The organism is Stenotrophomonas sp. 2619, from assembly GCF_040548725.1.
In the GTDB taxonomy this organism is placed as follows: Bacteria; Pseudomonadota; Gammaproteobacteria; order Xanthomonadales; family Xanthomonadaceae; genus Stenotrophomonas; species Stenotrophomonas maltophilia_AP.
Window position 1 is genome coordinate 171,679 of sequence record NZ_JBEPSF010000004.1, and the last position, 55,728, is coordinate 227,406.

Consider the following 55,728-nt stretch of genomic DNA (forward strand, 5'->3'; position numbering starts at 1 on the left):
CCCGTGGCGGAACATGAACAATTTGAACCAGCGCACAGTTGAGCCCTGACCCGTCTTGATTTTCACCACCCACCCGGTTCAATCTAGGCGGGTGGTGACGGGCTCGGTCGCAAAGTGACAAAAGCGACACAGCACGTCACATCCAGCTCTATGTCGATATCCGCCGGGATTCTCTGGATCCCCCCTGTTCCGGCCCTGTCGGATGTCGGCACCTACAACGCAGAAGGCCCCGCCATGGCGGGGCCTTCTGTTTTTGGATCGTGACATGGGCTGAAAAAACAGGGCCGGCAGTCCCCCGACTGCCGGCCCTTCTGCTTCCCCTGGTTGCGCATGGACCGGCCCCTGTTCCAATTCCGGTCCGTAGCGCCAAACGGCGCCTGCCAGCCTGGGTGCTATTGGGTTATCTGCAGAAAACGTGCCAACTTGAGGGTTGATTTCAGCGACAGGCCCGATTGGCGCTAAAATCACCACCCACGCCCTGCTTCCAGGGCCGTTCCGGGCCTCCCGCGCCCCCGAGCCCCATCGAAATGACCGACTCCTTCTACCGTTACGACGTCATCGTCATCGGCGGCGGCCACGCCGGCACCGAAGCTGCGCTGGCGGCTGCACGCAGCGGCGCACGCACCCTGCTGCTGACCCACAACGTGGAAACCATCGGCGCGATGAGCTGCAACCCGGCCATCGGCGGGATCGGCAAGGGCCACCTGGTGAAGGAGATCGACGCCCTGGGCGGGGCCATGGCGCATGCCGCCGACCGCGCCGGCATCCAGTGGCGCACCCTCAATGCCTCCAAGGGCCCGGCCGTGCGCGCCACCCGCTGCCAGGCCGACCGCAACCTGTACCGCATGGCGATCCGCCAGATCGTGGAGGCCCAGCCGAACCTGACCGTGTTCCAGGCAGCGGTGGACGACCTGGTGATCGACGGCGACACCGTGCGCGGGGCGATCACCCAGACCGGGCTGACCTTCCATGCCCCGGCCGTGGTGCTCACCGCGGGCACCTTCCTGGCCGGCAAGATCCACGTGGGCCAGACCCAGTACGCCGCCGGCCGCATGGGCGACCCGCCGGCCACCACGCTGGCCGCCCGCCTGCGCGAGCGCCCGTTCGTGATCGACCGCCTGAAGACCGGCACCCCGCCGCGCATCGACGGCCGTTCGCTGGACTACCGCGTGATGGACGAGCAGCCCGGCGACGACCCGCGCCCGGTGATGTCCTTCCTGGGCAACCCGGCCGAGCACCCGGCCCAGGTGAGCTGCTGGATCACCCACACCAGCGAGCGCACCCACGACATCATCCGCAGCGCCCTGCACCGCTCGCCGCTGTACAGCGGCCAGATCGAAGGCATCGGCCCGCGTTACTGCCCGTCGATCGAAGACAAGGTGGTGCGCTTCGCCGAGAAGGCCAGCCACCAGATCTTCGTCGAGCCCGAAGGGCTGGACGTGGTGGAGATCTACCCCAACGGCATTTCCACCTCGCTGCCGTTCGACGTGCAGCTGGCGCTGGTGCGCAGCATCACCGGTTTCGAGAACGCACACATCACCCGCCCCGGCTACGCGATCGAGTACGACTTCTTCGACCCGCGCGGGCTGGACAACACCCTGCAGACCAAGAGCGTGTCCGGGTTGTTCTTCGCCGGTCAGATCAACGGCACCACCGGTTATGAAGAAGCCGCCGCGCAGGGCCTGCTGGCCGGCATCAACGCCGCCCGCCACGTGCGCGAACAGGCCGGCTGGTGCCCGCGCCGCGACGAGGCGTACCTGGGCGTGCTGGTCGACGACCTGATCACCCACGGCACCACCGAGCCGTACCGCATGTTCACCAGCCGCGCCGAGTACCGCCTGCAGCTGCGCGAGGACAACGCCGACGTGCGCCTGACCGGCACCGGCCGCGAACTGGGCCTGGTGGATGACCGCCGCTGGGCCGCGTTCCAGACCAAGCAGGAGGCGGTGGCCACGGAATCGGCGCGCCTGCGCGCGCTCTGGGCCACGCCCGGCAACGCATTGGGCCGCGAAGTGGAAGCCACCCTGGGCGTGGCGGTCAGCCGCGAAACCAACGTGCTGGACCTGATCAAGCGCCCCGAACTGGACTACGCCCAGCTCATGCAGGTGCCGTCGCTGGGCCCGGCGGTGGCCGACCCGAAGGTGGCCGAGCAGGTCGAGATCGGCGTGAAGTACGCCGGCTACCTGGACCGCCAGCGCGACGAGATCGCCCGCCAGCAGCGCCACGAGAACACCGCCATCGCCAGCGACTTCGACTACGCCGGCGTGCGCGGCTTGTCGGCCGAAGTGCAGCAGAAGCTCGAGCGCGTGCGCCCGCAGACCATCGGCCAGGCCCAGCGCATCCCCGGCATGACCCCGGCGGCGATCTCGCTGCTGCTGGTTCACCTGGAACGCGCGCGCCGCATCCGCGCCGCGTAACACGCCACCCGCCGGGTAGAGCCGACCGTTGGTCGGCTGCACACCCTCCGCCGGTGGCATTCCGGCAGCCGACCAACGGTCGGCTCTACCGGCGGTGGCATTCCGGCAGCCGACCAACGGTCGGCTCTACCCGGCTCTGGTGTGCGTGCCATCGGCGGGCGGCGGGCGCCCCCGCGTTATCATCGCGGGCCGGGACAACGCTGCAGGCGACGTCCCAGCCCCTGCGTTGCCGGAGTTTGCACATGTCCCCGATCCGTCCCTTCCTCGACACGCTCCCCGTCCTTGGCGAGCGCTGCTACATCGACCCGGCCTGCACCATCATCGGTGACGTGGTCCTGGGCGATGACGTGTCGGTCTGGCCCGGCACGGTGATCCGCGGCGACGTCAACCATGTCCGGATCGGCGCGCGCAGCAACATCCAGGACGGCACCATCATCCATGTCAGCCACCATAGCCCGTACAACATGGAAGGCTTCCCGACGCTGATCGGCGAGGGGGTGACCGTGGGCCATGGCACCATCATCCATGCCTGCACCATCGGCGATTACAGCCTGATCGGCATGGGCGCCTGCATCCTCGACGGGGCACGGGTGGAGCAGCACGGCTTCGTCGGCGCCGGTGCCGTGGTGGGCCCGGGCAAGGTGGTGGGCGAAGGCGAACTGTGGGTGGGCAACCCGGCGCGCCTGGTGCGCACGCTGACCAGCAAGCAGATCGAATCGCTGCACTACTCGGCCGACCACTACGTACGGCTCAAGGACAAGTACCTGGGCTGATCCCGGTCGCGGCGGTCGCATCCGCCACCACCCCACCCAGGGTGCTGGGCATCGGCACGGCCGCACGGTAAAGTCCACAGCCGACCAGGAAGCAGTCGAGAACCGCATGCCCCCGCTGGCAGCAGACCGGAGAGGATTCCGGCACATCGTTTCCGGCCCCGTGCGCGCATGAGCGCGACGATGCTGGACACCTACCGTGAAGTGATCACGCCCGAAGGCGTGCCGCTGCACCTGCCGGCCGCCGGTCCGGTGCCGCGCGCGCTGGCGTGGGCCATCGATTTCACCCTCCGCGTCGGCGCGTTGATGCTGCTGAGCATTCCGCTGGCCTTCCTCGGCGAGTTCGGCCAAGGCCTCTACCTGGCGCTGATGTTCCTGCTGATGTGGGCTTACACCATCGTGCAGGAAGCGCTGTGGGGCCGCACCGTGGGCAAGCGCGTGCTGGGCCTGCGCGTGGTCGCGCGCGACGGCGCACCGATCGGCTGGATGGCCGCCATCACCCGCAACCTGCTGCGCACCGTGGACATGCTGCCGTTCGGCTATGCGCTGGGCCTGCTGTCGAGCCTGTTCGATGCGCACGGACGCCGCCTGGGCGACCTGGTGGCCGGCACCGTGGTGATCCACGACAGCGCCCGGCCAGTGCTGGGCAGCGTGGCCATCGACACCGTCCTGGCCCCACCGCACCCGTTGCAGCCGGCCGAACAGGCCGCCGTGGTCGCCTTCGCCGAACGTGCCGCGCGGCTGTCCGCGCCGCGCCAGCAGGAACTGGCCGGCATCGTGGCCCCGCTCAGCGGCGGCGGTGGCCAGGTGGGCGTGCTGCGCCTGTATGCGATGGCCAACTGGCTGCTGGGGCGCCGATGAGGCAGGAACAATTCGTCGCCCGCTACCAGCACGAATGGCAGGCGCTGGAGCACTGGCTGGCCACGCGCGGCGACAACCCGCGCAGTGGGCGCGGGCAACCGGCGGCTGACGGGCTCAATGATGAGGACATTCCGCAGCACTACCGGCGCCTGTGCCAGCAGTTGGCGCTGGCCCGCAAGCGCGGCTACAGCCCGCAGCTGGTGGCGCGCCTGCAGCAGCTGATGCAGCAGGGCCATCGCCTGCTTTACCGCACCCCACCGCCCCGCTGGCGGCGTGCGCTGGAATTCCTGTTCGCGGATTTTCCACAGCTGGTGCGCAGCCAGGCACGCAGCATGTGGGTGGCCACCGCGCTGTTCGTGGTGCCGCTGGTGGGCACCTTCGCGCTGGTGCAGTGGTACCCGCAGTTCATCCACCTGCTGATGGACAACGCCCAGATCGCCGCGATGGAGCGCATGTACGATCCGGCCGCGCCGCACCTGGGGCGCGACAGCGGCACCGACTGGATGATGTTCGGCTACTACATCATGAACAACATCAGCATCGGCCTGCGCACCTTCGCCAGTGGCCTGCTGGCCGGCGTGGGCACGGTGCTGATCCTGCTGTTCAACGGCCTCACCATCGGCGCGGTGGCCGGCCATCTGCAGCACGTCGGCCATGGCGACCCGTTCTGGCGCTTCGTGGTCGGGCACGGTGCGTTCGAGCTGACCGCGATCGTGATCGCCGGAGGCGCCGGCCTGCAGCTGGGCATGAAACTGCTGGCGCCGGGGCGCAGGCGCCGCGTCGACGCGTTGATCGAAGGCGGCGTGATCGGCGCACGGTTGTGCCTGGGCGTGGCGGCAATGCTGCTGGTGGCCGCGTTCATCGAAGCGTTCTGGTCCTCGATCGCCGGAATACCCGCGTGGGGCAAGTTCGCCGTGGCCGCCGTGCTGTGGAGCGCGGTGTTCGCCTGGTTGTGGCGTGGCGGGCGCGGGAGCGGTCATGCGCATTGACCAGCTCGACGTGGTGCTGCGCGCGCGCAGTGGCTGGGAAGCGGTGGAACTGGGCACGGCGCTGGTGCGTCGGCACGCACGCGCGATCTGGGCGCCGATCCTGCTGCTGGGCCTGCCGGTGTTCGCGCTGGTCAACGCACTGGCGTGGTGGGCCGATGCATTCGGCTGGGCGTGGCTGCTGATGTGGTGGCTCAAGCCGGTGTTCGACCGGCTGGCCCTGTACGTCATCTCGCGCAGCATCTTCGGCGATGAGCCCGGTGCCCTGCAGACCCTGCGCGCACAGCGCCAGTGGGGCTGGACCGGGTTCTGGGGCTACCTGGGCTGGCGCCGTTTCAGCCCGCTGCGCGCGTTGTTGATGCCGGTGAACCTGCTGGAAGGCAACCTGCCCGAACACCGCGGCGCGCGCCGCCGCGCCGTTGCCGGGGGTGCGTTCGGACACGCCGTATTGCTCGCCGCCACCTGCATGGCCTTCGAGCTGGTCCTGGTGGTCGGCTGCATCGCCGCGGTCTTCCTGTTCGTGCCGTTCGAGCTGCTGTCCGACTCGTGGCGCGCGGCGTGGGCGATGGTGCGCGACGACCCCCCGGCCTGGGCCCTGCTCGGGCTCAACCTGGTGTGCTGGCTGTCGGCCACGTTGATTGGGCCGTTCTACACCGGGGCCGGCTTCGGGCTGTACTTGAACCGGCGCACCGAGATGGAAGCGTGGGACGTGGAGATCGCGTTCCGGCGCCTGCGCGACCGCCTGCAGCAGGCCGCACCGCTGCTCGTGCTTGCACTGGTTCTGGCATGGCCGGGCACGCCGTTGCACGCCCAGCCGGCCGACGCCGGTGCGCCCTCGCTGGAGCAGTTGCTGGACGACGCCGAAGCAGAGGCGGAGAAGGACACGCACGACGCCGAGCGGCCCACGGCCACGTTTGCCAACGATCCGGCCAATACTGCCGAAGGCATCTTCGGCAGCGATGCGGTGGACACCGCCGGCTTCCGCCAGGCGGTGCAGCGCGCCTATGAGGATCCGTTGCAAAGCCCCACCCGCCAGGTCAGCCGCTGGAAACGCACCGACCACGATGCCGCCGAGAAGGAAAAGAAAAAACCGGACGCCAAGGACACCGACACGGCGCGCAAGCCCAAGGGGCCGCTGCTGCCGGCGCAGATCGCCGAGTGGATGCTGTGGGGGCTGGTCGGCGTCCTGCTGGTGGTCCTGGCAGTCACCGCACCGCGCTGGCTGCGCTGGTTGCGCGGCGATGGCGCGCGGCGCCGTGCCACGGTGTCGGCGGTGGTCGAAGATGACATCAGCGTGCCGCAGGAGGTCCCACCGGACGCGGCAGCGCGCGCACGCGCCCTGTGGCAACAGGGACGGCCGCGCCAGGCCTTGGCGCTGCTGTACCGCGCCAGTGTGGAATCGATGAGCGAACGGGCGCAGATGGCGCTGCCGCCCGGCGCCACCGAGGCGCAGTGCCTGCGCGTATCGCGGCGCATGCCCGACGCGGCCGATCGCAGCCTGTTCGCGCGTGTCGTCCGCGTGTGGCAGTACGCCGCCTATGCCGGCCGGCTGCCCGACGATGAGGCGTTCGAGAGCCTGGCCAGCACCCTGCAGCAGCAGTTCCGGTGGCGCGGATGAGCGTCCGCCTGCGCTGGCTGTTGGTGGTGATGGGGCTGCTCGCGATCGGCGTGCCGCTGACGATCCTGTTCCTGCGCTCGCACGAGCGCATCACCGAAACCCAGCACCTGCCCCCGCAGGGCGAAGCCAGTTACAACCCGTTGTACGTGCTGGGGCAGGCATTGCGCGCCGATGGCATCGAGGTGCATTCGCAGCCGCGCGTGGACCTGACCACGATGGCGCTGCAACCGCACGACACCCTGGTGCTGCTGCAGGACAGCGCGCTGCTGCCCGCCCACACCGCCAAGGCGCTGCTGGACTGGGTGGCACGCGGTGGCCACCTGCTGGTGCGCACGCCGCCGATCACCGGCGACGATCTGCTCGAGCGCAATGGCCCGTTGCTGGACGCACTGGGCGTGGACGGCATCGATATGGAGGCCGGCTGCCAGCCCTTCCACGTGCGCGATGACCCGCAGCACGTGGAGTTCTGCGGCGGCCGCCGCTTCAGCGTGGCACCGCCGCCGGGCGTCACGCTGGAGCGCAGCTGGGGCGAGCAGGACGAAGACAGCGAGGCCTACGGGCTGGTGTTCGCCCGCCTGCGCCACGGCCAGGGCAGCGTGGACGTGCTGGCTGATATGGACTTCATGCAGGGCCGTGGTCGCCCTGCCCCGGCCGACGCTCCCGGTGCCAAGCCGGGCGACTTCGTCGATGGCCTGCACGACAGGGCACACCGCGACCTCACCCGCTACCTGCTGGCCCCGCGCTATGGCCAGGGCACGATGTGGCTGGTGTACGGCTCGCGCCCGCCCTCGCTGTGGCACCGGATCTTCTACCAGGGCTGGCCGGTCTGGGTACCGCTGCTGCTGGCCCTGCTGGCCTGGCTGTGGCAGCGCGCGCAGCGCATGGGCAGCCTGTTGCCGTCGCCGGCGATCGAGCGCCGCTCGCTGCTGGAACACGTGCGCGCCAGTGGCGAGCACCTGCTGCGGTATGGCAAGGCTCCGCTGTTGTACGACGCGGTACGCCGCGCGTTCCTGGCACGGTTGCGGCGGCGGGCACCGACAGCCGCCGCGCTCACCGGCGAGGCACAGGTACAGGCCATCGCCACGTTGCTGCAGTGGCCCCACACCCGCGTGCAGACTGCCCTGCACGTTCCTGCTTCCCACGACCTCACCGCGCTGCGCGAGCGCATCCGCCTGCTGATCCAGATGAGAAACCTGCTATGACCGAGTCCATCCAGCCGCCGCCGCTGTCCCCGCCCGACCCCAGCCCGGCCCCGGCCGCCCTGTCCGGCCCCAGCCTGGTTGAACGCGTCGATGCCGTGCGCGATGCGGTCGGCCGCGCGTTCATCGGCCAACCGGAGGTGCTCGACCAGATCCTGATCGCGCTGCTGGCCGGTGGCCACGTGCTGATCGAAGGCGTGCCCGGGCTGGGCAAGACCCTGCTGGTGCGGGCATTGGCCCAGGCGCTGGAGCTGGACTACGGCCGCGTGCAGTTCACCCCCGACCTGATGCCCAGCGACGTCAGCGGGCACGCGGTGTACGACCCCAAGTCGGAGAGCTTCAAGATCCGCCGCGGCCCGGTGTTCACCAACCTGCTGCTGGCCGATGAAATCAACCGCGCTCCCGCCAAGACCCAGTCGGCGCTGCTGGAAGTGATGCAGGAAGGCCAGGTCACCATCGAAGGCAAGGCGTTCGCGCTGACCCCGCCGTTCCTGGCACTGGCCACGCAGAACCCGGTGGAGCAGGAAGGCACCTACCCGCTGCCCGAAGCGCAGCTGGACCGTTTCCTGCTCAAGGTGCTGATCGACTACCCGCAGCTGGAAGACGAGAAGCGCATGGTCGATGCGATCACCACCGGCCGCAGCGCGGCCGACTTCGACCTGTCGCAGGTGCCGCGCGTGCTCACCGCCGCCGAGGTGGTGGCATTGCAGCAGGCCACCGCCGCGATCACCGTGGACCCCGAAGTGATCGACTACGCGGTGCGGATCGTGGCCGCTACGCGCCAGTGGCCGGGCATCGCGCTGGGCGCGGGCCCGCGTGGCAGCATTGCGCTGGTCCGTGCCGCGCGCGCGCAGGCGGTGCTGGCCGGTCGGGATTTCGTCACCCCCGATGACGTGCGCGACATCGCCAAGCCGGCGCTGCGCCACCGCATCGCGCTGGCCCCGGAACTGCAGATCGAAGGGCAAAGTGCCGACGACGCGCTTGAAGCGTTGCTGGCCAAGGTGGAAGCACCGCGCAAATGAGGTCCTGCCGCGCCATTGACGCCTGGACGCTGCGCCGATGAGGCCAGCGCCGTTGCTGCTGGTGTTGCTGCTGGCCTGGAGCCTGCTCGGGCTGCCGGTGGCGTTCGGGCTGTGGCCGCGCTGGAGTTGGGCCGCCGCGGGCGGCGCGATCGCGCTGCTGGCGCTGGTGGACCTGCTGCGGCTGTGGCGGCAGCCCTCGCCCAGCATCCAGCGCGACATGCCCGAGGCACTGGCACTGAACGTGGCGCGTCCGGTCACGCTGCGGCTGGAATCGAGCCTGCACCAGCGCGTGGAGGTGTTCGACCTGGCGCCGGGCCAATGGACGGTGCAGGGTCTGCCGCGCCGGCTCACGCTCAAGCCGATGGTGGCCAGCAGTTTCCAGTACACGGCCACCCCCACCGCACGCGGTCGCTTCGACCTGGACGGTGTGCACCTGCGCGTGCAGGCACCGTGGCGGCTGTGGCGTCAGCGGCGTACCGTGCCACCCGCACTGAGCGTGCGGGTGTACCCCAACTTCGCCCCGCTGACCCGCTTTGCGTTGTTCAGTGCCGAACAGGCCTCGCGGCTGGTCGGCGCACACCTGAAGCGTCGCCGTGGCGAAGGCACCGATTTCCACCAGATGCGCGAGTACCGCATCGGTGACAGCCTGCGCCAGATCGACTGGAAGGCGACGTCGCGCGCGCGCAAGTTGATTTCGCGCGAGTACCAGGACGAGAAGAACCAGCAGCTGATGCTGATGATCGACACCGGCCGGCGGATGATGGCCAGCGAAGGCGGGCTGTCGCACTTCGACCACGTACTCAACGCATCGCTGGTGGTGTCCTACCTGGCGCTGCGCCAGGGCGACGGCGTGGGCCTGTTTGCCAGCGGCGGCGACAGCCGCTGGGTGGCACCGCAGCGCGGCATGGGCGCGATCGATGCACTGCTGCGCGCCAGTTACGACCTGCAGGCGCGACCGGTCGCCACCGATTACCTGGCGGCCGCCACCGAGCTCACCCTGCGCCAACGGCGGCGCTCGCTGGTGATGCTGGTCACCAACGTGCGCGACGAAGACATCGAAGACCTGCTCGCCGCGGTGCGCCTGCTGCAGCGCCAGCACCTGGTATGCGTGGCCAGCCTGCGCGAGCGCGAGCTGGACGACGCGCTGGACCAGCCGGTGGACACCCTGCAGGACGCCACCCAGGCCGGTGCGATCGCCCGTTACCTGCAGCAGCGCAGCGACGCGCATGAGGCCCTGCGCAGCCATCGGGTGATGGTGCTGGACGTCACCGCCGATGCGTTGCCGGGCGCGCTGGTGGAGCGGTATCTGGCGGTCAAGCGCGACGGGTTGTTGTAACCCGCGCGTACGTCGCCCCGGTGGGGGACCTACCGGGCCTTGGCCATCAAGCGGGTGGTGGCCTTGCGCAGCAGCGCGCGGTTGCGCGCCAGCTTCATCCACTGCGGCAGGCGCGAGAACATGGAGCCGTTGGACACGCCGGCGCGTTCGCGCAGCGGCGCGTCGGCATAGTCGTGCAGGGCCTGCAGGTGCGCTGCGTTGTAGGCCCACAGCACGCCAGCGGCGGTCTTCTCGACGAGCAGCAACGGCAGGCCGAAGTGCGGGTCCAGCGCGTCGGCGCCGCGAGCCTGCATCACACGCACCGTGACATCGCTGCTGCGTCCACACTGGGCGCAGGTGGCGGCCAGGGTACGCAGCGCCGGGGAGGCCACCGCGCGCGTCGCATCCGCGCTTACCCACTGATGCCCGCAATAGCCGCAGGGCCGGCGACCGCTGTAGCGCACCGGCCCGACCCAGTCACCCCGGCCGCAGCGGGCGCAACCGCAGCCACCGTCCAGCGCCACGCTGCAGTGCAGGCAGCGGAAGCGGGGCCGGTTGTCGGGCGCAACTACCCAACCGGGCGCAGCGCAGCGGTGGCAGCGCACGGCAATGCGGTCGGCATAGCGCCACAGCCGGTGGCCATCGTCCAGGTGGCGCCCGGCCAGCGCACCGGGTCGCAGGCTGCGGTTGCGTCGGATCGCCATCAGACGAAGATGCGCGTCGGCGCCTCATCGATGATCGCGTGCGGCACGAAACGCGCGCTGTCGCGGGTGATGCGGCTGCTGTCTTCGCGGATGCCCAGGCCGCAGGCCTGGTCGCCCACTACCCAGCTGCCCACCAGCGGGTAACCGCCGTCGAACGCGGTGAGCGGGTGCGCGGCCTGGCGGATTGCCGGGCCGGTGTACGGGCCTTCGCTCTCCTGCCAGCTGCCGTCGGCCAGGTGCATGGCCACGTTGGCACCTTCGCGCGAGAACAGCGGCTTGCGTACCCAGCCACGTGGCAGCGCGCTGCCATCGTCGAACTCGGCCGGCAGCAGGTTGGGATGGCCGCGGTGGCGCTGCCACAACAACGGCAGCACGCCCTTGTTGCTCAGGATCGCTTTCCACGCCGGTTCCAGCAGCTGCACGCCCGACCCGGGCAAGGCCTGGCCGAACGACTCGGTCATCAGGTCTTCCAGCGGGTACAGCTTGAACAGGCTGCCAATGACGGTGTCATCCATCGCGGTGAAGCGACCGTCTTCGGACAACCCGATGTCTTCGATCGCGATCGCCTCGCCGCGCAGGCCGGCCTGGGCCGCGCAATCGCGCAGATAGGCCACCGTGCCCTGGTCTTCCTCCGAGCTGCCCACCGCGCTGAAGTACAGCGGCGGCGGCAACTGCGCGGCCAGCTGTGCGAAGCGGTCCACCAGCGCTTCGTGGATCGCGTTGAACTGGTCGGCATGGGGCGGCAGGCGGTTCTGGTTGCGCTGGTCTTCCAGCCACTGCCACTGGAAGAACGAGGCCTCGAACAGCGACGTAGGCGTGTCGTAATTGAGTTCGTACAGCTTGGCCGGGCCCGTACCGTCGTAGGCAAAGTCCAGGCGGCCATACAGGTGCGGCTCGCCACGGCGCCAGCTGTCGGCGATCCAGTCGCGGAACGCTGGCGGAATGGCCAGCTGGTCCATCAGCTGTTCGCTGCCCACCACCTCGTCCACCAACCCCATCGCCATGGCATGCAGCTCGGCGCTGGGGTCTTCGATGTCCTGTTCGATCTGGCGCAGGGTGAAGGCGTAATACGCGGTTTCATCCCAGTACGGCAGGCCGTCGATGGTGTGGAAGCGGAAGCCGGATTCCTCGGCCCGGGCGCGCCACTGGCTGCGCTCGGCAATACGGACACGCTGCATCGATCAGCCGCCGACGCTGCTGCGGCCGCTGCTGGTGCTGCCGAAGCCACCGCGGCTGGCGGTGACGGCACGGTTCGGGGTGGCGTTGACCGGGGCCAGGCCGGCCTTGCCGGCGCCGATGCCGCTGGCGGTGTTCAAACCGCCGCTGCCACCCGGGGCCGGGCGCGCCCAGCCCTTGGCCTTGTCCTGGTAGGCCGGGCTGGCCGCCGGGGCCTGCGCCAGGCCGGCGCCACGGTTGCCAAGCATCTGCGACATGAAGAAGCCCATCATCATCGGGCCGATGAACGAGTGGCCGGTGGAGGTCTTCTGTTCCACGCACTGCTCGGCGTTGTACTCGGCTTCGCATTCGGCACGCGAGGCGTACTTGGGCGCCGCATCGGCCGACTGCTTCTGCGCCTGCGCAAACGCGGTGCGGCAGCTGGACGGGTCACCCGTGGCTTCGGTACAGGCCTCCACCGAGGTGTACAACCCTTCCTGCGTCTGGACGGCGGCGTCCTTCTGGCAGGCGGTGAACAGCAGCGGCGCGGCGCTCATCAACAGCAGCGCGGTGGTCCTGGAACGTTTCATGGCGTCATGCCCCCTAATGCGGTTATCTCCCCAATCATGCCTGATGGCGGCGAACAACCAAAACCGGCGAAGCCGGAAACATGAATGGCATTTCAGCATTCGCCCTGGAAACAGCGGGCGCAACGGTTGCAAACGCAACCGGAATTTTTCGGCAGAATCAAACTGAAACGCGCCCCCACGGCCCGCCAGATCCTGCCAGCCCCCATGCCTGAATACCGCTCCCGCACCTCCACCGCCGGCCGCAACATGGCCGGCGCCCGCGCCCTGTGGCGCGCCACCGGCATGACCGACGGCGACTTCCACAAGCCGATCATCGCCATCGCCAATTCATTCACCCAGTTCGTGCCCGGCCACGTGCACCTCAAGGACCTGGGGCAGCTGGTGGCGCGCGAGATCGAGCAGGTGGGCGGCGTGGCCAAGGAGTTCAACACCATCGCGGTGGATGACGGCATCGCCATGGGCCACGACGGCATGCTGTATTCGCTGCCCAGCCGCGAGATCATCGCCGACTCGGTGGAGTACATGGTCAACGCGCACTGCGCCGATGCGCTGGTGTGCATTTCCAACTGCGACAAGATCACTCCCGGCATGCTGATGGCCGCGTTGCGCCTGAACATCCCGGTGGTGTTCGTGTCCGGCGGACCGATGGAAGCCGGCAAGACCCGCTTGTCCGAGCACAAGCTGGACCTGGTGGACGCGATGGTGATCGCCGCCGACGAAAGCGCCAGCGACGAGAAAGTCGCCGAGTACGAACGCAGCGCCTGCCCCACCTGCGGGTCGTGTTCGGGCATGTTCACCGCCAACTCGATGAACTGCCTGACCGAAGCCCTGGGGCTGTCGCTGCCGGGCAACGGCTCCACCCTGGCCACCCACGCCGACCGCGAGCAGTTGTTCCGCCGCGCCGGGCGCCTGATCGTGGAGCTGTGCCACCGCTGGTACGGCGGCGAAGACGCCAACGCGCTGCCGCGCACCATCGCCAGCGTGGCCGCGTTCGAAAACGCGATGACCCTGGACATCGCCATGGGCGGGTCCACCAACACCATCCTGCACCTGCTGGCTGCCGCGCAGGAAGCGGAGGTCGACTTCGACCTGCAGGCCATCGACGCACTGTCGCGGCGCGTGCCGCAGCTGTGCAAGGTGGCCCCGAACACCCCGAAGTACCACATGGAAGACGTGCACCGCGCCGGTGGCGTGTACGGCATCCTGGGCGAACTGGCGCGCGGTGGGCTGCTGCATACCGACGTGCCCACCGTGCACAGCCGCAGCCTGGCCGACGCGATCGCCCGCTGGGATGTCGCCGTGAGCGAGGACGAGAAGGTGCACGACTTCTTCCGTGCCGGCCCGGCGGGCATTCCCACCCAGGTGGCCTTCAGCCAGGCCACGCGCTGGCCCACGCTGGACGTGGACCGCGCCGACGGCTGCATCCGCAGCGTCGCCCACGCCTACTCGGCCGAAGGCGGGCTGGCCGTGCTGCGCGGCAACCTGGCCGTGGACGGATGCGTGGTCAAGACCGCCGGCGTGGATGAGTCCATCCACGTCTTCGAAGGGCGCGCACGCGTGTTCGAAAGCCAGGACGCTGCGGTGGCCGGCATCCTCGCCGATCAGGTGGTGGCCGGCGACGTGGTGGTGATCCGCTATGAAGGCCCGAAGGGTGGCCCGGGCATGCAGGAAATGCTGTACCCGACCAGTTACCTGAAATCCAAGGGCCTGGGTAAACAGTGCGCACTGCTTACCGACGGGCGCTTTTCCGGGGGCACCTCCGGGCTGTCGATCGGCCACGCCTCGCCCGAAGCCGCCGCCGGCGGGGTGATCGGGCTGGTGCAGGAAGGCGACCGCATCCGCATCGACATCCCCGCGCGCCGCATCGACCTGCTGGTGGATGACGCCACGCTGGCCGCACGCCGCAGCGAGCAGGATGCGCTGGGCTGGACACCGCGCGAGGCGCGCCCGCGCAAGGTCACCGGTGCGCTGAAGGCCTACGCGCTGCTGGCGACGAGCGCGGACAAGGGCGCGGTGCGCGATTTGTCGAAGCTGTAACGTGGCTGGGGAGCCGGCCAGCGGCCGGCACTACCGAACCCGGCGGCGTGGCCAACGGTGACTTCGGCCCATGCGGGAACGGCGCGCAGCCTTCATACTGGGCGTCCTTCACACATGGACGTGACGATGCGGCTGAATCATTGCCTGGTGTTTCTTGCGCTGTCCTGCGCTTCCGGCCCGCTGCTGGCGGCCGAATGCACCTTGGCCAACCGCGACGCGGTGCTGGCCCTGCCCCTGCAGGTGTTCGACGGTGATCCGGAGGCGGGCTGGCGGCCGCTGGCCGACCGGCCCGGTTGCGTGCTGGAAACCGCGGAACTCATCGCCGACTACCGGCGCCAGCAGCCCGCTGTGGCGGGCGATCCCCCCTTGGTCTGGCGCGAGGCGCAGCTGCGCGCACTGGGCGGGGAACGCGACCCGGCCAGCGCGCTGATGCGCACCACCTACAAACCGGCACACGCCGATGTGGGCGGTTGGAATGCGTATGTGGACGCCACCATTGCCTTCCTGGACGACGACCTGCCGGCGTTGAAGCAGGCGCGTGCGCGGTTGGCCGCGCTGCCGCCGCCACCGGGCCGGGTGGTTCGCGACGGCAAGGTGCAGGTGGAGGCCGAACAGGTGCCCTGGCCGCCGCGGTTGCCGATGGTGGATGCGTTGGTGCGGTGCATGTACCAGCCGTATGCGTTGGCGTATGAGGCGTGTCCGGCGGCGTCGGAGTAAGTGGCGGCTTGACCCGATGCGCGCTGCTGGCAAACACTCCGGTGATGGTTCTGCACACGGAGGTGACGATGCGTACTGTTCGCTGTCTGCTTGCACTGGCCGTTTCGGCGGCTGCACTCCCCGCCCCTGCCGACGACTGCGTGGTTGACCGCGCCGCGCTGCTGGCGCTGTCGCCGGATCAGTTCGACCAGGACCTGGCCGGCGGCTGGCGTCCGATGGCGGAGAAACCGGCATGTCAGCTGCCCGCTGCCGACCTGATTGCCGCTTATCGTGCGCAGCCCAAGGCTGCAGGCAACACCACGTTGATCTGGCACGAAGCCCAGTTGCGCGCGCAGGCCGGGCAGGAGGCGCAGGCCGTGGCGTTGATGCGCCAGACCTACAGGCCCGCCCCGGATGCCGGCGGCTGGAACCCTTACGTGGATGCCAGCATCGCGCTCATCGAGAACAACAAGCCTGCGCTGGTCGCAGCCCGCGCAGCGCTGGCCGCCGTGCCCGCGCCACCGGAGGCGAAGGTCAAGGACGGGTTCTTTTCGTTCACCCTGCCCAGCGGCGAAACAATGAAGGTGGCCTGGCCGCCCAACCTCGACGTGGTGGATGCGTTTGTGCGCTGCTTCGGCCAGAGTTATCGCGATGCCATCGGGATGGCTTGCCGCACCCCAGGCAGGTAACACCGGGATGTGCGCCTGGGACATGCCGTGCAGCCACGCATGGCATGGCTCTACCGCGTTGCCTAGCCGATCACCCGCTTGAACGGCGGCAACGCGTCGATGATGCGTTTGCCGTAGCGGCGGGTCAGCAGGCGCGAATCGAGGATGATCACGCGGCCGGTGTCGGTGGACGTGCGGATCAGGCGGCCGGAGAACTGGGTCAGCGTGCGTAGCGCGTGCGGGATCGCGATCAGGTTGAAGGCATTGAGGCCGCGACTTTCGAACCACTCGCTCAGCGTGGAGGTCTGCGGGTCGGTGGGCACCGCGAACGGTACCTGGGTGATCACCACCGTGGTACAGGCCTCGCCGGGCAGGTCCAGGCCTTCGCCGAACGAGTTCAGCCCGAACAGCACCGAGCCCTCGCCGGCCGCGGTGCGCCGCAGGTGTTCATCGATCATCTTCTGCTTGGCGCCCTCGCCCTGCACCAGCATCAGCTTGCGCTGCGCGGCGGGCATCAGCTCGGCCACCTTTTCCATCTTCCAGCGCGAGGTGAACAGCACGATGCTGCCCTTGCCCCAATCCAGTTCCTTGACCAGGTACTTGGCCACTTCCTTGGGATGGCGCTCGCGGTCGTCCGGGGTGACCGGGAACGCAGGCACGATCAGCTGGGCCTGGTTGGGCAGGTCGAAGGGCGAGGCCAGCGACACCATCTCGGCTTCGGCCGGAATGCCGTTGTCGATCGCCAGCGACTGGAAATCGCCGCCGCCGGTGAGCGTGGCCGAGGTCATCACCACCGAATCCACTTCGTCCCACAGCAGCTTGCGCAGGACGTGCGCGGCCGAGACCGGCGACCCGTGCAGGATCAGGTCGCCGTCGCGCGACAGGGTGATCCAGCGCGCCATCGGCGGCTGGCCTTCCTTGTCTTCGCGACGCCAGGCCGTCCACAGGTTGTGCTGCTGCTCGATCATCTCCAGCGCCATGCCCAGGTTGCGCTGCAGGCGTTCGCGGGCGGCGTCCTCGGGCTTGCCCTTGGCCACCTGGGCCAGCGCGGCATGGGCCCAGTTGAACAGGCTGCGGGTGTCGTCGGCGATGGCCTCGATGTCGGCCATCCAGATCTCCGGCAGGCGCCCGTTCGGGGCGCGCCACATCGGCTCCTGGGCGGCCGGGTCCGGGCGCCAGCTGCGGTCGATGACGTCGCGGAACGCCTTGAGCTGCTTGCTGACCTTGGCCGCGGCCTCGATGGCCTCGTTGGGCAGCAGGTTGCCCAGCTTGTCCTTGTCCACCGCGCGGTAGGAGGCGGCGATCAGCACCTGCAGGCGGCCGGTACGCTTGGCCATCTCGTCCAGCGCCAGGCTGGCCGCGCCCTGGTCGATGGCCACGCTGCCGATATGGTGGCCTTCGTCGAGCACCAGCAGCATGTCCGAAGGCGGGGCGATCAGCGGCTGGCCGTTGTCGCTTTCACCGATGGACAGCGCCGACAACAACAGCGCGTGGTTGGTGACCACGATCTGCGCTTCGCGCACGGTGTTGCGTGAGCGCAGCACCGCGCACTGCGCCGAATAGGCGCACTTGCGCCCGGCGCAGCCGGAGGCCGGGGTGGTGATGCGCGAGCGCAGCGTGTTGCTGATGGTCTCCGGGGCATTGTCGAGGTCGCCATTCCAGCGCCCTTCCAGGAAGTCCTTGCTCAGCTTCTGCGCCAGGTCCATCTCGATCGGCGCCAACGGCCGGTCGAACAGCGGTTGCTCGTCCTCGAACATGCCCTCCTGGGCGCCATCGCCATGCGCTTCGGCGGCATTGCGCGTGCACAGGTAGCGGGTGCGCCCCTTGGCCAGGGCCACCGTGGCCTCGATGCCGGTGGCCTTGAGGAAGTTGGGGATGTCGCGCTCGAACAGCTGCGACTGCAGGGCCACCGTACCGGTGCTGATCACCAGCTTCTTTTTGGTGGCCAGCGCGATCGGCACGCCAGCGGTGAGGTAGCCCAGCGACTTGCCCACGCCGGTAGGAGCTTCGACCACGCCGACGCCGCCGCTGTGCGACAGCGCACGCGAGACCACGCCGATCATCTGGCTCTGCGAACGCCGGGTGCTGAAGCCGGGGGTGTTGGCCTGCAGCTTGGCGTAGGCATCGCGGATGGCGGCCTTCATGTCGTCGTTCAACGCACGCGGGGCTTCAACTTTTTCGGTCACGCCAAGAGCTACCTGCCTGGATCACGGCGGGTATTTTCTCACGAGCGGAGGGTCGGGACCGGCGCGGATTTCCGCGCCGGTTCAGATCCGGGATGCAGGTCCGGTGCCGGAGCAACCGGGGACACGCATGGCCGGGACCTCAGCGCCGACGCAGCGCGGCCAGCAGGGCCCAGACCAGCACGATCAGCCCGCCGCTCTGTGCCAGGTACAGCGACTCCACGGCGTCCGAACTGCCGGAAAGCAGGGCCAGCAGGATCCGCACGATGTCCAGCGCCGCGCCGCCCAACAGCAACGCGGCACCGACCAGACCGATGCGCCCGCCGCCGCACCGTACGAACGGCCGCAACGTCACCAGCAGCAGCACCGCCACCCCCAGCACAGTGACGTGCTGCAGCAGCTGCGCTATATGCATGGGCCCCACCATCATCAGACCGGACAGCGACAGCGGCGAACTCATGCGCCTTCTCCTGCAGAGCCTGCCAGCGCCTGCCGCAGTGCCCTGCCAAGCAGCACCACGGCTGCGGCAAGCAACAGCGTCCGGGCCCAGCCGAAGGCGCCCAGCAACAGACCCAGCGACACCTCACGGCTGATGAAGGACATCAGCATGACCAGCGAGGCATCCCACAGCACCCCCACTGCGGGAGCCAGCAGCAGCGCGCCCGCCGCCCATAGGCCAAGGCGTCGCCCCGGCTGCGCGGGCCGCCGCAACAGCAGCACCAGCGCCACCAGACCCAGCACCGGCATCAGCACCCCCGGCCTGGCCAGCAACAGCACGCCCTGCAGTACCAGCCCCCACAGCACGCCCATATCAGACAGCGTCATCGGTCCACCTCCTTGTGTGTGAATTCCTTTGCTGCAAACCCCGCAGCACGTCGGGCCGGAACGCCGGCCCGATCCTCAGCCGGCGGCCGCCGCCACATGGCGGGCGCGCAGCGTGCGGGTCAGCGCCCACACCAGCAGCACCACGCCCAGCGCCTCGAGCAGGCCCAGCACGAAATGACCCACGCCCAGCCACATCGACAGGCTCCGGATTGACTCGTAGTTGCCCTGCTGCACCAGCCAGATCGGCACCAGGTTCAACAGCAGCCCGGCCACGGTCGCCACGGCCAGCAGGATCAGCGACCACAAGGCCACGTCACGCACGGTGGTGCGCGGGGTGTCGATGACCCAGACCACCGAGATGGCCAGGGCAATCAGGATCGGCAGGCGCGTGGCGGTCATGCCCAGCACGGAATTCAGCAGCTCCATGTTCATCGGCTCAGTCCTCGCCGGCCAACGCGTGCTCGGCGCGCAGTTCGGCGTACACCGGGTCGGTCTGCGGGCGCACCGCATGCCACTGCAGGAAGCTCTCGGCGGCCTGCTCGACCAGCATGCCCAGGCCGTCCACCACGTTGCGGCAGCCAGCCGACCGCGCCCACGCGGTGAAGCCGATGGCGGCCTCGCCGTAGTTGAGGTCCACCGCGGTGGTCATGCTGTTGACCAGCCCCAGCGGCAGGGTGAATTCATTGGCGCGGTCGCGCCCGGCCGAGGTGGCGTTGACGATCAGTTCGAAGTCGCCCAGCTCGCGGATGTCTTCCCAGTAGCGGGTGATGGCGCGGCCGGGTTCGCCCATGGCGTCGATCAGCGCATCGGCGCGCTCGGGGGTGCGGTTGACCACCACCAGTTCCAGGATGCCGGCATCCAGCAGCGCCGGGGCAACGCTGCGCGCCGATCCGCCGGCGCCGATCAGCAGGGTGCGGCGACCGCGCAGGTCCAGGCCGTGGCGGTCGGTGAGGTCACGCACCAGGCCGATGCCATCGGTGGTGTCGCCATGCCAGCGGTCGCCCTTGCGCAGCAGCGTGTTGACCGCGCCCGCCCGGCGCGCGCGCGAGGTCAGCGTGGTGCACAGCGCGAACGCTGCTTCCTTGTGCGGGGCGGTGATGTTGGCGCCCACGCCGCCTTCGGCCGCGAAGGTCTCCAGTGCGGCGGCGAATGCGTCCGGGCTGGCCTCGATGGCGCGGTAGTCCAGCGCGATGCCTTCCTGGCGGCCGAACGCGGCGTGGATGCGTGGCGACTGCGAGTGGGCGATGGGCTGGCCAAATACGGCGTAACGATCGGCGGTCATGGGTGTGTCTGCTCCGGGCCTAGAATGGAACGCAAACCCCCAACGGAAGCGGCTATGCGCACTCCATTGTCACTGCTCGCGCTGTGCGCCAGTTTACTCTCCACGCCGCAGGCGATGGCGCTTTCCGAATTCGGCATCGAGGGCATGGGCGTGGTGTCGACCAAGGCCAACGAGGCCCAGGCCACCATCGCCCCGGACGGCCAGCGCATCGTGTGGGCCTCCGAGCGCGCCGGCGGTGCCGGCGGCTGGGACCTGTGGCAGGCGGTGCTGCGCGACGGACGCTGGCAGGACCCCACGCCGCTGGCGTTCAACACCGGCAGCGATGACACCGACCCCTACTTCAGCCACGACGGGCGCTGGCTGTACTTCGCCTCCAACCGCAACGGCGGGCGCGGCGGGTTCGACCTGTACAGCGTGGCGGTGCACCGCGACGGCAGCTTCGGGCCGGTGATGGCGCTGCCGGTCACGATCAACACCGCCGCCGACGAGCGCCGCCCGGCGCTGCGCCCGGATGGCCAGGCGCTGCTGTTCGCGCGCAATGGCACCGGCACCCAAGGCGGCTTCGACCTGTACCTGGCGGCCGTGCAGGACAAGGGGTTCGGCACCGTGGCCGCGCTGCCGGCGCCGCTCAACAGTGGCGCCGACGAGCTGGGCGGCGCATGGCTGGGCAACGACGGCGCGCTGGCCCTCACCCGGGTCAGCGGCGGGCATGCGCAGGTGTGGGTGGTGGGCTGCGACTACCGCCAGCCGGCCACGCCGCTGGTGCTGTCGTTCAACACGGCCGACGGCCAGACCGGCGCACCGGTGGTGGATGCCGCCAAGCCGACCGAGCTGGTGGTGGCCGGCATGGCCCGCGCACCGCGCGCGGGCGGGCTGGACCTGTACCGGATGAAGGCACCGGCCGCACCGGGCGGTGCGTGCCGGTGAGGGGAATCGATGCGGTCAGCGCGCCGACAGCAACGCGGCGCGCTGCCGTTCGTACTCCGCTTCGCTGATGTCGCCGTGGTCCTTGCGCTGGTTCAACGCGGCCAGCTGCGCCTGCAGTTCGGGCGACAGCTGCGCCTCACGCGCCACCCGGGCGGCGGCGGACGGCTGTTCCGGCGGGCGCTTGGCCGCGCGCAGCACGCCGCGGATGACCAGCCCGATCACCGCCGCGAACAACACCACCCCGGTGCCCCAGGTCACCCATTGGACCCATCCCATCGTCTGCATCGTCATCGTCCTGTCGGCGTAGTGGCGCGTATTGTCAGCGTTCGCGCAGCCAACGCGCCACCTGCGGGGCGAAATAGGTCAGCACGCCATCGGCACCGGCGCGCTTGAAACCGATCAGCGACTCCAGCACGCAGGCGCGCTCGTCCAGCCAGCCGTTGGCGAAGGCGGCCTTCATCATCGCGTACTCGCCACTGACCTGGTAGGCGAAGGTCGGCACGCCGAACTGCTGCTTCACCCGGCGCACCAGGTCCAGGTACGGCATGCCCGGCTTGACCATCACCATGTCCGCGCCCTCTTCCAGGTCCAGCGCGATTTCGCGCATGGCCTCGTCGCCGTTGGCCGGGTCCATCTGGTAGGTCTTCTTGTCGGCCTTGCCCAGGCTGGCCGAGCTGCCCACCGCATCGCGGAACGGGCCGTAGAACGCCGAGGCGTACTTGGCCGAGTAGGCCATGATGCGCACGTTGACATGGTCATCGGCATCCAGCGCGCGGCGGATGGCGCCAATGCGGCCGTCCATCATGTCCGACGGCGAAATGATGTCCACGCCGGCGGCGGCGTGCGACAGCGACTGCTTCACCAGCGCGGCGACGGTGATGTCGTTGAGCACGTAGCCCTTGTCGTCGATGATGCCGTCCTGGCCGTGGGTGGTGTACGGGTCCAGCGCCACGTCGGTCATCACCCCCAGCTCGGGGAAGCGCGACTTCAGCGCGCGGATGGCGCGCTGCGCCAGGCCGTTCTCGTCCCACGCGGCGGCCGCGTCCAGCGACTTGCCGGACGGGTCGATCACCGGGAACAGGTCGATCACCGGAATGCCCAGCTCCAGTGCCTCTTCGGCCACTTTGAGCAGTTCGTCGATGGACAGGCGCTCCACGCCCGGCATGGACGCCACCGGCGCGCGACCGGCCAGCTCATGCACGAACACCGGGTAGATCAGGTCGTCGGTGGTGAGCGTGTTCTCGCGCATCAGGCGGCGCGAGAACTCGTCGTGGCGCATGCGGCGGGGGCGATAGTCGGGGTGGGCCATGGGGATGCTCCGTAACGGAATTCGGGGGGCGCGGCAGGATTACTGCAGCAGGTAACGATGCGGTTGCAGCGGCGCGGGCAGCGGGTCCACGCCGAGGCTGTCGAGCAGGTCGATTTCGATGGTGCGCACCAGCGCATCCAGCGGCAGGTCGTTGGGCTCCAGCCCGAACGGCTCTTCCATTTCCTCGCCCAGCTGGTCCAGCCCGAAGAAGGCGTAGGCCAGCACCGCCGACACCACCGGGGTGGCCCAGCCCAGCGAACTGGCCAGGCCGAACGGCAGCAGCACGCAGAACATCCACGCGCAGCGGTGAAGGAGCAGGGTGTAGGCGAACGGCAGCGGGGTGGACAGAATCCGCTCGCAACCGGCCTGGATGCTGGACATCGCGTGCAGGCGGGTCTCGAACTGGGCGTACAGGATCGGGTCGAGGCGGCCGGCACGCAGCGGCTCGGCCAGGTCGGCGGCGATCATCGCCAGCAGCTGGTCGGGGGCGTTCAGGCGCGCGCCGAAGCGGGCGTGGTCGTCCTCGGCCACCCAGGGCAGCGCGGCCAACGCGGCGTCACGCCCGCGCAGCTTGGCCGCCAGCGCATGGGCGAAACCGATGCCGAGCCGGCAGATGCGGTCGCGGCGCGGCGCATCGTCAGCCAGCAGGGCGCTGCACAGCCGGGCCAGGCTGCGCGATTCGTAGACCAGCTGGCCCCACAGCTTGCGGCCTTCCCACCAGCGCTCGAAACAGGCGTTGTTGCGGAAGCTCAGGAAGATCGACAGCACCAGGCCCAGCAGGGTGAACGGCGCCACCGAGACGCGCTCGATGCCCGGCGGGTGCCAGACCTCGGCGAAGGCGGCCACGGCAATGGCCAGCAACAGGATCGCCAGCACCTTGGGCGCCACCGCCGGAACGATGGAGCCGCGCAGGATGTACAGCAATTGCCAGCCGTGGGGGCGGGGACGAATGATCATCGAATGCGGAATTGGCGCCTGGACAGGCGTGGGCCAGTGGCGCAAACGCCCCGGCAGCCGCTGATTGTACGCCCCTGCATGCGGGCGCCCGCCCGCTGCGACCGATGGTCGCAGCCCGGGCCGCGTCCGCCGGGTCGGCTCAGATGATGCCGCCGCCCAGGCCCAGGCGGACGATCCCCACCACCACCACGATGCCGTTCAGCACCAGCCCGGCCCAGGCCCGGCCCCGCTTGCTGGGGTGGGTGAACAGGATGCCCAGCGCGGCAATGACCGCGCCCACCGCCGCGAACGGGATCAGGAACCAGTTGCCCCAGCCCAGCAGGGGAATCAGGGCCAGCACCATCCACAGCAGGGCCAGGATGCCCCACAACAGACTGATCAATCCCATGCCAGGCTCCTTGAATGACGGTGGCGCCACCATAGCCCAGATCCGGGCCGGCAGTGCCGAACCTGACGCGTTCATCGGCGCCTCCGTGCCGGCCATCGCCGCGGTGTCATGGCGATCACCTGCACGGTGCTAGCGTAGGCCTCAGGACGTTGGCACCGATTCAGTAGCCAGCGTCGATGATCGCGCCACGGGCCACAGGTCCCTACCGAACAGGGGTGATGCATGAACATTCGATCGATTGCCGTACTCGGCGTGCTGCTGGCCGTGGCCGGCTGCGCCAGTACCTCCAAGGTGATGCTGGGCCAGGCGCGTGCGCCGGTGGACCCGGCCAGCGTGCAGATCTATTCGACCCCGCCCGCGGGCTCGGTGGAAATCGCCCAGCTGGAATCGTCCAGCGCGGTCGGTTTCGGCACCCAGGGCCAGACCGATGCGGCGGTGATGCGACTCAAGCGTGAGGCGGCCGCCCTGGGCGCCAATGGCGTGATCCTGATGGGCGTGGGCTCCAGCGGCTCGCCGGTGGGCATGTCAGTGGGTGGCGGCAGCTACGGCTCGCACGTGGGCGGTGGGGTCGGCATCGGTATTCCGACCACGCAGAAGCGCGCGGCCGGCGTGGCGATCTGGGTACCCAACCCGGCCGCACCCACGGCACCGGCGCGCCTGCCGACGCAGACGATCACGCCGACCCGGTAACACGCACGGCGGCAAGCCACGACCGTGGGTCGTGGCTCCGCGCCGGGACACCGACCCACGGTCGGTGTTCTACCGGTGGGGTCACTCAACCGGTCAGCGTTTCGCAGGTGCCTTGTACTTCGGCACGAACACCTCGTTGACCGCCTGTGCCAGCTGGTCCGGCGGCAGCAGACCCTGGTCGAGCAGGAAGTTGTTGAAGGCCAGCCGGTCGAAGCGCTTGCCCAGCGCCAGTTCGGTCTGCATGCGCAGTTCCAGGATCCGGGTGTAGCCGTAGAAGTAGCTGCCGGCCTGGCCGGGCATGCGCACCATGTAGCGGTCCAGTTCCTGGGTGGCCATCGCCTTGGACAGCCCGACCTCGTCGATCAGCACGCGCTCGGCATTGGCACGGTCGATCAGGCCCAGGTTGAGCATCGGGTCGAGCATGGCGCGCGCCGCACGCAGCAGGCGGAACTGCAGCGCGATCAGCTGCCCGTCCAGCGGCTCGTACGGCACCATTTCCGCTTCGGCGTACAGCGCCCAGCCTTCGACGTTGACCGAGTTGAACGCGAACATCGTGCGCGCCAGCGAGATGCCGCGTTCGACCATCGCGGTGAACTGCAGCTCGTGGCCGGGGCGGCCTTCATGTGCGCTGAGCGTCCAGGCCGCCGAACCGAAGTTGAAGTCGTCGTACTGCGCGGCCTTGTCGCCCGCGGCCGGGTTGCCCAGCGGCAGTACGAAGGTGCCCTGCTGGCCGGTGTTGCCCACCAGCGGCGCCGGCAGGAAGTGCGGGGCCGGCGAAGCGGCGCTTTCGGCAGCCGAGCCCAGGCGCATCTGCATCGGGCGCTGCGGCACGTCGACGATCTTCTCGCGGCGGATGATCGGGTCGATCGCATCGATCACGCCGCGGTAGTGGTGCTCCAGCTGGTCATCGGCGATCTTGTCGCCCTTCAGCGAGCGCACCACCGCCACCGGATCGGTGGGGTCGGTTACCTTCAGGCCCTTGGCCTGCACCACCAGCGGCGACAGCTGGCGCATCGCCGAGCGGGTTTCCATGAATTCCAGCTGCGCACGCTGCATCAGCACCGCCGGGGCGATGTCGATGCCCACGCGCTTGAGCTGGTAGGCATACAGCGGCTCGGGCAGGCGCGCATCGGCACGGGCCTTGGGCAGCACGTCCTTGCGGGTCCAGTCGCGGTACTCGCGCAGCTGGGCGGCGAGCGTCTTCAGCGTCTCGTCGGCGCCGGCCACCTTGTATTTGCCGAACAGCTGCTCGATGCCGGTGATGTAGGTGTCCACGTTGGCCAGCGACTGCTCGACCTCGATCTTTGTCGGTTGCAGCAGACCCTTGTCGGCCAGGCGCTCTTCATAGCGCTGGCGCGACAGCGTGGTCACCGGCTGGGTGCCGGGGGCCAGGCCGGCGTAGGCCTTCAGGCGATCGAGCGCCTTGGCGCGACGCTCGGCCGATACCTGGTCGGAGAGCAGCATGTTGATGCCGCTGAACACCGTCTGCGGCGTGTCGGTCCACGGCAGCAGGTACTTCTCGTTGAGCTCGCTGCCTTCGATGTTCTGGCTGGCCGCCGCGATCATGATCGCCAGGTCCTGGCGCACGTTCGGGTCGCGCTCGGTGGCCAGCTTGGCCTGCAGCTCGGTACGCGCCTTGGCCATGGCCGCACGGTAGCGCGCGCCGTTGTCCGGGCCGAAATCGGCCACCTTGTCGTCGTAGCCGGGCACGCCGAAGAAGCCGGTTTCCTCCGGCTGGAACGGGCCCTGCGCATCCAGCAGGATCTGCGCCAGCTGGTTGCTGCGGGTGACCCAGGCCGGGCTGGACGGCGCCTTGGCGGCAGCCGGGGCGGCAGCATGCACGGGCGGCGCGGACAGCGCGGCGGGGACGGAAAGGGCCAACGCAACGGCAAGGACAAGCGGCTTCATGCACGACTCCCGGGAAACGGATGCCTGCGACCCTACCCGGTCAGGGCGGTACCGACAATCGGCCAAGGGTCATGGTGCGCGCACCGCCTGGCACCCGTGTCCGGCCTGCTGCCGCCGACCCGCGGCCGGCACTGCACTCACAGCATCGCGGTGAGGGGGCAGTCGCCGCGCGCGCGGCACTCGCGCAGCGCACATTCCTGCGCCGCCTCGGCGTCGTCCAGTGCGGTCAGGTCGATCGGCTCGGCCTGCCCGGCAAGCACATACAGCATCGGGTAATCCCATTCCCCCTGCTGGCGCGTGGCCTGCAGGAACATCCGGGCGTTGCCGCGCGGGCCACTCAAGTGCACCAGGAACTGGCTGTGGCCACCGCCACCCGGCATCGAGCGCATGCCGCCGGCGGGCAGGAACCCATCTTCGATGGGCTCACCCAGTACCGCCACCAGTTCCACGCTGCAGCGCGCGCGGCGCATGGCTTCCTGGTAGGGCTCGCTGCTGCGGCTCCACTGCGCCCATTGGGTGACGGCCAGCCACACCACGGCCGACGCCGCCGCACTGGCCGTCAGTACCGCCAATGGCATGGCCCAGCGCCAATGCCGGCGCCACCATCCGGAGCCGGCACGGCGTGCCCCGGGAAGCGGGGGTGGCTGGTTCATCGGCGTCCTCCTTGTCATGCCGGTGATGCGGGGGGTACCGCGATGGTTACGGCGCCAGGCAGCGTCCCAGGAAGTCCTCGGCCAGGCGGTAGCGGTGCAGCGCGTTGCTGCCCGACAGACCGTGCTTGGCGCCCGGGTAGGTCATCAGTTCGAACGGCTGCCCGCGCTTCTGCAAGGCACTCATCAGTGCGGTGGAATTGGTGAACAGCACGTTGTCGTCGGCCATGCCATGGATCAGCAGCAGGCGCGAGCGCAGGCCGTCGATGTGGGCCAGCACGCGCGCCTCTTCATAGCCCTTCGGATTGTTGCCCGGCAGGTTCATGTAGCGCTCGGTGTAGTGGCTGTCGTACAGGCCCCAATCGGTGACCGGCGCGCCGGCCACGCCGCAGGCGTAGGTGTCCGACGCCTTGGCCAGCAGCATCAGGGTCATGTAGCCGCCGTTGGACCAGCCCTGCACGCCGATGCGCGCCGGGTCCACCCACGGCTGCTGCTTCAGCCAGGCCACGCCGCGCAGCTGGTCGGCCACTTCCACCGTGCCCTGCACGCCATACAGCGCGCCGCCGAAATCGCGGCCGCGACGCGGGGTGCCGCGGTTGTCCAGCGAGAACACCACATAGCCCTGCTGGGCCAGGTACTGGTTGAACAGGTGGTCGCCGCGGCCGGGCCAGCTGTTGGTGACGGTCTGGCTGGCGGGCCCGCCGTACACATACACCGCCACCGGATAGCGCTTGGCCGGGTCGAAACCGGCCGGCTTGATCAGGCTGTAGTGCAGTTCGGTGCGGTTGTCGGCGGCCTTCAGGGTGCCGAACTCGACCGGGCGCTGCGCGTCCAGGTAACGCGCATACGGGTGCTGCGGATCGGCCAGGTTGTTCTCCACCAGCGTGGCGATCTTCGTGCCATCGGCACGGTGCAGCGAAATCTGCGGCGGGGTGGTGGTGTTGGACCAGCTGTCCACATACACGCTGGCATTGCGCGCGAAGCTGGCGCTGTGCATGCCCGGTGCCTGCGACAGGCGTTGCGGCGCGCCGCCCTGCAGCGACACCGCGTAGATCTGGCTTTCGCGCGGCGACTCGACCCCGGCCCGGAAGTAGACCTTGCCGGCTGCTTCGTCCACCGCCAGCAGTTCGTCCACCGGCCAGTTGCCCTGGGTGAGCGCGGTAACGGTCTTGCCGTCCTCGGAGATGCGGTACAGATGCTCGAAACCGCTGCGCTCGGACGACCACACGAAGCCGCCCTGGGTGAGGAAACGCAGGCTGCTGTGCAGCGGCACCCAGGTCCTGGAGGTTTCGGTGACCAGCGTGTGCTGCTTGCCACTGGCCAGGTCGGCCTGGATCAGCTCGAGATGCTTCTGGTCGCGCGACTGGCGCTGGAAGGTCAGCCGTTGCGGATCGCGCCAGTCCACGCGTGCCAGGTAGATGTCGGGGTCGCGGCCCAGGTCGACCCAGCGCGGCGCGGCATCGGCCTTGGGGGCAATCACCGCCAGCGTCACGGTGACGTTGTGGTCGCCGGCGGCGGGGTAGCGCTGTTCAATCATTTCGGTGCGGTCGGCGTACATTTCGTAGCGCTTCTGCACCGGCACCGGGCTTTCGTCGATACGCGCGAAGGCGATCGCCGAATCGTCCGGGGCCCACCAGTAGCCGGTGTGGCGGTCCATCTCCTCATCGGCGACGAACTCGGCCACGCCGTTGCCGATGGTGTCGCTGCCATCGCGGGTCAGCTGGATCTGCTTGCCGCTGGCCAGATCGATCACCCACAGGTTGCGCGCGCGCACGAAGCTGACAAAGCCGCCTTTCGGCGACAGCTTGGCGTCGGTGGCAAAGCCCTCCCCGTGGGTGAGCTGGCGCACTGCGGCCGCGCCTTGCTTGGACAGGTCATACAGATACAGCTCGCCGCCCAGCGGGAACAGCAGGGTGTGGGCGTCGGGCGACCACTGGTAATCGACAATGCCGGTCATCGCGGCGATGCGCTGGCGCTCGCGGCGGGCCTTCTCTTCATCGCTGAGGGTTTCGGTGCCGGGCAGCACCACCTTGGAGTCCACCAGCAGCCGGGTCTGGCCGCTGGCGATATCGAAGCTCCACAGGTCCAGCTGGTTGCGGTCGTCCTGCTTGCCGCGCAGGAAACTCACCTGCGAGCCGTCCGGGGCCACCTTGGGTTTCATCAGGGTGGGGCCGGACAACGGCAGCGGACCGGTGATGGCCTCCAGGGTCAGTTTTTCAGCGTGGGCCATGGTGGTCGAAGCGAGCATGAGGGCGAGCGAGGCAAACAGGTGGCGCATGAAGGGTTCCGGCAAGCGACAGGTCCGCCGCCCTGCGAAGGCAGGGGGCGGTCAGCCCCCATCCTAACCAAGGCAGTGCGGGAAGGCAGCATGACCTTCTACCCGGGCGTGGACGGCGACCTTGCTGGGTTGGCGCCGGCGCAAGGGCAGCCGGGCAGAGCCCGGCGTTGGACGCGCCCCGCGTAGAGCGGGGCTCTGCCCCGCTGCCTTGGGCATCGGTGGCACCGTGCAGCCGGGCAGAGCCCGGCGCTACGGGCTGGGACGCGACCCGCGCAGAGCGGGGCTCTGCCCCGCTGCCTTGGGCATCGGTGGCACGGTGCAGCCGGGCAGAGCCCGGCGCTACGGGCCGGGACGCGACCTGCGTAGAGCGGGGCTCTGCCCCGCTGCCTTGGGCTTCGGCGGTACCGTGCAGCCGGGCAGAGCCCGGCGCCACGGGCTGGGACGCGATCCGCGCAGAGCGGGGCTCTGCCCCGCTGCCTTGGGGCTTCGGCGGCACCCGTGCAGCCGGGCAGAGCCCGGCGCTACCGGCGGCTTCAGCGCTGGCCGAACAGGTGCTTGCGCTCTTCCTCGCTGAGCGGCTTGCCGGCATCGGGGTTCACCTGCTGGCGCAGCGCATAGGCGCGCTGGGTAGCCGGGCGTGCGGCGATCGCCTCGTGCCAGCGCTTGAGGTGCGGGAAGGCGGCAAAGTCCACGGGCAGCTTGTCGTACGCGCCAATCCACGGGTAGCTGGCCATGTCGGCGATGCTGTACTCCGCGCCGCCCAGGTAGGCGCTGTCGGCCAGGCGCTTGTCCATCACCCCGTGCAGGCGGCGCACCTCGTTGTTGTAGCGCTCGATGGCATAGGGGATCTGCTCGGGCGCGTACACGTTGAAATGGCCCATCTGCCCGCTCATCGGGCCCAGCCCGGCCATCTGCCAGAACAGCCACTCCAGCACCGCCACGCGGCCGCGGCTGTCGGCGGGCAGAAAACGACCGGTCTTCTCGGCCAGGTACAGCAGGATCGCACCGGATTCGAACACGCTCTGCGGCGCGCCGCCATCGGCAGGCTGGTGGTCGACCAGCGCGGGCATCTTGTTGTTGGGCGAGATGGCCAGGAACTCGGGCTTGAACTGGTCGCCGGCGCCGATGTTGACCGGCTTGATCTGGTACGGCAGGCCCAGCTCTTCCAGCAGCAGCGTGACTTTGTGGCCATTGGGGGTGGGCCAGTAATACAGATCGATCATGGCGACAGCACTCGCGGATGAGGAACACCGAGTCTAGTGCGTCAGTTGGGTGGCAGGGTCACGGCGGACCCGTTACCCTGCCGCGTCTCCCGCAACGCAGCATTCCAGCATGAGCCCCACTCCCCGGCCCATCAGCCCCCTGTCCTCCCTGATCTTCGCCTCGCGCTGGCTGCAGCTGCCGCTGTACCTGGGCCTGATACTGGCCCAATGCGTCTACGTATTCCTGTTCGGCAAGGAGCTGTGGCACCTGCTGCACAAGGCCAACGCCATGGGCGAGCAGGAAATCATGCTGCTGGTGCTGGGCCTGATCGACGTGGTGATGATCTCCAACCTGCTGGTGATGGTCATCGTGGGCGGCTATGAAACCTTCGTCTCGCGTCTGCGCCTGGAGAACCACCCCGACCAGCCGGAGTGGCTCAGCCACGTCAACGCGAGCGTGCTGAAGGTGAAGCTGGCGCTGTCGATCATCGGCATCTCCTCGATCCACCTGCTCAAGACCTTCATCGCCTCGGGCACCCTGGACGCCCTGCCGCTGTGCGACAGCGAGGCCTACCTGAATGCCGTGGCGGCGACCGGCCAGATCATCAAGTGCGCCAGCATGACCTCCACCGGCGTGATGTGGCAGACCATCATCCATTGCGCCTTCATCCTGTCGGCGATCGGCATCGCCTACACCGACAAGCTGATGAGCGGCACGCCCAGCAAGACCCTGTCGCACTGACACTTGCCCGGCGGCGCCGGCATCGGTCACGATGCCGGCCTGCCCTCGCCGTCCGGCCCCTGGCCGGCCGGGGTGATGCTAGATTGCACACCTGCAGTACCGCCGTGGACGCCGGGAAACGTCCATCGGCCTCGGCCAGCCTGACCGCATCGGGCCTTACGTACCGTCGTATTCAAAGGGGAGTTGGATGTCGCACGTCAACACGATTGCCTCGCTGCGCCTGCTGGCGCCATTGGCCCTGCTGGTGGCCCTGGCCGCCTGTTCGGGCAAGGACGAACCGGCGCCGGCCGCACCTGCCGCCGCACCCGCCGCCGCCCCGGCCGCGGCGCCTGCCGTGTCGGCCAAGGTGCAGTCGATGGGCACCGAGGAACTGCGCGACCTGGCCAGCAAGGCCCTGCGCGAGAACCGCATGTACGCCCCGGCGGGCGACAACGCCATCGAGTACTACCTGGCCCTGCGCGACAAGACCCCGGATGACGCCTCGGTCAAGAGCGCGCTCACCGACCTGCTGCCCTACACCCTGATCGCCGCCGAACAGAGCCTGGGCCGCGAGGACTTCGCCGAGGCGCAGCGGCTGGTCGCGCTGATCGAGAAGGTCGATGCCACCGCACCGGCCCTGCCGCGCCTGAAGCAGGGCATCAGCGGCGGCATGCAGACCGCCCTCAAGCGGACCCAGGAAGAGACCGACAAGGTCAAGAAGGACGCCGAGAACCGCACCAAGCAGCTGGCCGACCAGCAGCGCCTGGCCCAGCAGCAGGCGGCCGAGGCCGAAGCGGCACGCACCATTGCCGCCCAGCAGGATGCCGCGCGCCGCGACGGCGAGCGCCAGGATGCCGAGCGCCAGGCGAGCGCCCGCCGCGAGGCCGAGCAGCGCCAGCAGACCGCGGCCGCCCAGCAGGCCGCCGCGGCCCGCCAGGCCGCCGCCCCGGCGGCGGCGGCACCAAGCCTGCGCCCGGTCAGCACCCCGGCCCCGCGTTACCCGGCCGAAGCGCTGCGCTCGGGCACGTCCGGCGAAGTGCTGGTGGAAATCACCGTCGGCACCGACGGCTCGGTCACCAACGCCCGCGTGCTGCGCGCCACGCCGTCGCGCGTGTTCGATCGCGAGGCGCTCAACGCGGTCAAGCGCTGGAAGTTCGAACCGGTCGGCGCACCGGTGACCACGCGGCGCACCTTGGCGTTCGCGCCGGGCGGTTGATCGCCGCCTCACCGTAGTGACGAAAAGGCCCGGAGCGATCCGGGCCTTTTTTGTATCCAGGACCTGCGTTCAATCAGGTCCCGCCGTGCTGGGTCCCGCAGTACCAACAGGTCGAACAGGAGCGTAGGCAGCAGCGCCAGCAGATCGCAAACGTCCGCTTCTCTCGCTGCCGGAACGGCATGGCGACACTGGCCTTGTGCAAAGAGAAAATGGCGCGTTGGTCGTGGTCCTGCATAACGGAAAGCACGTCTTTGACACGCATTTTTCGAATGGGATGCGCTTTGGCGACATGAATGCCGCTACCTACCGCCACATTATTTTTTCCAGATACCGCTTACGTGCACGCTCATAGATGGCCGGATCGCTGGCGAACTCGGCCATGAAGCGCGGCTCCGGGAGGGCGAATGGATCGTCGGCTGCGATGGCGCACTCTGCTTCGATCTCGGGCGGAAACACCGGCGACCGGCACGTCTTGAAGGTAAGCCAGCGACTGAGGGTCAGTGCGCCATAGAAGGGGAAAAGAAGGTTGTGCCGAAATGGGAATAGGTTGGTGCCCATCATCAGACACACCAGCATCCAGTGATTGCGGAAGGTGGGCAGTGTGGAGAGCGTAATGACGCGATCCAGCGGGTCGTCGAAACACGTTTCCGGACCCTCCTGCATGTACCGACAGATCAACGCCCATTGTTCCCGGATGTCCTGATCATGATCCCAGAAATGGCCGATGGTGAAGGTCTGCTGCACCTGGCGGTTGCGATCAAGCAGGTGGCAGCGAAGGTCGCGCAGATTGGGGTCCTGGCCGCCACGGCCGATGTGGAAGAAGGCGAAGGGCGACCCCCAGGGCACCACCACGACGCCGCCCGGGCCGTTGTGACGGAAGAAGTAGATCTTGCGGGTGATGCGGTTGAAGCGGACGGGGTAATGGGTGTAGCTAAACATATCCTTGCGCAGGTAGACGAACCAGATCAATCCGATCATGCCCGCTCCAGCAACTACGATCGACAATACGGAGAAGGCGCTGTCTGAAAGTCCGCCACGCATCCCAGAAGCCTTGGCGATGAGGGCCGATACGCCAAACACCGTCACGCAGGCAAGAGCAAGTGATAGCAGCGTGGCCATCATGCCCTTGATCTTGAACGTCCTGTCTACGCATTCAATGAATACTGAGTTAAAGCGAACAAGGCTCATCGCATCATCTGCAGGAGTGTCGACTGAGGCGCTATGTTTCAGTTCGCCATCAAATTCTTCTCCGGTGAGGTCTCGCTCAACTTTGAACGGAGGCTGCCAGCCTGTCAGCATCTCAAAGCACTCTCAATGCTTGCATGGCTTTTGATTGGTCCATCCAACTATCGAAGGCGCCACTCTCGTTGTTTCCAAAGTGCATAGCCTTATCGAGCCAACGCTCAACTTCGTTCGGCACCATCCATGCAACCACTACGGTTAGTAGCGCTGCAAAGATCGTGAGCAGAATGGCTAATGGAATAGCAGATCCGATTATGAAGAGAAATGCGCCAGCCGCACCGGCGATTCCGGCAATCATCATGCTCGTGCCATAGACTTTGCTCAATGGGTAGTCGCGGTAGCCTTGATAGAACGTGAGGGCCCCGATCACTATGCCCGCCAAACCACTCATCCAACGACCACCTCCCCCTAGCAGTTCAGCTCTTTTGCTGGCGTTGAACATCCATCGCCCCATTGGCTCAGCCAAGGTCTTCGAGAACCAGGGCAGCTTCGCGCCCACCTCACCTAGAAGAATTGCCGAGTCTCCAATCAGCACCGCTACGCCTGCCGCGAAGTTGGCCTGTAGAAGACCCCGCTCCTCTACGGGGGCCTTTTTGATCTGCTGGTTCAAGTGCCCAAGGCTGGCCGACATCATGACCAACGCCGCGATGCCATACCCATAGGAGCTGCGATGTAGTCCAGACACTGTGCTACGCATCGCGTCATGCAGGTCCACTACGCTCAATGTGCGTTGCAGATGTCCCTGAATCGCCGCCCCGGGGATCACCGCCTTGGCATTGAGTGCCTTGAACAGCTTCAGTTGATCGGCGTCCACAAATGCCACCATGCCAAACTTGAACCGGGCGCCATCCATCGTCGCGTTGGCGGCTTCGAGGGCTGCGGACGCGGCCACACTGGCCTGCTGCGCCGCGTTCAAACCAGCCCGCGATGCCAAGGTCATGGCCAAGGCTTTGCGCGCGCGTTTTGGCGTGGTGTGGCCGGTCAGATCCATCAGCTGGGTGTGAGGCGATCCCGACTGCGCCATGGCGGCCAATAGCCCCATCTGCCAGCGCGCAGGCAGGCGACCCACGTCTGCAGCGACCATACGGCCAATTTCGTCGCCCACCATTCGCGTCACTGGACCTGAAAGGTGCTCCAGCAGACGCGCTGAACCTTGATACATGCCGGCAGTCTTGCCCGCCGTCGGATGGTCCAGCAGGCCCTTGAACGCATTGGACAGCCCATTGGCCGCCAGCAGCCAGTCGCGCGCCCCCGGTGCGGTGGACGTCTTTGCCAGCACCTGTTTCCAATCGCTGATCAGCGCGTCCTGGTTCCATACCTGCGCGCGCAGAATAATGGACTCGGGATCCAGTGGATCGCCGTTCTCCAACTGCTCCAACACGTACGCGAACACTTTGCCGCGCGAGGTAGCGTCCTGCAGCATGGCAGTCACCGCCTCTTGATACAGAATCCCCGACGTGGTGTCGGTTCTGTCGAAGTTGCGGACCATATGCTGCTTGAAGGCCGCTGCCGATAACCAGGCAATATACGCATCGTCCAGTGCGGCGATGTGCTTCTGGTAGAACCGCTCCTGCTCGGCCAGGTACGTATTCTTCAGCCAACGCGCATACGCGTTCCCGCCGCGCAGGTGCTTGCGGTATTTCTTCCAGGACTCTCTGCCCAGCCTGAGCACCTCGTCTTCGTCCTCCACTGCGAACATGTCGTCGGTCCAAAGTGGCAACGATCTGCTCAGCTCCCGCGCGGTAGCCCGTCCACCCAACACGCCGACGACTCCCCTTCCCACCATGGCGGTGTTGCGTTTGAGGTGCACTTCATCCTCGATCGCGCCGTGATGAATGGCTTCGCGCAGGGCCGTGATGGCCGCTGCGGACTGACGCTTCTCTGCCCGCTCCGGTTCGTTCTCCCATTCCAGCAAGCGCGTCACCGCCAACTGGTTGAGGTCGGCGATGATGCCCACCGGGTCGTCCAGTGCTACGAGCACCGGGGTCACCGCCAACGGATGGTCCGGGACGCTCTGGCGTGCAGCCAGCCGTGCCTGGGCGCGCAGCAGGTCGAGCTGATGCTGGGCGTACTGCACTCGGCCGCTCAGGCTGTGTGCCAGTGCATGCGCGCCGGGGAGCACGTCCATGCGGGGTAGGTTGGTGGCGTCTGGCGTTTTGGGCAGGGTCGAATAAGTGTCGACAAGATGGAATTCCGCCACCTGATCCAGTGCCTGGTACAAGCTGGCCATGTGCGGTTGCGGGCTGCCACTGTCGACCCAGCTGGCCATGTCGATGCGGCGCATGCTGCGCTGGCGGTACGCGGCATCCTGATGGCGGCGCCACACGTTGGGTGTCCACGGTGCCGTACTGTACGCCAGCCACAGTGTGGTCCCCCACTTCGCATCGGGCAGGACGACGCACTTGCTCATCATCGCGCTGCCATGCCGCGAGCAGGTAGCCGGTGCGTCATCGTTCTGCGGCGGCGGGGAGGTGTCACGGATGTCGAAGGACGACAGATCGCCGTGCTCATTGACCTGCCAGGCCAGCCACTCGTCGCGCGTCTCATTGAACCCGTACACGTAGCCGCCGCGCAGCAGCCGCAGCGTGTACTGCGCATCGGATGCCGGCAGCGCGACGTCCTGTACGCCCACGCCGAAAGGGGCCTGCAAGGGCGGTGCCCGCCTACGGACTTCGGCGTCGGTGCGGGCCACGGCATAGCGCGCCAGCAGGATGGGAAAGCCGAACGTGACGCAGTTGGGGCAGTAGTCGGCAGCGGAGTCGCTCATGCCGCCACCGCAGCTGCAGTTGCGCCAGACTCCAGCCGGCTGGCCATCGCATAGGACATCCCTTCGCCACGCAGACGCGCCAGACGCGCAGCCACATCGGGCCGATGCCGAAACCCGGGTCCGTGTTGCAGGCGCTGCCGCGCGTACAGGGACAGGTCCCTGACGTCTTCCAGACCGGCATCGCGCGCTTCCAGTACGCCCTCCATCAGCGCGCGCAGCGTGCTGCTGGCCGCAGTAGCAGGGGCATCGACCAGATCGCGCAGGCACGCATTGATAACGCCCATCTGCTCAAGGCCCTGCCACTGGTCCGGCTGCAGCAGCAGACCGAACGGCGCGTGCGCGTCAGGCCGGTGATGGGTGCGCCAGGTGCCGCCCAGCGGCTCGTGCCAGGTCCACGCATGCACCGGCCCCATCACCTCGGCCATCTGCGCCGGGGTCAACAACCAGCGCAGATGGCGGAATACGCGGGGATCGTGCACGCGAAACCATACGCGGCCTTTGCCGGGCCGCCACAAGCCCATCAGATGCCGCAGGTGACCTCGCAGGCCCGATGCGTCGTTGCAGGCCAACAACGTGCAGAACAAGGGGCGTCCGCGTTCACGCAGATGGCGCTCGGCGCGATCCAGCACGTCCAACCGCCGTTCCCAGGACAATGTATCCAGCGCCACCAGCAGCGGCGGTTGGCGCAGGCACCCCTTCAGCTCCGCCGGCTCCAGCGGCTCGGCGGGGAGATCGGCGAAGCAGGCGGCCGCCACCTGGGTGGGGTCGATGATGGCGTGGGTCTGCGCGAGGAAGCTGCGATGGCCCATGTCGATAGGCGCGTTGACGTGCGTGTCCAGGTCCATTGGAACTCTGCATCGGTGGATACAGGCAGGCTACGAGCGACACGGGGTGTAGCGAAGAGCCGGAACCGACAATGCATCGCGGGCTTCACAGTTTTTCTATTTCGATTTGTGGATGGCTCGAGAGCTTCCATTTGAAATGCCTATCCATGGCACGGGCGTCCTACGCTCCGCAGCGCTGCGAAGGGTCCGTGCGCGCGGACACGCTGCATGCTGGACGCGAGCGGCAGGCACCGCCGCGCCGACAAAGCAGTCAGCGGTGCTGCTCCACCAACTGCCGCAACGCGGCATCCTTCGGCACCAGCACATCGAACAGGCCCAAGGCGTGCAGGCCGGGCAGCAGCGCCAGCAGGTCACGTTCGGCGGCATGGCGCGCCGCGGCATCCTGATCGGCATCGAGCAGGATCGTCGCGTTGGCCAGGAACGCGCCGACACTGCCCTTGCGCACGGTGATGCCGGCGCGCTGCACATGGTCGTGGTCATCCGGCAACAGGTCTTCAGGTCGCATCGCGGCGCACTCCAACGGGGGGACGGCCAGTATCGAACCACCGCGGCGGCGGTTCTGTCGTATAACTGCCAACAGATATGGAAGATCCGACACACTCCGCCCTGCTCGACCCTGCGATGGCCGATGACCCCGCCGGCCCGGTGCTGTTCGCTACCCGCAGCGTCCCGCGTGGCGGCAAGGCCGGTCCACGGCGCACACCGCGCCACCAGCATGCGCGCGGGCAACTGCTGGGCGCCGACAGCGGCCTGATGCAGATCGACGTGGGGGCTACGCACTGGCTGTTGCCAGCCGGCCACCTGGCCTGGATTCCGCCTGACCTGCCGCACGCGTTGCTGGCGCCACAGGGCTTTGTGGGGTGGAGCCTGTATTTCAACGCCGCCGCGAGCGCGCTGCTGCCCCACCAGCCCCGAATCCTGGCACCGGGGCCGCTGCTGCAGGCCGCCATCGCGCGCGCGCAACAGTGGCCGCCCGGTCCGTTGGGCGCTGCCCAGCGACGTCTTGCAGGGGTGATCGTGGATGAGATCGCCACCCACCCGGCGTTGCCGCTGGCCATGGCACACCCGCAGGATCGACGGCTCCGACGTGTGGCCAGCGCGTTCGCCGCCCATCCCGAGGACAACCGCAGCGTCGAGCACTGGGCCGCGCTCGCCGGCCTGTCCAGCCGTACGCTCACCCGCCAATGGCAGCGCGACACCGGCATGGGGCTGTCGCGTTGGCGGCAACGGCTACGGGTGCTGCATGCGCTGCCCCGGCTGGCGGCAGGTGACACGGTCACGGCGACCGCGCTGGCACTGGGGTATGAGACCACCAGCGCGTTCATCGCGGTATTCAAACGCGAACTGGGCGATACACCGGCGCGGTACGCGCGGGATGCACGCGGATGAGAGCAGCCGCCGAGGGGACAGCCACGCATGGCGTGGCTCTACCTTGTGGGGAGCGAAGCAGAAAGGGGGCGATGGTGCACTCGCCATCGCCCCGGTGTGCTCAACCCGAAATCGCCAACCGCTCCTGGTGGTAACGGCGCACCGCCGCATACCACAGCACCGCGGCAAGGCCGAAGCCGGCGGCCAGGTAGACGGCCCACATCTGCATGCTGATCGCCTCGTGGCGGATGATCTTCAGCAGCATCTGGTTCTGCGCCAGGAACGGCACCGCGAACTGCCACAGCTCGCTCTTCAGCGGATACACCATCAGCGCGTAGCCGGGCAGCATCGGCAGCAGCATCAGCCAGGTCATGTGGCTCTGGGCTTCTTTCATGCTCTTGGCCGCCGCCGACAGGAAGGTCAGCAGCGAGGTGCCGATGAACAGCATTGGCAGCATGATCAGCAGCATCTGCGCCATCGGCAGGAAGCCCATGTTGAGTTGCCGCCCGGCCCCGCTGCTGGACAGCTGCGCACTCAGCTTGAACGCAAGCAGGGTGAGCAGCAGCGACGCCATGCCGACCACGCAGGCGGCGACGATCTTGCCGCTGACGATCGCGCTGCGCGACGCCGGGGTGGCCAGCAACGGCTCCAGCGACTGGCGCTCACGCTCACCGGCGGTAGTGTCCATCACCAGGTAGGCACCGCCCAGGAACGAGGTGATGGTGAGCAGCACCGGCAGCAGGAACGACAGCACCTGGCCACGTTTGGCTTCGGCCGTGGCCAGGTCCTGGGTGGCCAGATCCAGCGGCCGCGCGACCTGGGCATCCACGCCACGGGCAAGCAGGCGCAGTGCGCCCACCTGCTGGTTGTAGCCGGCCAATGCGGTCTGCAGGCGCATGCTGGGGATGTCGGCGGCGCGGCGGGTGCTGTCCTTGACGATCTCCACCAGTGCCGGGCGGCCTTCGGCCCAGTCCTTGCCGAAGTCCGGGCTGATCCGCAGCGCGACGTCGATCTGCTGGTCGCGGATGGCGGCGGTCAGGTCCTTGGGCGCATCCACCGCATTGAGCCCCTGCGCGGCCAGGAAACGCACCAGGTTGGGGGCGTTCTCGCGGCCGATGGTGGCGATGTCCAGCGGTTTGTCGATCTGGGTCTTGACCCGGCTTTCGGCCAGCTTGCCCATGCCCAGGATCAGGATGGGGTATAGCAGCGGGCCCAGCAGCAGGGTCAGCGCGAGCGTGCGACGGTCGCGGGAAAGATCGCGCAGTTCCTTGCGCATCACGGTCAACAACGTGCTCAACGAACTCATGCGTGCAATCCTTCTTCCGAACCGATCACCTTGACGAAGGCATCTTCCAGGTTGTCTTCCCCGGTCTGTGCACGCAGCTCATCGGCGCTGCCGGCCGCCATGACCGTGCCGTGGGCAATGATCACGATGCGATCGCACAGCGCGGCCACCTCCTGCATGATGTGGCTGGAAAAGATCACGCAGCGACCTTCGTCGCGCAGGCCACGCAGGAAGCCACGCAGCGCGCGCGTGGTCATCACGTCCAGGCCGTTGGTGGGTTCATCCAGGATCACGTTGCGCGGGTCGTGCACCAGCGCGCGGGCGATGGCGGTCTTGGTCCGCTGGCCCTGCGAGAAGCCGTCGGTCTGGCGGTCCAGGATGTCCTCCATGTCCAGCGCCTGCGACAGCACCTGGGTACGTTCGCGGATCTGCGCGGCGCTCATGCCGTGCAGCTGGCCGAAGTAGGCGATGTTCTCGCGGGCGGTCAGGCGCTTGTATACGCCGCGCGCGTCGGGCAGCACGCCCAGCCGGCGGCGTACCGCGACCGCATCGCTGGCCGCGTCGATGCCGTCCACCAGCACCTTGCCCTGATCCGGCGTCATCAGCGTGTACAGCATGCGCATGGTGGTGGTCTTGCCGGCGCCGTTGGGGCCGAGCAGGCCGGTGATCTGGCCGTCTTCGGCCTGGAAGCCGACGTTCTCCACCGCCTTGATCAGGCCGGTCTTGGTCTTGAAGGCTTTATGCAGATTCTCGGCGACGATCATGGTGCCCATCCGTTGAACGAGGTGAAGGCCGGCACCGGGCTCAGCGAGTCCAGGCAGGTGGCGTCAAGCGATTTGGCGTCTGCCTTGTCCATGAACTGGCCCAGCAGGCGCGGCATGCAGCCGGCGTTGAGGGTGCCGTGGCCCTGGCCCTTGGCGATCAGGTGACGGCCATTGGGCAGGGTCTTGAGCACCTGCTCGGCGTAGCGCGGCGGGGTGACCGGATCGAACTGGCCCGACAGCAGCAGCACCGGCAGATCGCTCTTCAATGGCGCGGTGAAATCCTTCGGGCGCGTGCCGACCTTCCAGCCCGGGCAGGCGGCGAAGAACATGCGCGCCACTTCGGGGCCAAGCAGGCGATCGCTGGCTGCCGGCTCCTGGTAGCGGTCGGCATCCTCGGCGCAGATGACCGACCACTGCATGCCACGATTCATCTGCACGCCCAGGCTGCGGCCGGCCATCCTGCTCAGCGACATCAGCGGGGCGTAGCGCGCATGCGCGGCCTCGTCGAGCACCACCGGCAGCAGCGAGGACAGCTCGGGCATGTAGGAGAACATGAACGCCAGGCCGGTGACCGAGTCGGACGTCAGCACATCGCGCTTGGTCTCGGCGGTGCCCGGGTCGCGGTATTCCACCTCGACCGGTGCCTTGGCCAGCGTGGCCATCACATTCTTGAGCTGGGTACGCGTATCGACTGGAAAGCGCTTGGCGCAGACCGGATCCTTGCGGCACTGCTCGGCCTGCAGGTCGATGGCGGCCTCGAAGGTGTCGGCGAAATCACCGCCCACCACCACGTCGTTCGGGGCCACCCCGTCGATCACCACCGCACGCGTGTGCTGCGGGTAGTGCGCGGCGTACTGCTGGGCCACGCGGGTGCCGTACGAGCCGCCGATCAGGTTGATCTTGTCCACGCCCAGCGCCGCACGCACGGTGTCGATGTCGGCGATGGCCTGGGTCGTGGTGTAGAAGCGGGTGTCGGCGCGGCTGGCCAGCGACGCGGCGCACTGGGCGGCGAACTCGGCAATGGCCTGCGTGGTCGGGGCGATGCTGTCGTCCAGCGCCATTTCCTTGCCGTCCGCCCCCAGGCAGGTGAGCGGGTTGGATTTGCCGGTGCCGCGCTGGTCGACCAGGATGATGTCGCGTTGTTTGCGCACTTCGCGCAACGCCACGTTGATCACCGCCGCCACTTCGGTCGCCGCCTGGCCCGGCCCACCGGCCAGGAAGAACACCGGGTCGCCCTTGCCCTCGCCTTCGTTGCTGGTATCCAGCCAGGCGATGTTCAAGCCGATCTTGCGCCCATCCGGCGCGGCCGGGTTCTCGGCCACCTGCAGGGTGGCGCACTGCGCTTCCACGTTGTCGCTGGCCTGGGTGCTGGTCAGCGTGCACGGCTTGAACGTCAGGTGTCCGTACTGGCGTTGCGCCGCTTCCGGGGTGGCCTCCGGGGTGGCCTGGCAGGCGGCCAGCAGCAGCAAGGCTGCACCGGTCGCCAAGGGACGGCAGGAAACTCGCATGTTCGATCGCATCCTGGATTGAAGGGTCTCAGCATGCCATGACGAAGGGGCGCGCTGGATGTGACCCGTGCAGCGCCGGTGGTTTCGGACGGCCTGCGCCGACCGCGCTCAGGCAGGCAGTGGCACCGCGCTGACGGTGCGGTCGCGGCCGTCGGCCTTGGCCTGGTAGAGCGCCCGGTCGGCGGCGGCCAGCAAGGCCGCCAGGTCGTGCGCGCCGGTGCCCACGGCCAGCCCGATGCTGGTGGTGACCGCCACCGGCGTGTTGCCCACGTGTGCGGGGTGGGCCTGCAGGTGCGCACGAATGCTGTCCGCCTGTTGCCGGGCCCGGGCATGGTCGGTGCCCGGCAGCAGCACCACGAACTCTTCGCCGCCGTAGCGGCCCAGCAGTGACTGCTGGCTGGCCAGGCAACCGGACAGGACCGCGGCGAAGTGGTGCAGCACCTGGTCGCCTGCGATATGCCCCCAGCGGTCGTTGACCTGTTTGAAGTGGTCCACGTCCAGCAGCAGCAGGGCCAGCGGCTGCTGTTGCCGCTGGCACTGCAGCAGGCACGCCTGGCCATCGGCCAGCACCGCGCCGCGGTTGAGCAGGCCGGTCAGCCCGTCGGTGCGTGCCGCGTGGCGCAGGTCCACCAGCATCTTCTCCACCAGCAGCAGGACCAGCGCGAAGCAGCGGGCCAGCTCCAGGAAGATGCCCGCGAGGTAGGTCGCGAACATCGGCGCGCCGGCGCGGAAGATGTCCTGCCCCGCATCGGGCGCCACCGGCAGCCACAGCCGCACCAGGTACACCACCGCTTCGGCCGCGAAGATGGCCGCGGCCAGCCAACAGCTGGTGCGCTGCAGGGGCGGCGCGTGGCGCACGAGCATCCAGGCCATCCAGCTGTTGACCAGCACCGAGAACAGGCTGGCCACGTTGAGCCGGACGGCCAGGTTCGGGAAGGGCACCACGAACACGACGATGCCAGCCACGTATGCCACGGCCAGCAGGGTCGGCTGCCAGGCCGGCAGCGGGCGCTGCAGGTGGCGCGCCACGCCGTACAGCATCAGCACCGCCGACAGCGCCAGTACGGCATTGCCGAAGATCACCAATGGCACGACGGGCAGCTGGGCGCGCAGCGCCACCGAGGTCAGGCTGAGTGCCAGCAGCCACAGGCTGGCCGTCCACAGGCGCAGCGCCGGTTGCCCGCGCAGGACCAGCAACAGCAATGAGAAGCCCACTGCGATGCCCAGGCACAGCAGGTAGCCGAGCACGGCAACGGTGGGGAAATCCAGGGACATGCGGCCTCGCGCATCGGGAGCGCGCGCATCTTAGCGCGCGCCGCCGCTGCGCATGGCCCTCGCTGCTTCGCCACCGCGCCCCAGAATTCTGGGATGCGCTGCTCAGGCCCGGGTGGACGCCCATCCCAACGCGCATCAACTGCAACCTGTCCGATTAAGGATTCCCTGACAACGCCAGATACTCGGCCGGGCACGCCCCCTCGCCGCCGTCGCTGGCCACCCGGGTATGCCATCCATCCTTGCCCTGCGGAGGCATCATGACCCCTCGATATTCCCTTTCCCTGATCGCCCTGGCATTGGCCGTGGGCAGCGGCGCGGCCAGCGCGCCCGCGCACGCCCACGGCACCATGACCACGCCGGTCAGCCGCGTGTACGCCTGTTTCCTCGGCAATCCGGAAAATCCGACCCACCCGGCCTGCGCGGCCGCCAAGGCCATCGGTGGCGCGCAGGCGTTCTACGACTGGGCGGGCATCAACCAGGCCCACGCCAACGGCGACCACCAGGCCGTGGTGCCGGACGGCAAGCTATGCAGTGGCAACAACGCCACCTTCCGTGGCCTGGATGTGGACCGCAGCGACTGGCAGCGCACCCCGATCCAGGCCGATGCCAATGGCCGCTTCACGTTCGTGTTCAAGGCCTCGGCACCGCATGTGACGCGTGACTGGCAGTTCTTCGTCACCCGCGAAGGCTGGCAGCCGGGTACGCCGATGGGCTGGGGCGACCTGGAACAGTTCTGCGCGCTGGGCAACACGCCGCTCTCGCCCGATGGCACCTACAAGCTGGAGTGCCAGCTGCCCCGGCGCACCGGCCCGCATGTGATCTACAACACCTGGCAGCGGGCCGATTCGGCAGAGGCGTTCTACACCTGCATGGATGTGCGCTTCGAAGGCGACGGCGGCACGCCCCCACCCGGCTGGCAGGACGCCGGTCCGCTCACCGCGCGCGGTGAACTGCCGGTGGGCAGCGTGCTGTCGCTGCGGGTGTTCACCCACGCCGGGCAGGATGTGGAGACGGTGCAGGCTACGCTCGCCAGCGGCCAGACTGCCCCGGCGCAATGGCCACTGCAGCTGGCCCTGCAGGTCAATGCCCACGCCACCCATGCGCGGTTGGGGGTGATGCGCGATGGGGTGGTCACGCCGATCGCCTCGGCCACCGACAACCGCGTGTACCTCTCGGCCGGCCACCGGTTCCAGCTGGACGTGCAGACCCCGGAGGTGCCGCCGGAAGGCGACTACGATTTCGACTATCCCGCCGGTATCGGCAGCTACATTCCGGGCCAGACCGTGGTGAAGGGCAGCGATGGCCAGTTGTACGCGTGCCGGCCGTTCCCTGAAGGCGCCTGGTGCAACGTCAATGCCGAGCCCTATCGTCCCGGGACCGGTTCGGCCTGGCGCGACGCCTGGATTCCGTACTGAGCCCGGCACCGGGGGGTGCCGCTGGCGCCTCCCGGTCAGCGCAGCGGGCTTACTTGCTGCTGACGTACTTCTCGCGCCGCACCTGCGGGGTCGGCAGACCGGCGTCCTTCAACGCCTCGAAGGTGGCATCGACCATGTCCGGGTTGCCGCACAGGTAGGCGATGTCGGTGGCCGGGTTCGGGGCGAACTCGGCCAAGTGCTGCTGCACGTAGCCGTGGCGCACGTCCGGATGCGGGGTGTCGGGCAGCTGGCGCGACAGGCACGGTACGTAGCGGAAGCCCGGGTGGGCGGCCGCGAAGGCATAGAAGTCGTCGCTGTAGAGCAGCTCGGCGGGGGTGCGGGCACCCTGCAGCAGCACCACCTCGACCCCGCGCTCGGCCATGGCCGTGGCCAGCAGCGGCAGCATGGAGCGGTACGGGGTGACCCCGGTGCCGGTGGCGATCAGCAGGTAGCGGGCGTTGTGGTCGCCCGGCTGCAGGCAGAACCGGCCGAACGGGCCACTGGCGGTGACGTGGCCGCCGATGTCCAGGCCCTCGAACAGGGCCGTGGCGGCGCCGCCGGGGACGAAACTGACCGCGATATCGACCGCTTCACCCGCGCCCAGGGCGTGGTTGTGAATGGTGGCCAGCGAGTAACTGCGCTTGGTGGCGGTGCCGTCGGCGTACTCGAAATGGACCTGGATGAACTGGCCGGGCTGGAAATCCAGCGGCTGGCCGTCATCTCGCAGGAACTGGTAGTGGCCGACGGTCGGGGCCAGCATGCGCCGGTCGACCAGTTTGAGGGGGAATTGAACAGGCACGGCTTTTCGGGACAGTGTGTAGCCGGGGCAAGCCCTCGGGGTCTTCTATAATAGCCGCTCCCCGCCCCTATCCAGCGCCAGCCCATGGGCGCGAAGGCAAGAGCTTGGCTTCCCAGAACACTTCCGCGACCGGTACGGCCCCCGCCCTGCGGGTCCGTGACCTCCGTAAAACGTACGACAACGGCACCCAGGCCCTGAAGGGCGTCTCGCTGGACGTGGCCCCGGGCGACTTCTTCGCCCTGCTCGGCCCCAACGGCGCCGGCAAGTCGACCTTGATCGGCATCATCAGCTCGCTGGTGAACCTCAGCGAGGGCCAGGTCGAGGTCTTCGGCAGCGACCTGGTCCGCAACCGCAGCGCCACGATGCGCCTGATCGGCCTGGTACCGCAGGAGATCAACTTCAACCTGTTCGAAAAGCCCTTCGACATCCTGGTCAACTACGCCGGTTTCTATGGCGTGGCCCGTGCCGAGGCCGAGAAGATGGCCGAAGAGGAGCTCAAGCGCGCCCACCTGTGGGACAAGGCCCAGGTGATGAGCCGCACCCTGTCCGGCGGCATGAAGCGCCGGCTGATGATTGCCCGGGCCATGATGACCCGGCCGCGCCTGCTGATCCTGGACGAGCCCACCGCCGGGGTGGACATCGAGATCCGCCGCGACATGTGGCGGGTGCTGAAGGAGATCAATGCCGCTGGCACCACGATCATCCTGACCACCCATTACCTGGAAGAGGCCGAGCACCTGTGCCGCAACCTGGCCATCATCAACCACGGCCAGATCGTCACCCAGGGTCCGATGCGCGAGCTGCTGGCCAAGCTGGACGTGGAGGGCTTCCTGTTCGACATCGACGGCAGCCTGCCGGCCGAGCTGCCGGTGATCGAAGGCGCCACGCTGATCGCCATCGACGGGCACACGCTGGACGTGGACATGCCGCGTGCGATGGACCTCAACCGGGTGTTTGAAGCCTTGAACGCGGCCGGTATCCGGGTGCGTTCGATGCGGACCAAGAGCAACCGCCTGGAGGAGCTGTTCGTGCGCCTCACCGGCAACCAGGAGAATGCGGCATGAGCACCACCCCTACCCCGGTCCTGACCGACGGCCAGCGCAACCGGATCGCGTTGATGACGATCGTGCGCCGCGAAGTGGCGCGCATCCTGCGCATCTGGGGCCAGACCCTGGTGCCGCCGGCGATCACCATGACGCTGTACTTCCTGATCTTCGGCGGCCTGATCGGTTCGCGCGTGGGCGAGATGGGTGGCTACAGCTACATGCAGTTCATCGTGCCGGGCCTGGTGATGATGAGCGTGATCCAGAACAGTTACGGCAACATCAGTTCGTCGTTCTTCGGGGCCAAGTTCGGCCGCCACGTGGAAGAGCTGCTGGTGAGCCCGATGCCGAACTGGGTGATCCTGTGGGGCTATGTGTCCGGTGCGGTGCTGCGTGGCCTGATGGTCGGCGTGATCGTGCTCATCATCGCCATGTTCTTCACCCCGGTGCGCATTCCGCACCCGCTGGTGACGCTGACCACGGTGCTGCTGGGCGCGACGATCTTCTCGCTGGCCGGCTTCATCAACGCGGTGTACGCGAAGAAGTTCGATGACGTGGCGATCGTGCCGACCTTCATCCTGACCCCGCTGACTTACCTGGGCGGCGTGTTCTACTCGGTGAAGCTGCTGCCGACGTGGGCGGAGGCGGCGACGCACGCGAATCCGATTTTCTACATGGTCAATGCGTTCCGCTATGGGCTGCTGGGGACGAGCGATGTGCCGCTGTGGGTGGCGTATGCGCTGATGATCGGGTTTGTGGTCGCATTGACCGCGCTGGCGCTGTGGCTGTTGAAGCGGGGCGTGGGGATGCGGAGCTGAGTGGTGTTTTGCCGGGCCTGCGGCCCGGCGGCCCGCTTTACTGCCACTGCCAGAGCTGGAGCAACTGCAACAGCAACTGCGGCTCTGGGTTGAAATGGGGGCAGGCGGGGTGTGTGAGTCCGCGGGGGACGCCGCGAGTACGTCCCTGTAGGCTCGGTCGCGCCATCCATGGCGCTCACGCCCCCGCAAACTCACACACCCCGCCTTCGATAGTTTCCCGGTGACGGCTGTGGGATTACGGTAGTGCCGGCCGCTGGCCGGCAACCGCGCGGCAACGATTACTGTGGAGCCGGGCATTTGCCCGGCTCTTTTCGTTTGCGGTTGGATGGACTTTGAAATTGTGGGAGAGAAATTCGGGGGTGACGGGTGGTCCTCTTCGCTGCGCGCGAGACTCTTCGTCTTTTGAAAGAAATGGATAGGGTTGTACTGCGTGTTTGTCGCCGTGCTCGGAATCCATCGGTCCTGCTCACGCTCCCCCCTCCACCAGCCGCCACATAGCGCCCTGCGGGTGTTGAAAAACTCCGGCACAATCGTGGGGTGAATCCCCCAACTGCAGTGAGCGTGCGATGCGTATCCTGATCCTCGGCGCCGGTGGTACCGGTGGTTATTTTGGTGGCCGGCTGGCCCAGGCCGGTGTGGATGTGACCTTCCTGGTGCGCCCGGCGCGCGCGGCGCAGCTGGCGGCCGAGGGGCTGGTGATCCGGAGTCCGGTTGGCGATGCGACGTTCCCGGTACAGCACGTCATCGCCGAGGCGCTGCCCGCGCTGGCGGCGGCCGAGCCGTTCGATCTGGTGATTCTGAGCTGCAAGGCGTACGACCTGGACAGTTCGATCGAGGCGATTGCCCCGGCAATGGGACCGCGTACGACGCTGTTGCCGATCCTCAATGGGCTGCACCACTACGCGGCACTGGATGCGCGTTTCGGGCGCGATGCGGTGCTGGGCGGGCTGTGTTTCATCAGCGCGACCAAGGCCGCCGATGGTGCGGTGCTGCACCTGGCGCCGGCGGCCAAGCTGACCTTCGGCGAGCGCGATGGCACCGGCAGCAGCGCGCGGGTGTTGGCGCTGGCGGCCGCGTGCGTGCAGGCGAACGTGGACTATGTGGCCAGCGATGCGATCGGGCAGGAGCAGTGGATCAAATACACGTTCCTGACCACGCTGGCGGCCTCCACCTGCCTGTTGCGCGCCGATGTGGGCACGATCGTGGCCACCGACGACGGGGCGGCGATCGTGCGTGGGCTGTATGACGAATGCCTGGCGGTGGCCGATGCGGCGGGCGAGCCGATTCCGGCCAAGGCGCGCGAGCTCGCGCTGACGGCTACCACCCAGGCCGACTCGGGCTTGAAGGCGTCCATGCTGCGCGACCTGGAAGCGGGCCAGCAGGTGGAGGCCGAGCAGATCGTGGGCGACATGCTGGCGCGCGCACGCGCCGCCGGGCAGACGGCACCGCTGCTGGCGGTGGCCTACAGCCACCTGCAGGCCTACCAGCGCCAGCGCGGCGCCTGAGCATGGACACCGCTGCGCCGGCGCACGTGCTGGTGCTGGGCATGGGCTACAGCGGGCGGCACCTGGCCGCCCTGCTCCAGGCCCAGGGCATCGCGTGCAGCGGCACCGTGCGCGACCCGGGCACGGCCCCCGATGACGCGCTGACGCGGTATCAGCTGGCCGAGGGCGTGCCGGTCGATGACGGGCTGCGTGCGGCACTCCGGCGCGCGGAGGCGATTGTGTGCAGCGTGCCCCCGGAGGATACGGGCGACCCGGCACTGCGCCTGCTCGCCGAGGCACTGCACGACAGCCCGGCGCTGCGCTGGGTGGGCTACCTGTCCTCAACGGCGGTCTATGCCGACCGTGACGGAGGCTGGGTCGACGAACGGTCCAGCGCCGATGCGGACGGCGACACCGCGCTGCGACGGCTACGCGCCGAGCAGCAGTGGCGCGCGTTCGCGCAGGCACGTGGTCTCGCCTCGGCGGTGTTCCGCCTGCCCGCCCTGTACGGTCGCGGGCGCAACGCGCTGGTGCAGCTGGCGCAGGGCAAGGCCCGGCACGTGATCCGGCCCGGACTGGTATTCAATCGACTGCATGTGGAGGACCTGTCCGCTGCGGTGCTGGCGGCGATGCGGCGTCCGCAGGGCCACGCGCTGTATCTGCCGGCCGACGACGCGCCCGCCCCGCCGCAGGACGTACTGGCGCATGCCGCGCTGCTGAGTGGCCTGCCGCTGCCCGCCGCACAGGCCTGGGATGATCCAGCCGTCCCCGCCTCGCTGCGCCGTTTCTACGCCAGCAACAAACGCATCGACAGCCGCGGCACGCGCGCGGCCCTGGAGTGGCAGCCCCGCTTTGCGACCTATCGCGACGGTCTGGCCGACGCCTGGGCCAACGGCGACGGCCGGTAGCCCACGACCGTTGGTCGTGGGGATGTATCAGGCCACCTCGGGCAACCGGAAGAACGCACGCGTGGCCGCCGTCGCGTTGGCGGCGGTGGTGTCCACGTCTTCGCCCCGATCGCGCGCCAACTCCTCGACGATATGCGACAGGAACATCGGCTCGTTGCGGCGCTCCTTGGGCATCGGCTTGAGCGAGCGCGGCAGCAGGTACGGCGCGTCGGTTTCGATCATCAGGCGGTTGGCCGGGATGTGTTTCACCAGCTCGCGCAGGTGCCCGCCGCGGCGTTCGTCGCACAACCAGCCGGTGATGCCGATGTACCAGTCCTGGTCCAGGTAGTCGAACAGTTCCTGGCGCTCGCCGGTGAAGCAGTGCACCACCGCCGCGCCCAGTCGGCCGTCGAAGTTCTTCATCTGCGCCATGAAATCGGCGTGCGCATCGCGCTGGTGCAGGAACAGCGGCTTGCGCGCCCCATCGGCAGCCACCACGTCGGCCGCCAGCTGCAGCTGGCGCTCGAAAGCGCGGTGCTGGGCCGGGCGCGGGGCGAAGTCACGGAAGTAATCCAGCCCGCACTCGCCCACCGCCACCACCTCGGCGTGCGCATGCAGCGCGCGCATCTCGGCATCGCATTCGTCGGTGTACTCCACCGCGTGGTGCGGGTGCACCCCGGCGGTGGCATACAGGACGCCCGGATGCTGGCGTGCCAGCTCCAGCGCCATGGGCGAATGCTCGCGGCTGGCGCCGGTGATGATCATCTGTGCCACCCCCGCCTCGTGGGCACGCGCCAGCACGGCGTCGCGGTCGCGGTCGAAGGAGTCGTGGGTGAGGTTGGCGCCGATATCGATCAGTTGCATGGGGAGCTACAAGGCAGGTAACCCGGCCATTGTAGCCCGCGGCCCGGCAGGTACCCGTGGCCTGGGCTACTGCACCGGCGGGTGGCCGGGCGCCTGCACCTGCCACACGCCCGCCAGCAACTGCAGGCGGAGCGTGCGATGTTCACTGCCCTGGGTAAGGGTGACCTCAAGCACCTGTGGGTCATCGCTGGCCGTGGACAGCGCGATCACCCCCGGCTGCAGGGGCATCACCACCCGGCCCTGCTCGGTATACAGGGCCGAGCGGGCATCTTGAGTTACCACGAACAGCGACTGCCCTGCCTCGCTGTCGTCCACCTGGTGGATCCGTTCAAACTGCACTGGAATCGGACAGTGGCCGCTGGCGAAGTTGCACAGGCCCTGCCTGCCGTCTTCTGACACCAGATACATGACGCTGCCGTAGGCGATCCTGCTGGCGGTGTCGAACCGGGGCGGGAACAAGGTGTTGCCTGCAGCGTCCAGCACTCCAAGCCGTTCATCACGTTCTACCTGGAAGATAAGCTGGTTGCGCCGCCCACGCGCGGTGTCGGCCAGGTCCAGTGTGATGCCGTCCCACCGCGCAGGGAGGATGACAACGCCCTGCGCGTCCATCACACCCACGCGGCGCGCGTCCCAGCGCTCGCCTTCAACGAACCGCTTCCAGCCGCGGTGCGCACTTTCCAACGGCTCGATCAGCAGGAATAGCGACGGCAGCACCTGCCGGCCCTGCGCGTCGATCAGGCCCTGACCCGTACGGGTGCTTACCACGGCAGTGTCGCCCTGGGGCGCGATGGCGTCGTAGCGGCCAGCCGGCACCCATGCCTTGCCCGTGGAATCGAACATGCCCTGCGCACCCACGATACGCATGCCCTCCTCCCACACCCGCCAATCGCTGGCGGGCGGGATGCCGGCAATGGCCGCGCCCTGCCGATCCAGCACCTGCCACGCGCTATCGGGCTCGTGCTTGACCATCAGCATTCCCGCGCCCACAAGGATCTCGGCCTGCGCCTGCGGCACCACCCAGCGGCGCGTGGCCGGGTCGAACGCGCCGCTGCGGCCATCCCGTTCGATCACCCACGGCGTCTGGGTCACCCACACGCCGGTGATACGCGCATTCTCCATCGGCACCACGGTGCGCCCCTCCATATCGACCAGACCGCAGCGCTCGTTGGCGTCGTGGCACACCTCGAACAACTGTGAGTCGGGCAGATGCTCCACGCGGGCGTATTCGGGCGCCAGCAGGATATGTCCGTCCGCACGCAGCACCCCCCACTGCGACTGGCGCAGCAGCAGGGCGTAGCGCGCATTGGGGAAGAAACCCTCCAGCCCACCCACGACCACGTGGCCTTGGGCATCCAGCACCTGCAGTGTTTCGCCGTTCTTTTCCAGCGTGAAACCGGCCGACCACGGCGCGGGCGCGGCGGTGCGGGCAGGTGCATCCGCGTGGGCACCGGCAATGGCGACGAACAGCGCCAGTGCGGCGACGATGGCGTGGGTGAACGGTGACATGTGGCATCCCTGCAAACAGTCCGCGCATGAGAGCACAGCTGCCCACGCACGCCAAACATCCCTGCCAGCGAGCCCGTATCCTTGCGCCATGACTGCCCCGATTTTTCCAATCTCCCCGCTGCTGCCGCAGATCCTCGACCACCTGGCCGGGCACGCACGCCTGGTGCTGGAAGCGCCGCCGGGCGCCGGCAAGACCACCCAGGTGCCATTGGCCCTGCTCGACGCGCCGTGGCTGCAAGGCCGCAGGATCATCATGCTGGAACCGCGCCGGGTGGCCGCGCGCAGCGCTGCGCAGTTCATGGCGCGGCAGCTGGGCGAAGCGGTGGGCGACACCGTCGGCTACCGCATCCGTTTCGAGAACAAGGTGTCGGCCCGCACCCGCGTCGAAGTGGTCACCGAAGGCATCCTGACCCGGATGCTGCAGGACGACCCGATGCTCGACGGCGTGGGCGCGCTGCTGTTCGATGAGTTCCACGAACGCCACCTGGCCGCCGATCTCGGCCTTGCACTGGCGCTGGACGTGCAGGCGCAGCTGCGCGAGGACCTGCGCATCGTGGTGATGTCGGCCACGCTGGATGGCGAGCGGCTGGCGCAGTTTCTCGACGCGCCCCGGCTGAGCAGCGAGGGCCGCAGCTTTCCGGTGGCGATCAGCCATTTCCCCGCCCGTCGCGAAGAATCGCTGGAAGCCCAGGCGCGGCGCGCGGTGGAACAGGCGCTGGCCGAGCATCCCGGCGATGTACTGGTGTTCCTGCCGGGCCAGCGCGAGATTGCGCGCACCCAGGCCGCGCTGGAGCAGGCGGTGCCGGCCACGGTCCAAGTGCTGCCGCTGCACGGCGAGCTGCCGGTGGAGCAGCAATCGCGCGTGCTGCAACCCGACCCGCAGGGCCAGCGCCGCGTGGTGCTGGCCACCAACGTGGCCGAATCCTCGGTCACGTTGCCGGGGGTGCGCGTGGTGATCGATGCCGGGTTGGCGCGCGAGCCGCGTTACGACCCCAACAGCGGCTTCGCACGGCTGGACGTGGTGAGCATCGCGCAGGCGTCGGCCGACCAGCGCGCCGGGCGTGCCGGGCGTGTGGCCGATGGCTGGGCGTGGCGGCTGTGGCCGCAGTCGCAGCGGCTGGAGGCCCAGCGCCGGCCGGAGATGGCGCAGGTGGAATTGACGTCGCTGGCATTGGAACTGGCCGCGTGGGGCAGCGATGACCTGCGCTTCGTCGACCCGCCACCGGTGGGCGCACTGGCCGCCGCGCGCGAGCTGCTGCAGCGGCTGGGTGCGATGAGCGACAGCGGCGGGCTGACCGCGCTGGGCCGGCGCATGCTCACCCTGGGCACCCACCCGCGGCTGGCGGCGATGCTGCTGGCCGCCCACGGCGGCAGCGAGCAGGCGCTGGCGTGCGACCTGGCCGCGCTGGTGGAAGCACGCGACCCGCTGCGCCACGGCGGCGACGCACTGGCCGCGCGGTGGCGCGCCTTGGCCGCGTTCCGCCAGGGGCGCGCGCCGCACGATGCCAACCGCGGTGGGCTGGCCACCATCGATGCCGCCAGCACGCAGTGGCGACGACGCCTGCGCTGTGACGCCGCACCGCCCACGTCGGTGGAGGCACACCAGCTTGGCGACCTGCTGGCCCACGCCTTCCCCGACCGCATCGCCGCGCGCCACCCCACCGATCCGCTGCGCTACCTGCTGGCCAACGGGCGCAGTGCGCGCCTGTTCGATCCCAGTGATCTGCGTGGGGAACCGTGGCTGGTGGCGGTGGAACTGCGCTATGAGGCGCGTGATGCGTTGCTGCTGCGCGCCGCGCCGGTCGATGAAAACCGGCTGCGCCGCGATTTCCCCACCCGCTTCACCCAGCAGGACGTGGTGCGCTGGGACGGCGACAAGCGTGCGCTGGTAGCGCGCCGCGAAACCCGTTTCGACCGCATCGTGCTGGACAGCCGCTCGGCCGGGCGCGTGGATCCGGCGCATGCCGCGCGGGCGCTGACCGAGGCCGTGGCCGAGCTGGGCATCGACGCGCTGCCGTGGACCGACGGCCTGCGCCAATGGCAGGCACGGGCGCTGGCGCTGCGTGCATGGATGCCCGAGCTGGACCTGCCGGACGTGTCCGATGCAGCGCTGATGGCGACGCTGCCACAGTGGCTGACGCCCGCGTTCACCGGCAAGACGCGGCTGGATGCGCTGGACGAAGCCAGCCTGGGCGAGGCCCTGAAGTCGCCGCTGCCGTGGGCGCAGCGGCAGCTGATCGATCGGCACGCGCCGGTGCGCATGGCGGTGCCGTCGGGCATGGAGCGGCCGATTCACTACGCGGTGGACGCCGATGGCGTGTCCCCGCAGGGGCCGGTGCTGGCGGTGAAGCTGCAGGAACTGTTCGGGCTGGCCGACACCCCGCGCATCGCCGATGGCCGCGTGCCGCTCACCCTGCACCTGCTCTCGCCCGGCGGCCGCCCCCTGCAGGTCACCCAGGACCTGCGCAACTTCTGGGCCAACACCTACGCCGAGGTCAAGAAGGAGATGAAGGGCCGCTATCCCAGGCACCCGTGGCCGGACGACCCGTGGACGGCGACCGCCACGCACCGGGCCAAGCCGCGCGGGACGTAACGCGGCTGTCGCATTCATGGCTGCCGGCTGACCGCGTCATCGCGCCGCACTGCAACGGCGCGGGCAAGCCGCTACAGTCGTGATCCGGCCGTGGCAGGTGGCTAACACGCCCTACACGGCCCGCGCGCCACACTGGATCAGAACCGAGGCAAAGGAACCCCCATGAGCAGACTGACTGTGATTACCGACCGCGCCCTTGAGCGCGCCCTGGACCTGGCAAGCAGCGCGGGTGACGGCCTGAAGCATGCCGGTGGCAGCCTGCGTCACCTTGGCCCGCAGGCCACGGACTGGATCAAGACCGGTGCCGCGCTGGGCGCGGTGAAGACCGGCAGCAAGGTGGCCGCAAAGGTGGTCCGCCGCAATCCGGCCGTGACCATCGCCGCCGCTGCGGTGGGCGTGGGCCTGCTGGGCTACGCGCTGTACCGCAAGCAGCAGAAGAAGAAGCTGGCCAATGGTGGCGTGGTGGACGGCCAGGCGCAGCGCATCAGCGCCCGCAACCGCCGCACCAGCACCGTGGTCGATGAGCACAGCGATATCGGCAGCGACGCCTGATCTGCTGAGGCGTTACCGCAGGTGTATCGAAGCCGCCGGCCTTGTCCGGCGGTTTTTTTTTGGTGGTTCTGCCGCCTGCGTGGCGAGCATGCGTACCAACCAACCCTTGGTACCTACCGCGATACGTGTCGTCCGACAT

Annotated in this window: 51 protein-coding genes (1 of these 51 only partly in view); 24 read left to right on the top strand and 27 right to left on the bottom strand. The window is 68.5% G+C overall.

Annotated features, from left to right (window positions below):
* The 9 genes from ABIA71_RS06150 to ABIA71_RS06190 all read left to right on the top strand — a co-directional run.
* On the top strand, positions 1 to 49 hold the end of the coding sequence (locus ABIA71_RS06150) for a hypothetical protein (protein ID WP_354283964.1). It extends 470 nt beyond the left edge of the window; the window shows 49 of its 519 coding nt (coding positions 471-519); the start codon falls outside the window, past its left edge; it ends in the stop codon at positions 47 to 49.
* A gap of 478 nt (positions 50 to 527) precedes the next feature.
* The gene (gene mnmG, locus ABIA71_RS06155) at positions 528 to 2,417 is read left to right on the top strand and encodes a tRNA uridine-5-carboxymethylaminomethyl(34) synthesis enzyme MnmG (protein ID WP_354283966.1); all 1,890 of its coding nucleotides are present in this window, start codon (positions 528 to 530) and stop codon (positions 2,415 to 2,417) included.
* A 242-nt stretch (positions 2,418 to 2,659) separates the two neighbouring features.
* Positions 2,660 to 3,190 carry a gamma carbonic anhydrase family protein gene (locus ABIA71_RS06160; protein ID WP_354283968.1) on the top strand — a complete coding sequence of 177 codons (531 nt, stop codon included), beginning with the start codon at positions 2,660 to 2,662 and terminating at the stop codon, positions 3,188 to 3,190.
* Between the two features lie 168 nt (positions 3,191 to 3,358).
* Positions 3,359 to 4,048: an RDD family protein gene (locus tag ABIA71_RS06165; RefSeq protein ID WP_354283970.1), complete on the top strand. Its 690-nt coding sequence runs from the start codon at positions 3,359 to 3,361 to the stop codon at positions 4,046 to 4,048.
* Complete coding sequence (locus ABIA71_RS06170; protein ID WP_354283972.1) at positions 4,045 to 5,037, top strand: stage II sporulation protein M; 993 nt, start codon at positions 4,045 to 4,047, stop codon at positions 5,035 to 5,037. Before ABIA71_RS06165 ends, ABIA71_RS06170 begins: the two co-directional genes overlap by 4 nt.
* Entirely contained in the window at positions 5,027 to 6,652 is a 1,626-nt protein-coding gene (locus ABIA71_RS06175) for an MFS transporter (RefSeq protein WP_354283974.1), read from the top strand. The genes ABIA71_RS06170 and ABIA71_RS06175 overlap by 11 nt, the downstream gene beginning before the upstream one ends.
* Positions 6,649 to 7,854 carry a DUF4350 domain-containing protein gene (locus tag ABIA71_RS06180; protein WP_354283976.1) on the top strand — a complete coding sequence of 402 codons (1,206 nt, stop codon included), beginning with the start codon at positions 6,649 to 6,651 and terminating at the stop codon, positions 7,852 to 7,854. Before ABIA71_RS06175 ends, ABIA71_RS06180 begins: the two co-directional genes overlap by 4 nt.
* The gene (locus ABIA71_RS06185; protein ID WP_051598689.1) at positions 7,851 to 8,873 is read left to right on the top strand and encodes an AAA family ATPase; all 1,023 of its coding nucleotides are present in this window, start codon (positions 7,851 to 7,853) and stop codon (positions 8,871 to 8,873) included. Before ABIA71_RS06180 ends, ABIA71_RS06185 begins: the two co-directional genes overlap by 4 nt.
* Positions 8,874 to 8,910: 37 nt before the next feature.
* A complete protein-coding gene (locus tag ABIA71_RS06190) occupies positions 8,911 to 10,209 on the top strand; it encodes a DUF58 domain-containing protein (RefSeq protein ID WP_354283978.1) in 1,299 nt (432 codons plus the stop codon).
* 29 nt (positions 10,210 to 10,238) lie between these two features.
* Here the strand turns inward: ABIA71_RS06190 and ABIA71_RS06195 are convergent, their stop codons facing one another.
* From ABIA71_RS06195 to ABIA71_RS06205, 3 genes are read right to left on the bottom strand one after another with little or no spacing between them, the layout of a single operon-like run.
* On the bottom strand, positions 10,239 to 10,892 hold the full coding sequence (locus tag ABIA71_RS06195; RefSeq protein WP_354283980.1) for a hypothetical protein: 654 nt from the start codon (positions 10,890 to 10,892) through the stop codon (positions 10,239 to 10,241).
* Positions 10,892 to 12,070: a glutathionylspermidine synthase family protein gene (locus tag ABIA71_RS06200; protein ID WP_354283982.1), complete on the bottom strand. Its 1,179-nt coding sequence runs from the start codon at positions 12,068 to 12,070 to the stop codon at positions 10,892 to 10,894. Before ABIA71_RS06200 ends, ABIA71_RS06195 begins: the two co-directional genes overlap by 1 nt.
* Positions 12,071 to 12,073: 3 nt before the next feature.
* Positions 12,074 to 12,637, bottom strand: coding sequence for a DUF1190 domain-containing protein (locus ABIA71_RS06205; RefSeq protein ID WP_128098219.1), 564 nt, complete (start codon positions 12,635 to 12,637; stop codon positions 12,074 to 12,076).
* 204 nt (positions 12,638 to 12,841) lie between these two features.
* On the opposite strand from ABIA71_RS06205, the gene ilvD reads away from it, so the two are divergent.
* The 3 genes from ilvD (at position 12,842) to ABIA71_RS06220 (ending at position 16,059) form a co-directional block, all read left to right on the top strand.
* Positions 12,842 to 14,674 carry a dihydroxy-acid dehydratase gene (gene ilvD / locus ABIA71_RS06210; RefSeq protein ID WP_354283984.1) on the top strand — a complete coding sequence of 611 codons (1,833 nt, stop codon included), beginning with the start codon at positions 12,842 to 12,844 and terminating at the stop codon, positions 14,672 to 14,674.
* A gap of 126 nt (positions 14,675 to 14,800) precedes the next feature.
* Positions 14,801 to 15,391 carry a hypothetical protein gene (locus tag ABIA71_RS06215; RefSeq protein ID WP_354283986.1) on the top strand — a complete coding sequence of 197 codons (591 nt, stop codon included), beginning with the start codon at positions 14,801 to 14,803 and terminating at the stop codon, positions 15,389 to 15,391.
* Between the two features lie 8 nt (positions 15,392 to 15,399).
* Positions 15,400 to 16,059, top strand: coding sequence for a hypothetical protein (locus ABIA71_RS06220; protein ID WP_354283988.1), 660 nt, complete (start codon positions 15,400 to 15,402; stop codon positions 16,057 to 16,059).
* 62 nt (positions 16,060 to 16,121) lie between these two features.
* On the opposite strand, the gene dinG is transcribed toward ABIA71_RS06220, so the two are convergent.
* From dinG to aroE, 5 genes are all read right to left on the bottom strand, one after another.
* On the bottom strand, positions 16,122 to 18,182 hold the full coding sequence (gene dinG, locus ABIA71_RS06225; RefSeq protein ID WP_128098228.1) for an ATP-dependent DNA helicase DinG: 2,061 nt from the start codon (positions 18,180 to 18,182) through the stop codon (positions 16,122 to 16,124).
* A 181-nt stretch (positions 18,183 to 18,363) separates the two neighbouring features.
* Positions 18,364 to 18,681 carry a hypothetical protein gene (locus tag ABIA71_RS06230; RefSeq protein ID WP_354283990.1) on the bottom strand — a complete coding sequence of 106 codons (318 nt, stop codon included), beginning with the start codon at positions 18,679 to 18,681 and terminating at the stop codon, positions 18,364 to 18,366.
* Complete coding sequence (locus ABIA71_RS06235) at positions 18,678 to 19,046, bottom strand: hypothetical protein (protein WP_354283992.1); 369 nt, start codon at positions 19,044 to 19,046, stop codon at positions 18,678 to 18,680. The genes ABIA71_RS06230 and ABIA71_RS06235 overlap by 4 nt, the downstream gene beginning before the upstream one ends.
* Positions 19,047 to 19,121: 75 nt before the next feature.
* Positions 19,122 to 19,478 carry a hypothetical protein gene (locus tag ABIA71_RS06240; protein ID WP_354283993.1) on the bottom strand — a complete coding sequence of 119 codons (357 nt, stop codon included), beginning with the start codon at positions 19,476 to 19,478 and terminating at the stop codon, positions 19,122 to 19,124.
* Positions 19,479 to 19,482: 4 nt separating this feature from the next.
* Positions 19,483 to 20,328: a shikimate dehydrogenase gene (gene aroE / locus ABIA71_RS06245; RefSeq protein ID WP_354283995.1), complete on the bottom strand. Its 846-nt coding sequence runs from the start codon at positions 20,326 to 20,328 to the stop codon at positions 19,483 to 19,485.
* Between the two features lie 54 nt (positions 20,329 to 20,382).
* Between aroE and ABIA71_RS06250 the strand changes: the two genes are divergently transcribed.
* Complete coding sequence (locus ABIA71_RS06250; RefSeq protein ID WP_354283997.1) at positions 20,383 to 21,255, top strand: TolB family protein; 873 nt, start codon at positions 20,383 to 20,385, stop codon at positions 21,253 to 21,255.
* A gap of 15 nt (positions 21,256 to 21,270) precedes the next feature.
* On the opposite strand, the gene ABIA71_RS06255 is transcribed toward ABIA71_RS06250, so the two are convergent.
* The 4 genes from ABIA71_RS06255 to ABIA71_RS06270 form a co-directional block, all read right to left on the bottom strand.
* On the bottom strand, positions 21,271 to 21,540 hold the full coding sequence (locus ABIA71_RS06255; protein ID WP_354283999.1) for an SHOCT domain-containing protein: 270 nt from the start codon (positions 21,538 to 21,540) through the stop codon (positions 21,271 to 21,273).
* A gap of 34 nt (positions 21,541 to 21,574) precedes the next feature.
* Complete coding sequence (gene hemB, locus ABIA71_RS06260) at positions 21,575 to 22,564, bottom strand: porphobilinogen synthase (protein ID WP_354284001.1); 990 nt, start codon at positions 22,562 to 22,564, stop codon at positions 21,575 to 21,577.
* Between the two features lie 39 nt (positions 22,565 to 22,603).
* Complete coding sequence (locus ABIA71_RS06265; RefSeq protein ID WP_354284003.1) at positions 22,604 to 23,521, bottom strand: bestrophin family protein; 918 nt, start codon at positions 23,519 to 23,521, stop codon at positions 22,604 to 22,606.
* A gap of 139 nt (positions 23,522 to 23,660) precedes the next feature.
* On the bottom strand, positions 23,661 to 23,909 hold the full coding sequence (locus tag ABIA71_RS06270) for a hypothetical protein (RefSeq protein WP_038685632.1): 249 nt from the start codon (positions 23,907 to 23,909) through the stop codon (positions 23,661 to 23,663).
* 222 nt (positions 23,910 to 24,131) lie between these two features.
* On the opposite strand from ABIA71_RS06270, the gene ABIA71_RS06275 reads away from it, so the two are divergent.
* Positions 24,132 to 24,599, top strand: coding sequence for a hypothetical protein (locus ABIA71_RS06275; RefSeq protein WP_038685630.1), 468 nt, complete (start codon positions 24,132 to 24,134; stop codon positions 24,597 to 24,599).
* A 93-nt stretch (positions 24,600 to 24,692) separates the two neighbouring features.
* Here ABIA71_RS06275 and ABIA71_RS06280 read toward each other — a convergent pair whose 3' ends face one another.
* The 4 genes from ABIA71_RS06280 to ABIA71_RS06295 form a co-directional block, all read right to left on the bottom strand.
* Positions 24,693 to 26,507: a DUF885 domain-containing protein gene (locus tag ABIA71_RS06280; RefSeq protein WP_354284005.1), complete on the bottom strand. Its 1,815-nt coding sequence runs from the start codon at positions 26,505 to 26,507 to the stop codon at positions 24,693 to 24,695.
* A 137-nt stretch (positions 26,508 to 26,644) separates the two neighbouring features.
* Positions 26,645 to 27,160, bottom strand: a complete 516-nt coding sequence (locus ABIA71_RS06285; protein WP_354284007.1) for a cytochrome c oxidase assembly factor Coa1 family protein — start codon at positions 27,158 to 27,160, stop codon at positions 26,645 to 26,647.
* 46 nt (positions 27,161 to 27,206) lie between these two features.
* Complete coding sequence (locus ABIA71_RS06290; RefSeq protein WP_354284009.1) at positions 27,207 to 29,435, bottom strand: S9 family peptidase; 2,229 nt, start codon at positions 29,433 to 29,435, stop codon at positions 27,207 to 27,209.
* A 533-nt stretch (positions 29,436 to 29,968) separates the two neighbouring features.
* On the bottom strand, positions 29,969 to 30,658 hold the full coding sequence (locus tag ABIA71_RS06295; RefSeq protein WP_354284011.1) for a glutathione S-transferase N-terminal domain-containing protein: 690 nt from the start codon (positions 30,656 to 30,658) through the stop codon (positions 29,969 to 29,971).
* Positions 30,659 to 30,767: 109 nt separating this feature from the next.
* Here ABIA71_RS06295 and ABIA71_RS06300 point away from each other — a divergent pair, with 109 nt between their 5' ends.
* A complete protein-coding gene (locus ABIA71_RS06300; protein WP_128095277.1) occupies positions 30,768 to 31,379 on the top strand; it encodes a TIGR00645 family protein in 612 nt (203 codons plus the stop codon).
* Positions 31,380 to 31,566: 187 nt separating this feature from the next.
* The gene (locus ABIA71_RS06305) at positions 31,567 to 32,574 is read left to right on the top strand and encodes an energy transducer TonB (protein WP_354284013.1); all 1,008 of its coding nucleotides are present in this window, start codon (positions 31,567 to 31,569) and stop codon (positions 32,572 to 32,574) included.
* 303 nt (positions 32,575 to 32,877) lie between these two features.
* Here ABIA71_RS06305 and ABIA71_RS06310 read toward each other — a convergent pair whose 3' ends face one another.
* The 4 genes from ABIA71_RS06310 to ABIA71_RS06325 form a co-directional block, all read right to left on the bottom strand.
* The gene (locus tag ABIA71_RS06310) at positions 32,878 to 33,873 is read right to left on the bottom strand and encodes a DUF6708 domain-containing protein (protein ID WP_354284015.1); all 996 of its coding nucleotides are present in this window, start codon (positions 33,871 to 33,873) and stop codon (positions 32,878 to 32,880) included.
* 1 nt (position 33,874) lies between these two features.
* A complete protein-coding gene (locus ABIA71_RS06315) occupies positions 33,875 to 36,583 on the bottom strand; it encodes a T6SS effector BTH_I2691 family protein (RefSeq protein ID WP_354284017.1) in 2,709 nt (902 codons plus the stop codon).
* Positions 36,580 to 37,428: a DUF4123 domain-containing protein gene (locus ABIA71_RS06320; protein ID WP_354284019.1), complete on the bottom strand. Its 849-nt coding sequence runs from the start codon at positions 37,426 to 37,428 to the stop codon at positions 36,580 to 36,582. The genes ABIA71_RS06315 and ABIA71_RS06320 overlap by 4 nt, the downstream gene beginning before the upstream one ends.
* 250 nt (positions 37,429 to 37,678) lie before the next feature.
* Entirely contained in the window at positions 37,679 to 37,933 is a 255-nt protein-coding gene (locus tag ABIA71_RS06325; protein ID WP_354284021.1) for a hypothetical protein, read from the bottom strand.
* 77 nt (positions 37,934 to 38,010) lie between these two features.
* Between ABIA71_RS06325 and ABIA71_RS06330 the strand changes: the two genes are divergently transcribed.
* Complete coding sequence (locus ABIA71_RS06330; protein WP_354284023.1) at positions 38,011 to 38,817, top strand: AraC family transcriptional regulator; 807 nt, start codon at positions 38,011 to 38,013, stop codon at positions 38,815 to 38,817.
* Between the two features lie 100 nt (positions 38,818 to 38,917).
* Here the strand turns inward: ABIA71_RS06330 and ABIA71_RS06335 are convergent, their stop codons facing one another.
* The 4 genes from ABIA71_RS06335 to ABIA71_RS06350 form a co-directional block, all read right to left on the bottom strand.
* Positions 38,918 to 40,102 carry an ABC transporter permease gene (locus tag ABIA71_RS06335; RefSeq protein WP_502961165.1) on the bottom strand — a complete coding sequence of 395 codons (1,185 nt, stop codon included), beginning with the start codon at positions 40,100 to 40,102 and terminating at the stop codon, positions 38,918 to 38,920.
* Positions 40,099 to 40,845 (bottom strand): ABC transporter ATP-binding protein, encoded by a 747-nt coding sequence (locus tag ABIA71_RS06340; protein WP_354284025.1) that lies wholly within the window; start codon positions 40,843 to 40,845, stop codon positions 40,099 to 40,101. Before ABIA71_RS06340 ends, ABIA71_RS06335 begins: the two co-directional genes overlap by 4 nt.
* Positions 40,842 to 42,353 carry an alpha/beta hydrolase gene (locus ABIA71_RS06345; RefSeq protein WP_354284027.1) on the bottom strand — a complete coding sequence of 504 codons (1,512 nt, stop codon included), beginning with the start codon at positions 42,351 to 42,353 and terminating at the stop codon, positions 40,842 to 40,844. Before ABIA71_RS06345 ends, ABIA71_RS06340 begins: the two co-directional genes overlap by 4 nt.
* A gap of 108 nt (positions 42,354 to 42,461) precedes the next feature.
* Positions 42,462 to 43,628, bottom strand: a complete 1,167-nt coding sequence (locus ABIA71_RS06350; RefSeq protein ID WP_354284029.1) for a GGDEF domain-containing protein — start codon at positions 43,626 to 43,628, stop codon at positions 42,462 to 42,464.
* Positions 43,629 to 43,885: 257 nt separating this feature from the next.
* On the opposite strand from ABIA71_RS06350, the gene ABIA71_RS06355 reads away from it, so the two are divergent.
* Positions 43,886 to 45,043 carry a lytic polysaccharide monooxygenase gene (locus ABIA71_RS06355; RefSeq protein ID WP_354284031.1) on the top strand — a complete coding sequence of 386 codons (1,158 nt, stop codon included), beginning with the start codon at positions 43,886 to 43,888 and terminating at the stop codon, positions 45,041 to 45,043.
* Positions 45,044 to 45,092: 49 nt separating this feature from the next.
* Here the strand turns inward: ABIA71_RS06355 and ABIA71_RS06360 are convergent, their stop codons facing one another.
* Entirely contained in the window at positions 45,093 to 45,842 is a 750-nt protein-coding gene (locus ABIA71_RS06360) for a ferredoxin--NADP reductase (protein ID WP_354284033.1), read from the bottom strand.
* Positions 45,843 to 45,946: 104 nt separating this feature from the next.
* On the opposite strand from ABIA71_RS06360, the gene ABIA71_RS06365 reads away from it, so the two are divergent.
* The 4 genes from ABIA71_RS06365 to ABIA71_RS06380 all read left to right on the top strand — a co-directional run bounded on the left by ABIA71_RS06365 (position 45,947) and on the right by ABIA71_RS06380 (position 50,095).
* On the top strand, positions 45,947 to 46,906 hold the full coding sequence (locus ABIA71_RS06365; RefSeq protein ID WP_354284035.1) for an ABC transporter ATP-binding protein: 960 nt from the start codon (positions 45,947 to 45,949) through the stop codon (positions 46,904 to 46,906).
* The gene (locus tag ABIA71_RS06370; RefSeq protein ID WP_159498322.1) at positions 46,903 to 47,703 is read left to right on the top strand and encodes an ABC transporter permease; all 801 of its coding nucleotides are present in this window, start codon (positions 46,903 to 46,905) and stop codon (positions 47,701 to 47,703) included. Before ABIA71_RS06365 ends, ABIA71_RS06370 begins: the two co-directional genes overlap by 4 nt.
* Before the next feature lie 566 nt (positions 47,704 to 48,269).
* Positions 48,270 to 49,208: a 2-dehydropantoate 2-reductase gene (gene panE / locus ABIA71_RS06375; protein ID WP_354284037.1), complete on the top strand. Its 939-nt coding sequence runs from the start codon at positions 48,270 to 48,272 to the stop codon at positions 49,206 to 49,208.
* A 2-nt stretch (positions 49,209 to 49,210) separates the two neighbouring features.
* A complete protein-coding gene (locus ABIA71_RS06380) occupies positions 49,211 to 50,095 on the top strand; it encodes an NAD-dependent epimerase/dehydratase family protein (RefSeq protein WP_354284039.1) in 885 nt (294 codons plus the stop codon).
* Positions 50,096 to 50,122: 27 nt separating this feature from the next.
* Here the strand turns inward: ABIA71_RS06380 and ABIA71_RS06385 are convergent, their stop codons facing one another.
* Entirely contained in the window at positions 50,123 to 50,938 is an 816-nt protein-coding gene (locus ABIA71_RS06385) for a TatD family hydrolase (protein WP_354284041.1), read from the bottom strand.
* A gap of 66 nt (positions 50,939 to 51,004) precedes the next feature.
* Positions 51,005 to 52,444, bottom strand: coding sequence for a WG repeat-containing protein (locus ABIA71_RS06390; protein WP_354284043.1), 1,440 nt, complete (start codon positions 52,442 to 52,444; stop codon positions 51,005 to 51,007).
* Between the two features lie 88 nt (positions 52,445 to 52,532).
* Between ABIA71_RS06390 and hrpB the strand changes: the two genes are divergently transcribed.
* Positions 52,533 to 55,037: an ATP-dependent helicase HrpB gene (gene hrpB / locus ABIA71_RS06395; RefSeq protein ID WP_354284045.1), complete on the top strand. Its 2,505-nt coding sequence runs from the start codon at positions 52,533 to 52,535 to the stop codon at positions 55,035 to 55,037.
* Positions 55,038 to 55,199: 162 nt separating this feature from the next.
* Positions 55,200 to 55,589, top strand: coding sequence for a hypothetical protein (locus ABIA71_RS06400; RefSeq protein ID WP_038685585.1), 390 nt, complete (start codon positions 55,200 to 55,202; stop codon positions 55,587 to 55,589).
* Positions 55,590 to 55,728 lie beyond the last annotated feature (139 nt).

Excerpts from the sequence above, each read along its gene's own strand:
- ABIA71_RS06345 (WP_354284027.1), bottom strand. The coding sequence starts at position 42,353 with ATGCGAGTTTCCTGCCGTCCCTTGGCGACCGGTGCAGCCTTGCTGCTG.
- ABIA71_RS06195 (WP_354283980.1), bottom strand. The coding sequence starts at position 10,892 with ATGGCGATCCGACGCAACCGCAGCCTGCGACCCGGTGCGCTGGCCGGG.
- hemB (WP_354284001.1), bottom strand. The coding sequence starts at position 22,564 with ATGGCCCACCCCGACTATCGCCCCCGCCGCATGCGCCACGACGAGTTC.
- ABIA71_RS06400 (WP_038685585.1), top strand. The coding sequence starts at position 55,200 with ATGAGCAGACTGACTGTGATTACCGACCGCGCCCTTGAGCGCGCCCTG.
- panE (WP_354284037.1), top strand. The coding sequence starts at position 48,270 with ATGCGTATCCTGATCCTCGGCGCCGGTGGTACCGGTGGTTATTTTGGT.
- ABIA71_RS06315 (WP_354284017.1), bottom strand. The coding sequence starts at position 36,583 with ATGAGCGACTCCGCTGCCGACTACTGCCCCAACTGCGTCACGTTCGGC.
- aroE (WP_354283995.1), bottom strand. The coding sequence starts at position 20,328 with ATGACCGCCGATCGTTACGCCGTATTTGGCCAGCCCATCGCCCACTCG.
- ABIA71_RS06280 (WP_354284005.1), bottom strand. The coding sequence starts at position 26,507 with ATGAAGCCGCTTGTCCTTGCCGTTGCGTTGGCCCTTTCCGTCCCCGCC.
- ABIA71_RS06355 (WP_354284031.1), top strand. The coding sequence starts at position 43,886 with ATGACCCCTCGATATTCCCTTTCCCTGATCGCCCTGGCATTGGCCGTG.
- ABIA71_RS06175 (WP_354283974.1), top strand. The coding sequence starts at position 5,027 with ATGCGCATTGACCAGCTCGACGTGGTGCTGCGCGCGCGCAGTGGCTGG.
- ABIA71_RS06160 (WP_354283968.1), top strand. The coding sequence starts at position 2,660 with ATGTCCCCGATCCGTCCCTTCCTCGACACGCTCCCCGTCCTTGGCGAG.
- ABIA71_RS06200 (WP_354283982.1), bottom strand. The coding sequence starts at position 12,070 with ATGCAGCGTGTCCGTATTGCCGAGCGCAGCCAGTGGCGCGCCCGGGCC.
- ABIA71_RS06335 (WP_502961165.1), bottom strand. The coding sequence starts at position 40,102 with ATGAGTTCGTTGAGCACGTTGTTGACCGTGATGCGCAAGGAACTGCGC.
- ABIA71_RS06185 (WP_051598689.1), top strand. The coding sequence starts at position 7,851 with ATGACCGAGTCCATCCAGCCGCCGCCGCTGTCCCCGCCCGACCCCAGC.
- ABIA71_RS06390 (WP_354284043.1), bottom strand. The coding sequence starts at position 52,444 with ATGTCACCGTTCACCCACGCCATCGTCGCCGCACTGGCGCTGTTCGTC.
- mnmG (WP_354283966.1), top strand. The coding sequence starts at position 528 with ATGACCGACTCCTTCTACCGTTACGACGTCATCGTCATCGGCGGCGGC.
- hrpB (WP_354284045.1), top strand. The coding sequence starts at position 52,533 with ATGACTGCCCCGATTTTTCCAATCTCCCCGCTGCTGCCGCAGATCCTC.
- ABIA71_RS06240 (WP_354283993.1), bottom strand. The coding sequence starts at position 19,478 with ATGAACATGGAGCTGCTGAATTCCGTGCTGGGCATGACCGCCACGCGC.
- ABIA71_RS06285 (WP_354284007.1), bottom strand. The coding sequence starts at position 27,160 with ATGAACCAGCCACCCCCGCTTCCCGGGGCACGCCGTGCCGGCTCCGGA.
- ABIA71_RS06305 (WP_354284013.1), top strand. The coding sequence starts at position 31,567 with ATGTCGCACGTCAACACGATTGCCTCGCTGCGCCTGCTGGCGCCATTG.
- ilvD (WP_354283984.1), top strand. The coding sequence starts at position 12,842 with ATGCCTGAATACCGCTCCCGCACCTCCACCGCCGGCCGCAACATGGCC.
- ABIA71_RS06330 (WP_354284023.1), top strand. The coding sequence starts at position 38,011 with ATGGAAGATCCGACACACTCCGCCCTGCTCGACCCTGCGATGGCCGAT.
- ABIA71_RS06265 (WP_354284003.1), bottom strand. The coding sequence starts at position 23,521 with ATGATCATTCGTCCCCGCCCCCACGGCTGGCAATTGCTGTACATCCTG.
- ABIA71_RS06320 (WP_354284019.1), bottom strand. The coding sequence starts at position 37,428 with ATGGACCTGGACACGCACGTCAACGCGCCTATCGACATGGGCCATCGC.
- ABIA71_RS06170 (WP_354283972.1), top strand. The coding sequence starts at position 4,045 with ATGAGGCAGGAACAATTCGTCGCCCGCTACCAGCACGAATGGCAGGCG.
- ABIA71_RS06255 (WP_354283999.1), bottom strand. The coding sequence starts at position 21,540 with ATGCAGACGATGGGATGGGTCCAATGGGTGACCTGGGGCACCGGGGTG.
- ABIA71_RS06215 (WP_354283986.1), top strand. The coding sequence starts at position 14,801 with ATGCGGCTGAATCATTGCCTGGTGTTTCTTGCGCTGTCCTGCGCTTCC.
- ABIA71_RS06190 (WP_354283978.1), top strand. The coding sequence starts at position 8,911 with ATGAGGCCAGCGCCGTTGCTGCTGGTGTTGCTGCTGGCCTGGAGCCTG.
- ABIA71_RS06235 (WP_354283992.1), bottom strand. The coding sequence starts at position 19,046 with ATGACGCTGTCTGATATGGGCGTGCTGTGGGGGCTGGTACTGCAGGGC.
- ABIA71_RS06205 (WP_128098219.1), bottom strand. The coding sequence starts at position 12,637 with ATGAAACGTTCCAGGACCACCGCGCTGCTGTTGATGAGCGCCGCGCCG.
- ABIA71_RS06270 (WP_038685632.1), bottom strand. The coding sequence starts at position 23,909 with ATGGGATTGATCAGTCTGTTGTGGGGCATCCTGGCCCTGCTGTGGATG.
- ABIA71_RS06350 (WP_354284029.1), bottom strand. The coding sequence starts at position 43,628 with ATGTCCCTGGATTTCCCCACCGTTGCCGTGCTCGGCTACCTGCTGTGC.
- ABIA71_RS06310 (WP_354284015.1), bottom strand. The coding sequence starts at position 33,873 with ATGCTGACAGGCTGGCAGCCTCCGTTCAAAGTTGAGCGAGACCTCACC.
- ABIA71_RS06165 (WP_354283970.1), top strand. The coding sequence starts at position 3,359 with ATGAGCGCGACGATGCTGGACACCTACCGTGAAGTGATCACGCCCGAA.
- ABIA71_RS06180 (WP_354283976.1), top strand. The coding sequence starts at position 6,649 with ATGAGCGTCCGCCTGCGCTGGCTGTTGGTGGTGATGGGGCTGCTCGCG.
- ABIA71_RS06370 (WP_159498322.1), top strand. The coding sequence starts at position 46,903 with ATGAGCACCACCCCTACCCCGGTCCTGACCGACGGCCAGCGCAACCGG.
- ABIA71_RS06230 (WP_354283990.1), bottom strand. The coding sequence starts at position 18,681 with ATGAGTTCGCCGCTGTCGCTGTCCGGTCTGATGATGGTGGGGCCCATG.
- ABIA71_RS06385 (WP_354284041.1), bottom strand. The coding sequence starts at position 50,938 with ATGCAACTGATCGATATCGGCGCCAACCTCACCCACGACTCCTTCGAC.
- ABIA71_RS06275 (WP_038685630.1), top strand. The coding sequence starts at position 24,132 with ATGAACATTCGATCGATTGCCGTACTCGGCGTGCTGCTGGCCGTGGCC.
- ABIA71_RS06380 (WP_354284039.1), top strand. The coding sequence starts at position 49,211 with ATGGACACCGCTGCGCCGGCGCACGTGCTGGTGCTGGGCATGGGCTAC.
- ABIA71_RS06340 (WP_354284025.1), bottom strand. The coding sequence starts at position 40,845 with ATGATCGTCGCCGAGAATCTGCATAAAGCCTTCAAGACCAAGACCGGC.
- ABIA71_RS06250 (WP_354283997.1), top strand. The coding sequence starts at position 20,383 with ATGCGCACTCCATTGTCACTGCTCGCGCTGTGCGCCAGTTTACTCTCC.
- ABIA71_RS06325 (WP_354284021.1), bottom strand. The coding sequence starts at position 37,933 with ATGCGACCTGAAGACCTGTTGCCGGATGACCACGACCATGTGCAGCGC.
- ABIA71_RS06290 (WP_354284009.1), bottom strand. The coding sequence starts at position 29,435 with ATGCGCCACCTGTTTGCCTCGCTCGCCCTCATGCTCGCTTCGACCACC.
- ABIA71_RS06300 (WP_128095277.1), top strand. The coding sequence starts at position 30,768 with ATGAGCCCCACTCCCCGGCCCATCAGCCCCCTGTCCTCCCTGATCTTC.
- dinG (WP_128098228.1), bottom strand. The coding sequence starts at position 18,182 with ATGAAGGCCGCCATCCGCGATGCCTACGCCAAGCTGCAGGCCAACACC.
- ABIA71_RS06295 (WP_354284011.1), bottom strand. The coding sequence starts at position 30,658 with ATGATCGATCTGTATTACTGGCCCACCCCCAATGGCCACAAAGTCACG.